This is a genomic window from Streptomyces sp. TM32, assembly GCF_004122755.1.
GTDB lineage: Bacteria > Actinomycetota > Actinomycetes > Streptomycetales > Streptomycetaceae > Streptomyces > Streptomyces sioyaensis.
This window is the reverse complement of record NZ_SDIG01000014.1, coordinates 1-57,236: the sequence shown is the minus strand read 5'-3', so window position 1 is coordinate 57,236 and position 57,236 is coordinate 1. Positions and strand designations below refer to the sequence as shown.

The window sequence follows — 57,236 nt, the reverse complement described above, 5'->3', positions numbered from 1 at the left end:
CCCATGCTCGTACGGCTCCCTCTGGAGCGCGGGCTGTGGATCGACAGCGGGCCCGGTTCCGCTGTCCACGGCGGCCCGGACCCGGAGCGAGAGGTCGCCCGGCGCGAGTTGGGCAGCGCGCTCACGGACGGGCCGCCCGACGAGGCCGAACTCCGCCGGCTGGCCATGGAGACGGCCGTCGCGATCGCCGCCCGGCTGCTCGCCGTCCACCCACCCGGCGACTTCGCGGTCCAGGTCATCGACCCGGCCGGTACCGCGGCGCCCGCGCTCGCACCCCTGGTGGAGAGCGGTGCGCTGCCCGCCCTCCCGGTGCCCGGCGCCCAGGGGGTGGCCTCGGTCCTGGAGGGGCTGACGCGCCGGGTCGACCTGGTGCAGATGGCCGTCCGCCACCGCGCCGCGGACTCGCTGCCGCCGGACCTCGACACCGCCGAGCAGCTGCTGATCGTGCACGACTTCCCGCACGGCTTCGACGACCGTGCCCTCACCCGGCTCCGCTATCTGGTCGACGAGGGGCCGGCCGTCGGGGTGCATCTCCTGATGGTCGCCGACCGCGCCCGGACCAGGGAGTACGGCCCGGTGCTGGACCCGCTGTGGCGCTCCCTGCTGCGGATCACGCCGGTCCCCGATGCCCACCTCGCCGACCCCTGGGTCGGCCATGCCTGGACGTATGAACCACCGCTCGCCCCGGAGGGCAGTCAGGTGGTGCGGCAGGTGCTCGGGCAGCTCGTGGCCGCTCGCCGAACGCCCTGACCAGCAGCTTTGCCCTTCTCTTTACTATTCCTTGGGTTTCCTTTACTGTTCTTTGTGCGGAGGGGAGTATTCCCACGCGACGTACCCGTCATCACGGATTGCGAGTGTGACGAGATCCCGGGGCGTCGGTCCCGCCCCCTCGGGCGGACGGGACGGAAGAGACCTCCGGCAGCGACGACGCTGTAAGTGCCGTACGACTCTGCCGGAGGAGCAGTGGACGTTTCCCTGAACCTGTGGGTGCTGACCATCCTTGGTCTGTGCGCCCTGATCGCCGCCGATTTCTTCATCGGTGGCCGCAAACCGCACGAGGTCTCCCTCAAGGAGGCCGGGATCTGGACCGGCGTCTGGATCGCGCTCGCCGCGCTCTTCGGACTCGGGCTGCTGTTGTTCGGCGGATCCGCGCCGGCCGGTGAGTTCTTCGCGGGCTTCATCACCGAGAAGTCGCTGAGCGTCGACAACCTCTTCGTCTTCGTGCTGATCATGGCGAAGTTCGCGGTCCCGGCGGTCCACCAGCAGCGGGTGCTGATGGTGGGTGTGCTGATAGCCCTGGTGCTGCGGGCCGGCTTCATCGGCGCCGGCGCCGCGATCATCGCCAACTTCTCCTGGGTGTTCTACCTCTTCGGCGCGTTCCTCATCTGGACCGCGTGGAAGCTCATCAAGGAGGCGCGCGCCGAGGAGGAGGACGAGGAGTTCGAGGAGAACCGCTTCCTCAAGATGGTCGAGAAGCGCTTCCCCTCGACCGACAAGTACCACGGCACCAAACTGTTCATCGTCGAGAACGGCAAGCGGCTGATGACGCCGATGCTGATCGTCATGCTGGCGATCGGCACCACCGACGTCCTCTTCGCGCTGGACTCCATACCGGCGATCTTCGGCCTCACCCAGGACCCGTACATCGTCTTCACCGCCAACGCCTTTGCCCTGATGGGTCTGCGGCAGCTGTACTTCCTGATCGGCGGACTGCTGAAGAAGCTGGTCCACCTCTCGTACGGCCTGTCGATCATCCTGGGGTTCATCGGGGTGAAGCTGGTGCTGCACGCGCTGCACGAGTCCGGGGTGGCCGTTCCGGAGATCAGCATCCCGGTCTCGCTGGGCGTCATCTGCGCCGTGCTGATCGTCACCACGATCACCAGCCTGCGCGCCTCGAAGAAGCAGGCGGCGGCCGAGACGGCGGCCAAGGAGAGCATCGACGCCTGAGGCCGCTTCCGGCCCCGTGGGCAAGACGGCGCCCGGCCCGCTCCGCGTGGAGCGAGCCGGGCGCCGTCCGTCGTCCCTACCAGCCGCGCTCGCGCCACTGCGCGAGATGCGGCCGCTCCGCACCGAGCGTGGTGTCGTTGCCGTGGCCCGGATAGACCCAGGTCTCGTCGGGCAGCCGGTCGAACAGCTTGCGCTCCACATCGTCGATCAGGCTGACGAAGTTCTCGGCGCTGCCGAAGGTGTTGCCGACGCCGCCGGGGAACAGGCAGTCCCCGGTGAACAGATGAGGGGCGCCGTGCGGGTCGTCGTAGACCAGCGCGATGCTGCCCGGTGTGTGCCCGACGAGATGACGCGCGGTCAGCTCGACCCGGCCGACGGTGAGGGTGTCGCCGTCCTCGACCGGCACGTCCGTGGGGACGGGGATGCCCTCGGCGTCGTACCGCCCCGCATACGTCCGTGCGCCGGTCGCCTCGACCACCTCCTGCAGCGCGCCCCAGTGGTCACCGTGCCGGTGCGTGGTGACCACGGAGGAGATGCCGCTGTCACCGATCAGGGCGAGCAGCGTGTGCGGTTCGGCGGCCGCGTCGATCAGCATTTGCTCATCGGTCGCCCGGCACCGCAGCACATAGGCGTTGTTGTTCATCGGACCGACCGCGACCTTCGAGATCATCAGGTCGGTCAGCTCGTGCACGTCGGCCGGTCCGCCGACCTTCACTGCTCCGCTGTAGCCCATAGGACCACTCTAAAGCGGCGGTACGGCGGGCAGCCCGGAGCCATGGCTGTCGAGTGCGCTGCCGTCACCGCGTCCGGTGAGCCAGCCGGCCAGCGCGTGCGCCGGGCCCGTCACCACCACGGGCGCGGCCTCGACGCCCGGCGCGGTGCCCCACCGCCCGGTGCGCCACCGGCCGCCCTCATCGGCCCGCAGCTCCAGCGCGGGCAGATCCGGATGGCCGGCGAACTTGACCGTGCACAGAAAGGCCAGCTCGCTGTCGATGAACGCGGGCGACAACTGTTCCACGGTGTGGCCGATGCCGAGGTCGACATGGTGCAGTTCGACCTCCGTCAGCCGGCGCATCGGCAGCCGGTCGGCCCGCTCGACGACGCCGTTGCGCATCTCGACCTCGAAGGCCCGGCGCGCCTCGGGCAGCGCCTCCATCGCCGCGTCGAAGCGTGCGGCGGTCTCCTCCAGGTCCGCCAGATGCGCCGTCAGCGGGCGGGCGGCGCCCCGCTCGATGTCGTCCTCGCGGGCCTGGGCGCTGGTGTACATCGGCGTCCGGACGTCCGTACGTGCCCAGGTCAGGAGGTTCCCCAGCGCGTCCGCGTTGCGTGCCAGATGGGCCAGGACATGGCCGCGGGTCCAGCCGGCGAGCAGCGACGGCTCGGCGATCGCCGCGTCGTCGAGCGTGCGCACCGAGTCCAGGAGCCGGCCGGTGGCTTCGCGGACGGCTGCCACATCGTGCGGGAAGTCGGGCAGGATGAGGGTCATGGCCCGACGCTAGCGCCGTCGAGGCGCGGGCGGGAGTCGGCCGGCGCCGATCGGGGCGTACGCGGGGGCGCGACAACCGTCGCGGGCGGCGCCCGGCAGCCGGGCGCCGCCCGCGACGGTCAGGCCGCCATGGCGTCCGGCAGGCCGAACCAGCGCCGGAGCGCGGCCGAAAGCTCATCGCCGGTGTCCGGCCCGGCGGGGGAGTCCGCGGCCCAGGCGGTGCAGCCGTCCGGCCGTACCAGAAGGCCGACCGGACCGGGCCGCCCGGGGCAGTGGGCGGTGAGCAGTCGTATCCGGTCGCCGTACCCCGTGGCGCGCTCGTGCACCCCGCCGTCCCCGGTGAGGTCGAGCAACAGCCCCTGACCGCCCCGCAGATGGTCCGCGAGCCGGGTGCCGTCGGAGAACTCCAGGTCCGGGGCGCTGCGGCCGGTGAGCGGATGGTCGCCGGGCAGGTCGTAGCGCTGCTGGACGCCGGAGATCTTCTTGGCGAAGAACGTGGTGGCGGTGACCGTTCCGGCCAGTTCGGCGATCACCCCGCGCAGCGCCCGGGCGTGCGGCTCCGGCCGCATCAGCGCCACTTGGGCCCGGGTCCACTCCAGCACCCACGCGCCCAGGGGGTGCCGTTCGGCCGTGTACGTGTCGAGCAGCCCCTCCGGCGCCCAGCCGCGCACCGTGGCGGCGAGCTTCCAGCCGAGGTTCATCGCGTCGCCGATGCCGAGGTTCAGTCCCTGGCCGCCGAACGGCGAGTGCACGTGCGCCGCGTCACCGGCCAGCAGCACCCGCCCCGAGCGGTAGGAGGGCACCTGACGCGCGTTGTCCGTGAACCGGGTCGCCGTGAGCACCTTGTGGATCCGCACGTCCGGCACCCCGGACACCCTCCGCAAGGAGGCCTCCAACTCCTCGGCGGTGACGGGGGATTCGCGGTCCGCGGGCGGCCCGTCGAACTCCACGGTGAGGATCCGGCCGGGCAGCGGGCCGTGGGCGTACGTCCCGGTCTCCGTCCAGTTCCACCCGGTGCCCAGTGCCTCGGAGCCGGTCAGCTCCACCAGGGCCTGCCGGCCGGTGATCTCCGGCGCCGTGCCGGGGAACGGGAAGCCGGCGAGCCGGCGGACCGTGCTGCGGCCGCCGTCGCAGCCCACCAGCCAGCCGGTACGCAGCGATCCGGCCGAGGTGTGCACCCGCACGCCGTCCTCACCGGCGTCGAATCCGGTCAGGGTCACCCCGCGGCGCAGGTCCACCCCGAGTGCGGCGGCGCGGGCGTTGAGCAGCCGTTCCAGCTCCTCCTGCGGTACGAGACCGACCTCGCCGGCGGGTCCGGGGCCGTCGAAGTCCGGGTCGGACGCGTCCAGCAGGTCGCCGCGCAGCATGATGCCGGCGAAATGCCCGGCGAACTTCGGCGGCTGCGCCACCGTGGAGGCGCCGGCCGCCCGGCGCCCGCGCGCGAAAGCGCTGAACTTCTCCAGCGCGGCGCGCTGGGCCTCGGCCAGGCCGGGCAGCATCCCGCGCCGGTAGAAGGCCTCCGCGCTGGGGGAGTTGATCGCCCCCGCCTTGATCGTGGTGCTCACGTCGGTCAGCCGCTCCAGGACGATCACCGGGACACCGGCCAGTGCGAGTTCGCAGGCGAGCATCAGCCCCACCGGGCCGCCCCCTGCCACTACTACGTCTGCGTCATGTTCCATGGCGTGAGTGTAGTGACTAAAAAATTGTTGCGACTAAAAATTAGCTAGAATTCCGGCCATGGCGGAAGAGGTGCGGCGCGGCGGTGCACGGACGACGGGCAGGGAAGAGGCCGGCGGCCGGCCGGGAGCGATCGGCGGCCGGCCGGGGGCGATCGGTGGTCGGCCGGGGGAGGCCGGCTTCACCAGGGAGGACGGGCAGCTGACGCTGCGCGAACGCAAGAAGCTGCGGACCCGGCAGCGGATCTCCGGCGAAGCCACGCTGCTCTTCATCGAGCGCGGCTTCGACCACGTCACGGTCGCCGAGGTGGCCCGCGCCGCCGAGGTGTCGACCATGACCGTCTTCAATTACTTCCCGCGCAAGGAGGATCTCTTCCTGGACCGGATCCCCGAAGCGCGGGAGCTGATCATCCGTGCCGTCCGGGATCGCGGCGCGGACGAGTCGCCGCTCGCCGCGCTGCGCGCGCTGGTGCTCGGTCTGCTGGCGGAGCGGCATCCGCTGGCCATGGTGGGGGAGGGGTTCGAGCACTTCTGGCGCACGGTGCTGGACTCTCCTGCGCTGCGGGCGCGGGGTCGCGAGGCGGTCGAAGAGATGGAGGGCACCCTCGCCGGGCTGCTCGCGGAGGCCGCGGGCGGCGACGCCGACCGGCCCGGTCATGACGCCCGGCTGGCCGCGGCCCTGATCGTCGCCGGGGTCCGGGCGGCCTGTGCCGGCGCGGTGGCCCGGCAACTCGGGGGTGACCCGGTGGACGAGGTGGCCGTTGAGCAGGCGGAGGTGCTGCGGCGGACGTTCGATGCGCTGGAGCGGGCGCTGCCCGGCGGCGCGTGAGGGACGAGTTCCCGCAGCGTACGGGCGTGTGGGCAGGGCGGGAAGAGAGTGCGGCCGCCACACGTTCGGGTGAAGAGGGCTTGCGGCCCCGCTAAATCGAATGGGCGTGCTATAAGCTCGTGTGTGGCATCCAAAAGACAGTGCCGCGGCGGGCCCCATACCCTGGGGCGGGGGCTCCGCTCCGCTTCGTCGCCTCTGCTCACCCACCGCGCGGCGGACGCAGGGCCCGCGGCCCCCGCCCCCTTCCAAGAAAGGTGCCGACCGGCGTGGCCGACCGTCTCATCGTCCGTGGCGCTCGCGAGCACAACCTCAAGAATGTCTCGCTCGACCTTCCCCGCGACTCCCTCATCGTCTTCACGGGGCTCTCCGGGTCGGGCAAGTCCTCGCTCGCCTTCGACACGATCTTCGCCGAGGGGCAGCGGCGTTATGTCGAGTCGCTCTCCTCCTATGCCCGGCAGTTCCTCGGGCAGATGGACAAGCCCGATGTCGACTTCATCGAGGGCCTGTCCCCCGCGGTGTCGATCGACCAGAAGTCGACCTCGCGCAACCCGCGCTCGACGGTCGGCACGATCACGGAGGTCTACGACTACCTCCGCCTGCTCTTCGCCCGTATCGGCAAGCCGCACTGTCCGGAGTGCGGGCGGCCGATCGCCCGGCAATCGCCGCAGGCCATCGTCGACAAGGTGCTCGAACTCCCCGAGGGCAGCCGCTTCCAGGTGCTCTCCCCGCTGGTGCGCGAGCGCAAGGGCGAGTTCGTCGATCTCTTCTCCGACCTCCAGTCCAAGGGCTACAGCCGGGCACGGGTCGACGGGGAGACGATCCAGCTTTCCGAGCCGCCGAAGCTGAAGAAGCAGGAGAAGCACACCATCGAGGTGGTCGTCGACCGCCTCACGGTCAAGGAGTCCGCCAAGCGGCGGCTGACCGACTCCGTCGAGACCGCCCTCGGGCTCTCCGGCGGCATGGTCATCCTCGACTTCGTCGACCTCGACGCGGACGACCCGCAGCGCGAGCGGATGTATTCCGAGCATCTGTACTGCGCCTACGACGACCTCTCGTTCGAGGAGCTGGAGCCCCGCTCCTTCTCCTTCAACTCGCCCTTCGGCGCCTGCCCGGACTGCACCGGCATCGGTACGCGCATGGAGGTCGACCCCGAGCTGATCATCCCCGACGAGGAGCGTTCCCTCGACGAGGGAGCGATCCACCCCTGGTCGCACGGCCACACCAAGGAGTACTTCGGCCGCCTGGTCGGCGCGCTGGCGGACGCCCTCGGATTCCGTACGGACATCCCCTGGGCCGGGCTGCCGGCCCGCGCCAAGAAGGCCCTGCTGAACGGCCACAAGACCCAGATCGAGGTGCGCTACCGCAACCGGTACGGGCGCCAGCGGGCCTACACCACCCCCTTCGAGGGTGCCGTGCCGTTCGTCAAGCGGCGGCACTCCGAGGCGGAGAGCGACAGCAGCCGGGAGCGCTTCGAGGGCTATATGCGCGAGGTGCCCTGCCCGACCTGTGAGGGCACCCGGCTCAAGCCGATCGTCCTCGCCGTCACGGTCCAGCAGAGGTCGATCGCCGAGGTCGCGGCCATGTCGATCAGCGACTGTGCCGACTTCCTGCGGGAGATGACACTCGACGCGCGCGAGAAGAAGATCGCCGAGCGGGTCCTCAAGGAGGTCAACGAGCGGCTGAAGTTCCTGGTCGACGTCGGCCTGGACTACCTCTCGCTGAACCGCGCGGCCGGCACCCTCTCCGGCGGTGAGGCCCAGCGCATCCGCCTCGCCACCCAGATCGGCTCCGGCCTGGTGGGCGTGCTCTACGTCCTCGACGAGCCGTCGATCGGCCTGCACCAGCGCGACAACCACCGGCTGATCGAGACCCTGGTGCGGCTGCGCGACATGGGCAACACCCTGATCGTCGTCGAGCACGACGAGGACACCATCAAGGTCGCGGACTGGGTCGTGGACATCGGCCCCGGCGCGGGTGAGCACGGCGGCAAGGTCGTGCACAGCGGCCCGATGAAGCAGCTGCTGACCACCAAGGAGTCGATCACCGGTCAGTATCTGTCCGGCAAGAAGGCCATCGCGACCCCGGACATCCGGCGGCCCGCCGACCCGGCGCGGCGGCTGACGGTGCACGGCGCGAAGGAGAACAACCTCCGCGACATCGACGTCTCCTTCCCGCTCGGGGTGTTCACCGCCGTCACCGGCGTCTCGGGCTCCGGCAAGTCGACGCTGGTCAACGACATCCTCTACACCCACCTCGCGCGCGAGCTGAACGGCGCCAAGTCGGTGCCGGGCCGGCACACCCGGGTCGCCGGTGACGACCTGGTGGACAAGGTCGTCCATGTCGACCAGTCGCCGATCGGCCGCACCCCGCGTTCCAACCCGGCGACCTACACCGGCGTCTTCGATCATGTCCGCAAGCTCTTCGCGGAGACGATGGAGGCCAAGGTCCGCGGCTATCTGCCGGGGCGCTTCTCCTTCAACGTCAAGGGCGGCCGCTGCGAGAACTGCTCCGGCGACGGCACCATCAAGATCGAGATGAACTTCCTGCCGGACGTCTATGTGCCGTGCGAGGTCTGTCACGGGGCGCGCTACAACCGGGAGACACTGGAGGTCCACTACAAGGGCAAGTCCATCGCCGAGGTGCTGGACATGCCCATCGAGGAGGCGCTGAGCTTCTTCGAGGCGGTGCCGACCATCGCCCGGCACCTCAAGACGCTCCACGAGGTCGGCCTCGGGTACGTCCGGCTCGGGCAGTCCGCGCCGACGCTCTCCGGCGGTGAGGCACAGCGCGTCAAGCTCGCCAGTGAGCTCCAGAAGCGCTCCACGGGCAGCACGGTCTATGTCCTCGACGAGCCGACCACCGGTCTGCACTTCGACGACATCAGCAAGCTGATCAATGTGCTGTCCGGCCTGGTCGACAAGGGCAACACGGTGATCGTCATCGAGCACAACCTCGATGTGATCAAGACCGCGGACTGGGTCGTCGACATGGGCCCCGAGGGCGGCAACGGCGGCGGACTGGTCGTCGCCGAAGGCACCCCGGAGGGCGTCGCGTCGATCCCGGCCAGCCACACCGGCAAGTTCCTGCGGGAGATCCTCGGCGACCGCGTCAGCGATGCCGCGCCGGCGGGGGCCTCCGCCAAGAACCCGGTGGCCAAGAAGACCGCGGCGAAGCAGGCTCCCGCCAAGAAGGCTGCCGCGAAGAAGACCGCCGCCAAGAAGACGACGGCGCGGGCCCGCCGGACCTGACGCCGACGGACCGTTCCGGACGGACCGTTCCCGGCATGGACCGTTCCCGGCAGTGGTCGCCACCGCGCTCCCAGGTGGAGAGCGGCACGGGCCGTCACCGCGCTCCCCAGGGAGGCGGTGACGGCCCGTCGTGCGTGACGGGGGCAGTCGGCGCCCCCCTCGCGAGCGGGAGCGACCTCCCCGTCAGCGCCCCCTCCCCGTCAATGTCCGGCCTCCCCGTCGGCGCCCTCCCGTCAGCGTCCGCGCCCCTACGCCGCCAGCTCCCCCGCGAACGGCGGTTCCGCGCCCGCGCGGGAGCAGGTGACGGCGGCCGCGCGGGCGGCGAAGCGCAGGATGTCGCGCCAGTCGTCGTCGCCGAGCGCGGTGACGGCGGCGTACGAGAGGGCGTCGTGGGCGTCCAGACGGTGCAACAGCGCGGCGTTGACGGTGTCACCGGCACCGATGGTGTCGACGACCTCGACCCGTTCGCCGGGGACCGTCAGCTCACCGCCGCCCCGCGTCAGCACCGTCATACCGGACCCGCCGCGGGTGAGGACGATCGCCGCGGGCCCCGCGGCCAGCCATTCCGCCGCCGCCGCGGTGACCGCGTCCCACCCGCCGCCCGCCGCGGCACCGGCCCCCGCCAGCCACAGGGCGTCCTCCTCCGACATCTTCAGGAGGGCGAGAGCGGGGAGCCAGGTGCGAAAGCGGGACCGGTAGGCGTCCGGATCGGCGATCAGACCGGCCCGGATATTGGGGTCCAGCGCCGTGAACACCCCGCGCCGCGCCTCGCGGTGCAGCAGGGCCTCATAGGCGCTCGCCCCCGGTTCCAGCACGAGCGAGCAGGTGCCCAGGGACAGCGCACGGACCGCGGCGGGCAGCGCCGGCGGCAGGGTGAAGAGCCGGTCGGCGGTGCCGTCGGTATAGAAGCCGTAGCCCGCCGACCCGTCCGGGCTGATGTCGGCCACGGCGAGGGTGGTCGGCTCACTGCCGCGCTGCACCAGCGAGGTGTCCACGCCGCTGCTGTGCAGCCCGTGCAGCAGCGCCGCACCGAAGGCGTCGGTGGAGACCCGGGAGCAGAACGCGGCGGGTGAGCCCAGCCGCCCCAGCGCGACCGCGGTGTTGTACGGGCCGCCGCCGCGCTGCGGCTGCAACGCCGGAAGCCGGCCGTCCGGGGTGGCGACGTCCAGGCCCCGGCTGCTCGGGGAGGGCTCCTGGGGGCTGGGGACGAGGTCGATCAGTGCCTCGCCGGCGACGACGATCACGGGGTGCGGTTCCTTTCCTGAGCGGCCGGGGGCACGGCCGGGGCGGGTTCGGCGCAGCCGCACGACGTACGGTGCACAAAGGTGCAGGGGAGACGGACGGTGCGCGGCGGCCGGTCCGGCTGCGCCAGCCGCTCCAGCAGCAGTTGGACCGCCGTCGCCCCGATCTCCTTACTGGGCTGGGCGATCACGGTCAGCCGGGGCGTGAACAGATCGGCCCACGAGAAGTCGTCGAAACAGGCCAGCGCGATATCGCGGGGCACCTCCAGGCCCAGCTCGCGCAGCGCCCGGAGCGCGCCGATGGTCATCGCGTTGTTGGCGGTGACGAGCGCGGAGGGCGGTTGTGCCGCGGCGAGCAGCTGCCGGGTGGCGTCATGGGCGCCCGCCGCCTCGGAGTTGCCACCGGCGAGGAGTTCGGGGACGAACGGCAGCCCGCGGGCGCGCAGCCCCTCACGGTAGCCCTGGACGCGCTCCGTGGTCGTGCTCAGCCCGGGGAGGCCGGCCACCAGACCGATCCGGGTGTGCCCCGAGTCGGCCAGATGCTCGACCAGTTGACGCACCGGACCGGTGTTCTCGGCGCACACCTGGTCGTGGTCGTCGCCCACCAGCCGGTCCAGGAAGACCGCGGGCACCTCGCGCCGGGCCAGATACTCCACCATCTCGGCGGGCTCCGCGGAGGGCGCGACGATCATGCCGTCCACCCGCCGCTCGTGCAGCAGCTGGACGACCGTGCGCTCGTGCCGCGGGTCGTCGTGCGGGTCGGCGAGCAGCAGGCTGTAGCCGGCTTCCAGGGCGCCGGCCTCGACGCCCTGGAGGATCTCGGTGAAGTACGGGTTGCTGATCGCCGAGACCGCCAGGCCGATCGAGCGGGTACGGGAGGTGACCAGGGAGCGGGCCAGGGTGTTGTGGGTGTAGCCGAGCGCGTCGATGGCGCCGAGGACTGCGGTACGGGTGTCCGGGCGCACCGGCCGCGTCCCGTTCAGCACGTGCGAGACCGTGGCGACGGACACCTCCGCACGCCGTGCCACATCCGCCATCGTCGTCATCCGGCTCTTCCTTCCCGCGCGGGGCGCCACGGCGGCTCCCCGGGCCGCGCTGGCACGGCCACTCTTCCCGCGAAGCCCTCACACTACGAGGCTCCGCCCCAAACGTAAACGTTTGCGTAAGCGTTTACGTCACACCGGGCGACAAGCCGTCCACCCCTGCTCCGGGCCCGGCCACGGCGCGCTGCTCTCCGTACCGCACTTCCCGCTGCGCGGACGCCCGGCCCGGCCGGAAGCGGAAGGGTCTGTGCCGGTATCGTCGTCAGCCGCCAGTCACTGACGCCGTCCCCTCCGGAGCAGCCATGAGCCCGTCCCCCGCCCGCCGCACCGTGCTGCGGGGGGCCGCGCTCGCCGGCGCCGCCGGCTGCGGGCTGACCGCCTGCTCCTCGGGGGACTCGGGCGCGAACGCCTCGGCGGTGCCCGACCGGCCGGTCGAGCTCGGAGCCGCGGCCGAGGTGCCGGTCGGCGGCGCCAAGCTCTACCGCGAGGACCGTCTCGTGGTGTCGCAGCCCGCCAAGGGCACGTACAAGTGCTTCAGCGCCAAGTGCACCCACGCCGGCTGCATCCTGTCGGAGGTCGACAAGAAGGAGGGCAGCTGCCCCTGCCACGGCAGCCGCTTCGACGTCACCACCGGCAAGGTCCTCCAGGGGCCGGCGGCGGACCCGCTGCCCGAGGTGCCGGTCAAGGCCAAGGACGGCAAGCTGATCGCGGGCTGAGGCGCCGTCCCGCCACCGGGCCGCGGGGACTCACCCCCAGTCCCAGGCGATGCCCAGTATCCCGGGCCGTACCCCCTGCTCCACGAGGTGCACGGCGCGGTGCTGTCCGCTCAGCGTCAGTTCTTGCCGGCCGCTGCGCGGCGCGCCCGGCGAGGTCTGGGCGAAGCGGCGGCAGCGCACCGGCAGCGCCGCCTCGTCGAACCGGACCTGGAGCACGTACTGGCCGCCGGCGAAACTGAAGCCGCGCAGGTACTCGGTGCTCGGGCCGCCGCTGCCGTCCTCGAAGACGTAGCCGAAGACATGGGTGTCACCGGCCCGCAGCCGGGTGTCGAAGAGCAGCTCGGCGACCACCACGCCGGCCCCGGCGCTCCCGCGCACCCGGCCCAGCCGGCAGTTCTCCGCGGCCCGCACCCGGACGCGGGAGGGATCGCAGCCGGCATCGCCGCGGTGGATGGCGACATAGCGGTCCACGCCGTCCCGGTGTGCGCGCACCACCTGGAGCGACTCCCGTTCCAGGAGCCGGCGCTCGGGCCCGATGCGGACCCGCTCATGATGGCCCACGGTGTGCAGCCCGCCGTCCGCGGGAGCCTCCAGCTCGGTGAACAGCTGCCGCAGCGCCTCGGCGGGCGCCACCAGGGAGCGGTACGTGCGGGCGGCCGGCCGCTCGGCCTCCGGGAGGCCGCCGCCCTCCGGCACCAGCAGTCGGTGCAGCGAGTGCGCGGGCAGCTCCAGGACCTCCTCCAGCGCGCGCACCGCCCGCAGCGACTCGGGGCGCTGCGGGCGCCGGGCGCCCTGCTGCCAGTAACTGAGGCTGGTCACCCCGATGGTGATGCCGCGCTCCGCGAGCTTGTGCTGGACGCGGGTGAGGGCGAGCCCGCGCTCGGTGAGTGCGGAGCGCAGCGCGAGGTGGAACGGGCCGGTGCGCAGCAGCTGCGCCAGCTCGGCCGACCGGGGGGTGTCCTGTGCCATTGCCTCAATCCTCCGGCGCGGTGAACGTTCACATCCGGATCGCCCGCTGCGCGCCGTACGGCCAGGTCACTGCAGCAAGCCGGGCACCGGCCGTTCACATCCGGGCCCCTCCGTCCACACCCCCATGTCATCTCGCATTGAAGCGTGTTGACCTGCCTGCGACAACACCCGATGCTCCTCAACAGCATCCGGATGCGCTCCTCTCACCCCCCTCACCCCCCTGTTCGGGAGGAACGCCATGACTCGTGCACCCCACGCACGCGTTTCCCGCCGCAGATGGCTGTCGGCCGCGGCTCTCACCGCCGCCGCACTGACCATGCTCACGGGGACGACCCCCGCCTCTGCCACCCCCCTCACACCCCCGGCGCACGCCCTCACCGCCCGTGGTACGGCGGCCGCCCTGCGCACCGCCAACAGCCTCGGCATCGCCATGCAGGCCCAGCAGAACACCAACTGGTGCTGGGCGGGCTCGGGCAACACCATCGCGGCCTGGTACGGCAAGAACTACAGCCAGAACGAGTTCTGCAACGCCGCCTTCCAGCGCCAGCAGGGCACCTCCTGCCCCAACGACCAGGCCACCCTGGGCAATGTGCAGAACGCCTTCGCCTGGATGGGCATCAACTCCGGCTCCTACGTGAGCGGTTCACTCGGCTACGGCACCGTGCAGAGCGAGATCGACGCCGGCCGTCCGATGGAGACCCGCATCCAGTGGTCCTCCGGTGGCGGACATATGCATGTGCTCTATGGCTATGACACAGAACGCAACTGGGTCTACTGGGGTGATCCCTGGGCGACCAATAATCGCTACAACTGGGGCGATTTCGACTACTACGTGAACGGCAGCTCCTTCTCCTGGACACACTCCCTCTACCGGATAGGAGCCTGAGGCCATGACGAAGCGCACCGCAGTCCGCACCACCCTCCGCGCCGTCGCCGCCGGGACGGTCGCGACCGCCCTCATGGGTCTCACCCCGCACCCCGCACTGGCCGCGGCCGTCCCCGCGCCCCAGGCCCCGGCCCGCGCGAGCCTCACCGCCGCCCGTGCGGCGGCCACCGCCCCCGCGACCCTGCACACCCTCGCCCGGTTCTTCGCCGCCGAGCGGCAGCGCGGCGGCGCCGCCGTGACCGGGGCCGCACCGGCCGCACCGGCCGCCCCGCGCATCGAGGGCGGCACCGTCCCCGTGTACGGCCTGTCACCGGACTTCGTCCGCGGCCGGCCGGCGGCCCCGGTCGCCCGCCTGGAGTTCCTCGCCACCAAGGCGGTGGCCGCCGACGGCCGAACCGCCTCGGTGTGGACCGCCTCGCAGGGCGGCGCCTGGAAGGTCGTCAATATCGCCGGCGGCGACGACGAGACCCGTTACACCGCGGCCGGCGCCGCGCGGGCACAGGGCGGCACGGTCTTCCACGAGCCGCAGATCGATGCCTGGTACGTCCAGCGCGGCGACCGGATCGAGCCACTGGACGCCGACGCCCGCAAGGCCGTCGGCGCGCACGGCACCACGGTCGCCGCCTACCGCACGCGGGTGGCGAAGGCCTACGGGGACAAGCTCCCGGGCTCCGCGTACGACAGGCGCGGGGAGGCCGGCGGCTACGGTCCGTCCGCCGCCGGGAAGGGCCCCCGGAAGGCACCCGTCGAGGCCGGGGCGCTGACGGGCGACTCCTTCCCGGTGACCGCGGCCTCGGCCGTGGCCGCCGTCGCCGCTCTGCTCGCCCTGGGGCTGTCCGCCGCTGTGGCGCTGCGCCGCCGGCACAGTCACTGAGCAGGCCTTCTCCCCGCTGCCGGACGGAGGGCGGCGGCGGGGGGACGGGGCGCGGAGCACGGCGCACGGAGCGGCCGGCGTGCACCCGGCACACGGCGGCGGCGCCCGATCCGCGCCTTGTGCGACGGGGCATCCCGGCCGCCGCCCTCCGGGCCCCGTACGGACATTGACCGGCCGTCATGCCGCTGACGCGCTGACCCGCAGGAGCTGTCCCGGCAGGAGCCATCCAGGCGTCCGTCCCGACGGGCGGGCGCCGCTCTGCCGCGTCGTGGGCCCTTGCCCCGGATCGGCGCGGTACGGCTCGACCGGGCCGCGCCGGTCCGGGGCTGACCGCTCACCACTGACTGCCCCCTACCGACCGCCCACTACTGACCACCCGCTCCCCGCCCTGCTCCCCCCGGATGCGCACCGCCCGCTCCCGCCCTCACCGGGCCCGTGCGCTCCCCGTCGCAGGCCGGGGCCCGCCCGTGACGGCGGGGCGGCCGGGTGCCGCCGGACCGGTGGCGTCCGGCCGGCTGCGGGAGTGGTCGGGGCACCGTGAATGTCGGTGGCGGTCAGTAGGGTGGTGTGCATGGCAGACCCCAGCAGCTATCGACCCAAGCCGGGACAGATCCCCGACTCGCCGGGGGTCTATAAGTTCCGCGACGAGCACGGCCGGGTCATCTACGTCGGCAAGGCCAAGAGCCTGCGCCAGCGCCTGGCCAGTTACTTCCAGGACCTGGCCGGCCTCCATCCGCGTACCCGCACGATGGTCACCACCGCCGCCGCCGTGGAATGGACCGTGGTCTCCACCGAGGTCGAGGCGCTCCAGCTCGAATACACCTGGATCAAGGAGTTCGACCCCCGCTTCAACGTCAAGTACCGCGACGACAAGAGCTATCCGTATCTGGCGGTGACCCTCAACGAGGAGTTCCCGCGCGTCCAGGTCATGCGCGGTGCCAAGAAGAAGGGCGTGCGCTATTTCGGGCCCTACGGCCACGCCTGGGCCATCCGCGAGACGGTCGATCTGATGCTGCGGGTCTTCCCGGTGCGCACCTGCTCCGCCGGTGTCTTCAAGCGCTCCGCCCAGATCGGCCGCCCCTGCCTGCTCGGCTACATCGGCAAGTGCTCGGCCCCCTGCGTCGAGCGCATCTCCGCCGCGGACCACCGCGAACTCGCCGAGGAATTCTGCGACTTCATGGCCGGCCGCACCGGCGCCTACCTCCGCCGCCTGGAGCGGCAGATGCAGGAGGCCGCCGAGGAGATGGAGTACGAGCGCGCCGCCCGGCTGCGGGACGACATAGGGGCGCTCAAGCGGGCCATGGAGAAGAGCGCCGTGGTCCTCGCCGACGCCACCGACGCCGATCTGATCGCCGTCGCCGAGGACGAACTCGAAGCCGCCGTCCAGATCTTCCACGTCCGCGGCGGCCGGGTCCGCGGCCAGCGGGGCTGGGTCACCGACAAGGTGGAGGCCGTCACCACCGGCGATCTCGTCGAACACGCCCTCCAGCAGTTGTACGGCGAGGAGCAGGGCGACGCCGTCCCCAAGGAGGTCCTGGTCCCGGCGCTGCCCGAGCCCGTCGAGCCGGTCGCGCAGTGGCTCTCGCACCGTCGCGGCTCCCAGGTCTCGCTGCGGATTCCGCAGCGCGGCGACAAGAAGGACCTGATGGCCACGGTCGGCCGCAACGCCCAGCAGGCGCTGGCGCTGCACAAGACCAAGCGCGCCTCCGACCTGACCACCCGCTCCCGCGCGCTGGAGGAGATCGCCGAGGCGCTCGGCCTTGATTCGGTGCCGCTGCGCATCGAGTGCTTCGACATCTCCCACCTCCAGGGCGACGACGTCGTCGCCTCGATGGTGGTGTTCGAGGACGGCCTCGCCCGCAAGAGCGAGTACCGCCGCTTCCAGATCAAGGGCCGGGTGGGCGACGAGCAGGTCTGGCACGGCCAGGGCCAGGACGACGTCCGCTCCATGCACGAGGTCACCGCTCGCCGCTTCCGGCGCTATCTCCAGGAGAAGCAGCGGTCCGGCGAGTGGACGGAGGAGCCGGCCGAGGACGCCCCCGTGGAGGCCGACGGCCCCATGGAGCCGGGGGCCGGCCGCCCCGTCGACGAGGACGGCCGCCCCAAGCGGTTCGCCTACCCGCCCCAGCTCGTGGTCGTCGACGGCGGCGCCCCGCAGGTCGCGGCCGCCCGCCGGGCCCTGGACGAGCTCGGCATCGACGACGTCGCCGTCTGCGGCCTGGCCAAGCGCCTCGAAGAGGTCTGGCTGCCCGGGGAGGACGACCCGGTGGTCCTGCCGCGTAGCAGCGAGGGCCTCTACCTCCTCCAGCGCGTCCGTGACGAGGCGCACCGCTTCGCCCTCCGATATCAGCGCACCAAGCGTGGCAAGCGGCTGAAGGCCTCCCCACTGGACGCCGTCGCCGGGCTGGGCGACACCCGCCGCCAGGCCCTGCTCAAGCACTTCGGCTCGCTGAAGAAGCTGCGGGCCGCGACGGTCGACGAGATCTGTGAGGTCCCGGGCGTCGGCCGCAAGACCGCCGAGACGGTCGTCGCGGCGCTGGCCGGGGCGGCACCGTCCGCCCCCGCGGTGAACACCGCCACAGGAGAGATCATTGAGGATGACGGGGCCCCACCGGCCGCGTTGTCGGCAGAACGGGGGCAGGAACGATGAGTACACCGCACGAAGCGCAGGAACCCGAAAGAGACGGTGCAGAGGTGAACACGGGCACGACCGATCAGGGCGAGAGCGCCGCGATTCCCGAGTTGGTGATCATCTCCGGGATGTCCGGCGCCGGCCGCAGTACGGCAGCGAAGTGCCTGGAGGACCTCGGCTGGTTCGTCGTCGACAACATCCCGCCCGAGCTGATCGCGCCGATGGTCGAGCTGGGCGCCCGCTCGCAGGGCAATGTCGCCCGGATCGCGGTCGTCGTCGACGTCCGCGGCCGCCGGTTCTTCGCCAACCTCAAGGAATCGCTGGCCACCCTCGACGCGCAGAACGTCAAGCGCCGCATCGTCTTCCTGGAGTCCTCCGACGAGGCCCTGGTGCGCCGCTTCGAGTCGGTGCGCCGCCCGCACCCCCTCCAGGGCGACGGCCGGATCGTCGACGGCATCGCCGCCGAGCGCGATCTGCTGCGCGAGCTGCGCGGCGACGCCGACCTGGTCATCGACACCTCCAGCCTCAACGTCCATGAGCTGCGCGCCAAGATGGACGCCCAGTTCGCCGGCGAAGAGGTCCCCGAGCTGCGCGCCACGGTCATGTCCTTCGGCTTCAAATACGGCCTGCCGGTCGACGCCGACATGGTCATCGACTGCCGCTTCATCCCCAACCCGCACTGGGTCCCGGAGCTGCGCCCCTTCACGGGGCTCAACGACGAGGTCTCCAGCTATGTCTTCAGCCAGCCCGGCTCCAAGGAGTTCCTGGACGGCTACGCCGAGCTGCTGCGGATCGTCGCGGAGGGCTACCGCCGGGAGGGCAAGCGCTATGTGACCATCGCCGTGGGCTGCACGGGCGGCAAGCACCGCAGTGTGGCGATGTCCGAGAAGCTCGCCCGCCGTCTGGTCTCCGAAGGGGTGGAAACGGTCGTCGTCCACCGGGACATGGGGCGCGAGTGAGCGGGCGCACCACTCCCCGGCTGCGCCGGGTCCGCCGCTTCGTCTCCAGCGCGCGGACGACGAAGGGCGCCACCCCCAAGGTGGTCGCGCTGGGCGGCGGCATGGGCCTGTCCGCCTCGCTGGCCGCGCTGCGCCGTATCACCGGTGATCTGACCGCCGTGGTCACGGTCGCCGACGACGGCGGCTCCAGCGGCCGCCTGCGCGACGAGCTGGGCGTCCTGCCGCCCGGCGATCTGCGCAAGGCGCTGGCCGCCCTCTGCGGCGACGACGACTGGGGCCAGACCTGGTCCCGGGTGATCCAGCACCGTTTCCAGAGCGAAGGGGAGCTCCACGACCACGCGGTCGGCAATCTGCTGATCGTCGCGCTGTGGGAGCAGCTCGGCGATCATGTCCAGGCGCTCGACCTGGTCGGCAAGTTGCTCGGCGCGCACGGCCGGGTGCTGCCGATGTCGGCGGTGCCCCTGGAGCTCCAGGCGCAGGTCAAGGGGCATGACGCGGACCGCCCGGACGAGATCTCCACGGTCCGCGGCCAGGCCACCGTCGCGCTCACCCGCGGCGAGGTGCAGTCCGTCCATGTGGTCCCCGAGGACCCGCCGGCCGTTCCCGAGGCGGTGGCCGCGGTGCGTGACGCCGACTGGGTGGTGCTCGGCCCCGGGTCCTGGTTCTCCTCGGTGATCCCGCATCTGCTGGTGCCGGAGCTGCGCGAGGCCCTGGAGGAGACCAAGGCCCGAAAGGTCCTTTCGCTCAACCTTGCGCCCCAACCGGGCGAAACCGATGGCTTCTCCCCGCAGCGTCATTTGGAGGTTTTGGCCCGACACGCCCCTAAACTCGCCTTCGACGTGGTGCTGGCCGACAAGGCCGCCGTGCCCGACCTCGATGGCCTGACCACTGCCGCAAAGCAGCTGGTCGGCAGCGAGGTCGAGCTGGCGGCGGTCGCCGCACAAGGAGACGACGCCCGGTCGAACGCCGGGGGAGCCCCCGACCGGCACGACCCGGAGCTGCTGGCAGCCGCGTACGACCGTATTTTTCGGATGCATGGAAGGATCGGCCCATGGCGATGACGGCAGCGGTGAAGGATGAAATCTCCCGGCTCCCCGTCACCCGGACCTGCTGCCGGAAGTCGGAGGTCTCGTCGATCCTGCGGTTCGCGGGCGGTCTGCATCTGGTGAGCGGACGCATCGTGATCGAGGCGGAGCTGGACACCGGCATTGCCGCCCGTCGGCTGCGCAAGGACATCCTGGAGATCTTCGGGCACAGCTCCGACCTGGTGGTGATGGCCCCCGGCGGGCTGCGGCGCGGCAGCCGCTACGTGGTCCGGGTCGTGGCCGGCGGTGATCAGCTGGCCCGGCAGACCGGCCTGGTGGACGGCCGCGGCCGCCCGATCCGCGGCCTGCCCCCACAGGTCGTCTCCGGCGCGACCTGCGACGCCGAGGCGGCCTGGCGCGGGGCCTTCCTGGCTCATGGCTCGCTGACCGAGCCCGGCCGCTCCTCGTCGCTGGAGGTCACCTGCCCCGGGCCCGAGGCGGCGCTCGCGCTGGTCGGCGCCGCCCGCCGCCTCGGCATCGGCGCCAAGGCCCGCGAGGTACGCGGCGTGGACCGCGTCGTCGTCCGTGACGGTGATGCGATCGGCGCCCTGCTGACGCGGCTCGGGGCCCACGAGTCGGTGCTCGCGTGGGAGGAGCGGCGGATGCGCCGCGAGGTCCGCGCCACCGCCAACCGCCTGGCCAACTTCGACGACGCCAACCTCCGCCGCTCGGCGCGCGCCGCGGTCGCCGCGGGCGCCCGGGTGCAGCGCGCCCTGGAGATCCTCGGCGAGGAGGTCCCCGAGCACCTCGCCGCGGCCGGCCGGCTGCGCATGGAGCACAAGCAGGCCTCGCTGGAGGAGCTGGGCGCCCTCGCGGACCCGCCGCTGACCAAGGACGCCGTCGCCGGCCGGATCCGCCGCCTGCTGGCGATGGCCGACAAGCGGGCCCAGGACCTCGGCATCCCCGGCACGGAATCCAATCTCACCGAGGAGCTCGCCGAGGGCATGGTCGGCTGACGGCTCGCTGCTGCGGACGCCCCCGGCGTCCCTTCGTGCCGCTGAGGTCACTCCCGATCCGATGCTGTCGGGGGAGGCATGGACGGCCGCCGAAGGGCACTGCCGGGGGCGCTCGTTTGAGGCATCAGGGGCCCGTTTGTCAATGTCACGTACGTCTCTCTTTGGGGGTAGGGTCGGAGGCGGTCGGGGACAGCCCATACAGCTCGCCGGTAACTCATCGGCGTACCTAACGAGGAGATCGGTTCGTGACGATCCGCGTAGGCATCAACGGATTCGGCCGCATTGGTCGCAACTACTTCCGCGCGCTCCTGGAGCAGGGCGCGGACATCGAGATCGTCGGTGTCAACGACCTGACCGACAACGCCACTCTGGTTCACCTGCTGAAGTACGACACCATCCTGGGTCGTCTCAAGCAGGACGTCAGCCACACCGACGACACCATCACGGTCGGCAACCAGACCTTCAAGACGATGGCCGAGCGCGACCCGGCCAACCTCCCCTGGGCGGAGCTGGGCGCCGACATCGTCATCGAGTCGACCGGCATCTTCACCAAGAAGGCCGACGCCGAGAAGCACCTCCAGGCCGGCGCCAAGAAGGTCCTGATCTCCGCGCCCGCCAAGGACGAGGACATCACGATCGTGATGGGCGTCAACAACGACAAGTACGACGCGGCCAAGCACCACGTCATCTCCAACGCCTCCTGCACCACCAACTGTGTGGCGCCGATGGCCAAGGTTCTCGACGAGAACTTCGGCATCGTCAAGGGCCTGATGACCACGGTCCACGCGTACACCAACGACCAGCGGATCCTGGACTTCCCGCACAGCGACCTGCGCCGCGCCCGCGCCGCCGCGGAGAACATCATCCCGACCTCGACGGGTGCCGCCAAGGCCACCGCCCTGGTCCTCCCGCAGCTCAAGGGCAAGCTGGACGGCATCGCCATGCGCGTGCCGGTCCCCACCGGCTCGGTCACCGACCTGGTCCTGGAGCTGGACCGCGAGGTCACCAAGGACGAGATCAACACCGCCTTCCAGAAGGCCGCCGAGGGCCAGCTCAAGGGCATTCTCGAGTACACCGAGGACCCGATCGTCTCCTCGGACATCGTGAACTTCCCGGCCTCCTGCACCTTCGACTCGAAGCTGACGATGTCCCAGGGCAAGCAGGTCAAGGTCGTCGGCTGGTACGACAACGAGTGGGGTTACTCCAACCGCCTGGTGGACCTGACCACCTTCGTCGGCGGCCAGCTCTGACCTCTGGTTCACACCCGAGGCACCGCGAGATGTGAGGACGGGGCTCGTACGACGCGAGGAAGCGTCGTACGGGCCCCGTTCCGCGACCTACCGACCCATGTGATGGAGTCACTCCTCATGAAGACGATCGACGACCTTCAGGTAGCGGGCAAGCGCGTCTTTGTCCGTGCCGATCTGAACGTGCCGCTGGACGGCACCACCATTACCGACGACGGCCGGATCCGCGCCGTCGCCCCGACGATCGCCAAGCTCGTCGAGCGCGGCGCCAAGGTGATCGTCGCCTCCCACCTGGGCCGTCCCAAGGGCGCCCCGGACCCGGCCTTCTCGCTTGCCCCCGCGGCCACACGGCTGGGTGAAATCCTCGGTCAGGACGTGGCGTTCGCGACGGACACGGTCGGCGAGTCCGCCGCGGCCGTGACCGCCGGCCTGGCGGACGGCCAGGTCGCCGTGCTGGAGAACCTCCGCTTCAACGCGGGCGAGACCAGCAAGGACGACGCCGAGCGCGGCGCCTTCGCCGACCGGCTCGCCGCCCTCGCCGACCTGTACGTGGGCGATGGCTTCGGCGCCGTGCACCGCAAGCACGCCTCCGTCTACGACCTGCCGAAGCGCCTTCCGCACGCCGCCGGCGACCTGATCGCCACCGAGGTCGGCGTCCTGAAGAAGCTCACCGAGGACGTCAAGCGCCCGTACGCCGTCGCGCTCGGCGGGGCCAAGGTCTCCGACAAGCTCGCCGTCATCGACCAGCTGATCGAGAAGGCCGACCGCATCCTGGTCGGCGGCGGGATGGCCTACACCTTCCTCAAGGCCAAGGGCCACGAGGTCGGCATCTCGCTGCTCCAGGAAGACCAGGTGCCGGCCTGCCTGGAGTACCTGGCGCGGGCCGAGAAGCGCGGCGTGGAGTTCGTCCTCCCCGTCGACGTCCTGGTGGCGTCCGAGTTCCCGGACCTGAAGACCAAGGCCCCGGCGCACCCCCAGACCGTCGCCGCGGACGCCATTCCGGCCGACAAGGAGGGCCTGGACATCGGCCCGAAGACCCGCGAGCTCTACGCCGCGAAGCTCGCCGACGCGGGCACGGTCTTCTGGAACGGCCCGATGGGCGTCTTCGAGCACCCGGACTACGCGGGCGGCACCCGGGCCGTCGCGCAGGCCCTGCTGGACTCGGACGCCTTCACCGTCGTCGGTGGCGGTGACAGTGCCGCCGCGGTCCGGCTGCTGGGCTTCGACGAGAATGCTTTCGGCCATATCTCGACCGGCGGCGGCGCCAGCCTCGAATACCTCGAGGGTAAGACGCTCCCCGGCCTCGCCGCTCTGGAGGACTGAACATCGTGACTGACCGCACCCCGCTGATGGCGGGCAACTGGAAGATGAACCTCAACCACCTCGAGGCCATCGCACACGTCCAGAAGCTCGCCTTCGCCCTTGCCGACAAGGACTTCGACGCCGTAGAGGTCGCGGTCCTGCCGCCCTTCACCGACCTGCGGTCGGTGCAGACGCTGGTCGACGGCGACAAGCTCAAGATCAAGTATGGCGCCCAGGACATCTCCGCGCACGACTCCGGTGCCTACACCGGTGAGATCTCCGGCCCGATGCTGGCCAAGCTCAAGTGCGCGTACGTGGCCATCGGCCACAGCGAGCGCCGCCAGTACCACGGCGAGAACGAAGAGATCTGCAACGCCAAGGTCAAGGCCGCGTTCAAGCACGGTCTCACCCCGATCCTCTGCGTCGGCGAGGGCCTGGACGTGCGCAAGGCCGGCCACCAGGTCGCGCACACCCTCGCCCAGGTCGACGGCGGTCTGGCGGACATCCCGGCCGAGCAGGCCGAGACGATCGTGATCGCCTACGAGCCGGTGTGGGCCATCGGCACCGGCGAGGTCGCCACCCCCGAGGACGCGCAGGAGGTCTGCGGTGCCATCCGCGGCCGTCTCGCGGAGCTCTACAGCCAGGAGCTGGCCGACAAGGTCCGCATCCAGTACGGCGGCTCCGTCAAGTCCGGCAACGTCGCCGCGATCATGGCGCAGCCCGACGTCGACGGCGCGCTGATCGGTGGCGCGGCGCTGGACGCCGACGAATTCGTGAAGATCGTCCGCTTCCGCGACCAGTAGCCGCTATGACGAGGGGGAGCCCTCGTCGTACCCTGTCGGGGCCGGGACCGGTGCAGCAGCGCCGACCCCGGCCCCGCACCATCTGTTCCACAGACAGTGATCCATACGTCCGTCCGTCAGTCCTAGAGAGTTGGTCCAGCCGTGGTCATCGGGTTCTCGATCGCCCTCATCGTCTTCAGCCTGCTGCTGATGATGCTGGTGCTCATGCACAAGGGAAAGGGCGGCGGCCTGTCCGACATGTTCGGTGGCGGCATGCAGTCCTCGGTCGGTGGCTCCTCGGTCGCCGAGCGTAACCTCGACCGCATCACCATCGTGGTCGGTCTGCTGTGGTTCGCCTGCATCGTCGTGCTCGGCATCCTGATGAAGCTCGGCAACTGACAAGGCGTCGGAGGCGCGGCCTATCATGAGGGTGGCGTCCTCGGACGGGTAACTCCAGCCACTGGACGCGCGTTGGGCCTTACGTAGACTGGGGCGTTCCGCAGCGCAGCTGCTGCGAGAGGCTGTGCAGCACCATTACGCAGGGAGTTACGACCGTGGCAAGTGGCAACGCGATCCGAGGAAGTCGGGTCGGGGCGGGGCCGATGGGGGAGGCCGAGCGCGGCGAGTCCGCGCCGCGCACCCGCATCTCCTTCTGGTGCTCCAATGGGCACGAGACGCAGCCCAGCTTCGCCGGCGATGCGCAGGTTCCGGACACCTGGGACTGCCCGCGCTGTGGTTTCCCGGCAGGCAAGGACCGGGAAAGCCCGCCGGACCCGCCGCGCACCGAGCCGTACAAGACCCACCTCGCCTATGTCCGGGAGCGCCGCAGCGACGCCGACGGTGAGGCGATCCTCGCGGAGGCGCTCGCCAAGCTCCGCGGCGAGATCTGACGGCGCACCACACACACCGGCCGGCCCGGCCGGAGGGGACAGCACCCTCCGGCCGGGCCGGCCGCGTACGGGCGCCCTCGTAGGTCGGCCCGTCAACTCCGGGCGCAGAGGGGGAAGCGGATGCGGCGGCTGCTCGGGGGCCCACTGTCAGTGGTCGCCCGTACCGTTTTCCGTATGCGCACGATGCGGACGGGGCGGGACGACGAGCAGGGTGCCGGTGCGCCGACACCTGTTCTTCAGGCCGCCGACAGCGCCTCGTCCGGCGGTGGACAGATACTTCCTACCGCGCGCTGATCAATTAGGTTGGGAGACGGCGGGGCCGCTACGAGACGAAGAAGGCAGATGTCCGAGATGAACGCAGAAGGCCGCAGCAGGCTCGACCAGTTGCCCGAGTGGACCGCGCTGGGCAAGCACCGCGAGCAGCTGGGGAAGGTGCATCTGCGCGAGCTGTTCGAGCGGGATCCGGGGCGTGCCGAGCGCTACACCCTCCAGGTGGGCGAGCTGCACCTCGACTACTCCAAGCACCTGGTCACCGACGAGACCCTGCGGCTGCTGGGTGAACTCGCCACGGCGGCCGGCGTGGCGGAGTTGCGGGACGCGATGTTCCGCGGCGAAAAGATCAACATCACCGAGCGGCGCTCCGTGCTGCACACCGCGCTGCGCGCGCCCGGCTCGGCGGTCATCAAGAGCGACGGGGAGAACGTCACCCCCGCGGTGCAGTCCGTCCTGACGAAGATGGGCACCTTCGCCGACCGGGTCCGCTCGGGCGACTGGAAGGGCCACACCGGCAAGCGCATCAAGACCGTCGTCAACATCGGTATCGGCGGCTCCGACCTGGGCCCGGCGATGGCGTTCGAGGCGCTGCGTGCCTACACCCACCGGGACATGCAGTTCCGCTTCGTCTCCAATGTGGACGGTGCCGATCTGCACGAGGCGGTCCGCGATCTGGACCCGGCCGAGACGCTGTTCATCATCGCCTCGAAGACCTTCACCACCATCGAGACCATCACCAATGCCACGTCGGCCCGCGACTGGCTGCTGAGCGGGCTGGGTGCCGAGGGGGCAGCGGCCGTCGCCCAGCACTTCGTGGCGCTGTCGACCAACGCCGAGAAGGTGACGGAGTTCGGCATCAACCCGGACAACATGTTCGAGTTCTGGGACTGGGTCGGCGGCCGTTACTCCTTCGACTCCGCCATCGGCCTGTCGCTGATGGTCGCGATCGGCCACGAGCGGTTCCGTGAGATGCTGGCGGGCTTCCACCTCGTCGACGAGCACTTCTGCTCCGCCCCGCTGCACGAGAACGCCCCGATGCTGCTGGGCCTGCTGGGCATCTGGTACGGCAACTTCTGGGACGCCCAGTCCCACGCCGTGCTGCCCTACAGCCACTACCTCTCCAAGTTCACCGCGTATCTCCAGCAGTTGGACATGGAGTCCAACGGCAAGTCGGTGGACCGCGACGGACACCGGGTCACCTGGCAGACCGGCCCCGTCGTCTGGGGCACGCCGGGCACCAACGGTCAGCACGCCTACTACCAGCTGCTCCATCAGGGCACCAAGCTGATCCCGGCCGACCTCCTCGGCTTCGCCGAGCCGGTCGCCGATCTGCAACCCGGCCTGGTGCCCCAGCACGACCTGCTGATGGCCAACCTCTTCGCCCAGGGCCAGGCGCTGGCCTTCGGCAAGACGCCGGACGAGGTGCGGGCCGAGGGCGTGGCCGAGGAACTGGTCCCGCACAAGACCTTCCCGGGCAACCGCCCCACCACCACCATCCTGGCCAAGGAGCTCAGCCCGTCCGTGCTGGGCCAGTTGATCGCCCTCTATGAGCACAAGGTGTTCGTCCAGGGCGCGGTCTGGAACATCGACTCCTTCGACCAGTGGGGCGTGGAGCTGGGCAAGGTCCTGGCCAAGCGGGTCGAGCCGGCGCTGACCGACGGCGCCGAGGTGCCGGGGCTGGACGCCTCGACGGCCGGACTGGTCGCCAAGTACCGTGCACTGCGCGGGCGTTGATCCGGAAGGGTCCCGCCGGCGCGCTGCCGTGACGCCGAAGGCCCCGCACCCCCTGAGAGGGGGGCGGGGCCTTCGTGTTGCCGGGACGGACCGCTCGGGACGGACCGTTGGGCCGGATCGCTCGGGACCGGACCGCTCAGGCCGAGGCCGGCGGGTAGAGCCCGCGCGGCAGCTGTGCCGCCGCCGCCTCGTCCAGCAGCCACAGCGTCCGGCTGCGGCCGCGGGCACCGGCCGCCGGGGCCTGGACCTCGCCGGCGCCGGACAGCGCGATGGCCGCGGCGTTGGCCTTGTCCGCGCCGGCCGCCAGCAGCCAGACCTCCCGCGCCGCACGGATCGCGGGCAGGGTCAGCGAGGTACGGGTCGGCGGCGGCTTCGGCGCACCGTGCACGCCGACCACCGTCCGCTCCTGCTCGTAGACGGCCGGCAGCTCCGGGAAGAGCGAGGCGACATGCGTGTCCGGGCCGACGCCCAGCAGCAGTACGTCGAAGGACGGCACCGGGCCGTGGTCCTCGGGCCCCGCGGCGGCGGCGAGTTCGTCCGCGTACGCCTCGGCGGCGGCGTCGGCGTCCTTGCCGTACCGGCCGTCCGAGGGGGGCATCGGATGCACCCGGGCCGGATTCAGCGGGACGCTGTCCAGCAGCACCTCCCGGGCCTGGGTGTAGTTGCGCTCCGGATCGCCGTCCGGAGCGAACCGCTCGTCGCCCCACCACAGATCGAGCCGGGTCCAGTCCACCGCGTCCCGCGCGGGCGCCTCGGCGACGGCCGCGAGCAGCCCGTTGCCGTTGCGCCCGCCGGTCAGCACCACGGAGGCGGAGCCGCGGGCGGCCTGGGCGTCCACGATCTTGGTGATCAGCCGGGCCGCCGCCGCCTTGGCCATCAGCTCCTTGTCGCGGTGGACGACAACCTGCGGAGCACTCACTTGGCGGCTGCCTTCTTGGCGGGCGCCTTCTTCGCCGCGGGCTTGGCCGCGGCGCTCCCGGCCGCCGCCGGCTCCCCGGCCGCCGACGCGGAGTCCTTGCCCTCACCGAGCCGGTCCACGCCGTACTTGAGCGCGGCGGCGTAGATGTCGTCCGGGTCGAGCCGGCGCAGCTCCTCGGCGAGCAGCTCCGCGGTGTCCCGCCGCTTGAGCGCCACCGCACGGTCCGGCTGGTGGGGCGTGCAGAGCGTGGCCAGCGAGCCGTCCGGGCGGTCCAGCACGATCGAGCCGATGCTGGACTCCATCCGTACGGCGGTCAGACCGGGGCCGCCGGACACCTTGCGGGTGACCGGAACCTTCAGCCGGTCGGCCAGCCACATGGCGAGCAGCTCGCAGCTGGGGTTGAACTCCTCGCCCTCGACCTCGGCCGAACTCACCGTGCACGGGGCCTGGTCGAGCGCCGCAGCCAGCATCGAGCGCCACGGCGTGATCCGCGTCCAGGACAGATCGGTGTCGCCCGGCGTGTAGGTCTCCGCGCGGGCGGACAGCTCCCGTACGGGCTGCTCGGCGGCGTAGGCGTCGGTGACCCGGCGCTGGGCCAGCGCACCGAGCGGGTCCTTGGCGGGGTCCAGCGGGGCGTTCACCGCCCACCAGACCACGACCGGGGCATCCGGCAGCAGCAGCGGCAGCACCACGGACTGGGCGTGGTCGATGACCTCGCCGTAGAGCCGGAGTATGACCGTCTCGCCGGTGCCGGCGTCCGTGCCGACCCGTACCTCGGCGTCCAGGCGGGCCTTGGCGCGGTCGCGCGGCGACCGGCTGACCCGCTTGATGACGACGAGGGTGCGGGAGGGGTGCTCACGCGACGCCTCGGTGGCCGCCTTGAGGGCGTCGTAGGCGTTCTCCTCGTCGGTGACGATGACGAGGGTGAGCACCATGCCGATGGCGGGCGTGCCGACGGCACGACGGCCCTGGACCAGCGCCTTGTTGATCTTGCTGGACGTGGTTTCCGTCAGATCGATCTTCATGGCCGGCGCCAGCTCCGTCCGTCTCGTGCGAGCATTTCGTCCGCCTCGGTGGGACCCCAGGTGCCTGCCGGATACTGCGCGGGCTTGCCGTGCTTCTCCCAGTACACCTCGATCGGGTCGAGGATCCGCCAGGACTGTTCGACCTCCTCCAGTCGCGGGAAGAGGTTGGCGTCCCCCAGCAGAACGTCCAGGATCAGGCGCTCGTACGCCTCGGGGCTGGACTCCGTGAAGGACTCGCCGTAGGCGAAGTCCATCGAGACGTCCCGCACCTCCATCGAGGTGCCGGGCACCTTCGAACCGAACCGCACGGTCACGCCCTCGTCCGGCTGCACCCGGATGACCAGGGCGTTCTGCCCCAGCTCCTCGGTGGCGGTGTGGTCGAAGGGGGAGTGCGGGGCGCGCTGGAAGACCACCGCGATCTCGGTGACCCGGCGGCCCAGGCGCTTGCCGGTGCGCAGGTAGAAGGGGACGCCCGCCCAGCGGCGGTTGTCGATCTGCAGCTTGATCGCGGCGTAGGTGTCGGTCTTCGACTTGGGGTCGATGCCGTCTTCCTCCAGGTAGCCGACGGCCTTCTCGCCGCCCTGCCAGCCCGCCGCGTACTGCCCCCGGACGGTCTCCTTGCCGAGATCCTTGGGGATCTTGACCGCACCCAGCACCTTGGTCTTCTCCGCGACCAGCGCGTCCGCTTCGAAGGAGGCCGGCTCCTCCATGGCGGTCAGCGCGAGCAGCTGGAGGAGGTGGTTCTGGATGACGTCCCGGGCGGCGCCGATGCCGTCGTAGTAGCCGGCCCGGCCTCCGATGCCGATGTCCTCGGCCATGGTGATCTGGACGTGGTCGACATAGCTGCGGTTCCACAGCGGCTCGAACATCGTGTTGGCGAAGCGCAGCGCCAGGATGTTCTGGACCGTCTCCTTGCCCAGGTAGTGGTCGATCCGGAAGACCTCGTTCGTCGGGAAGACCTCGTGGACGATCCGGTTGAGCTCCTGGGCGCTCTCCAGGTTGTGTCCGAAGGGCTTCTCGATGACGGCGCGGCGCCAGGAGCCCTCCTTCTGGTCGGCCAGCCCGTGCTTCTTCAGCTGCTGGACGACCTTGGGGAAGAACTTCGGCGGCACCGAGAGGTAGAAGGCGAAGTTGCCGCCGGTGCCCTGGGCCTTGTCGAGCTCGTTTATCGTCTCCTTGAGCGTCTTGAAGGCCTCGTCGTCGTCGAAGGTGCCCTGGACGAAGCGGCATCCCTGGACCAGCTGCTGCCAGACCTCCTCGCGGAACGGCGTACGGGAGTGCTGCTTGACCGCCTCGTACACCTCCTGCGCGAAGTCCTCGTGCTCCCACTCGCGACGGGCGAACCCGATGAGCGAGAAGCCCGGCGGGAGCAGACCGCGGTTGGCCAGGTCGTAGACGGCAGGCATCAGCTTTTTACGGGACAAATCGCCCGTGACACCGAAGATGACCAGGCCCGACGGCCCCGCGATACGCGGGAGCCGTCGGTCTGCGGGGTCACGAAGCGGGTTGGCTCCGCGTGCATCGGACAAAGGAGATCAGCCCTCCGAGGGAGCGAGGCGCTTGAGCTCCGCCTCCGTCGACTTGAGCAGGTCAATCCAGGAGGCCTCGAACTTCTCCACGCCCTCGTCCTCCAGGACCTGCACGACATCGTCGTACGAGATCCCGAGCTCCGCGATCGCGTCGAGGTCGGCCTTGGCCGCGTCGTACCGGCCGCGGACGGTGTCACCGGTGATCTCGCCGCGGGCGGCGGTGGCCTCCAGGGTGGCCTCCGGCATGGTGTTGACCGTGCCCGGGGCGACCAGCTCGTCCACGTACAGCGTGTCCTTGAAGTCCGGGTCCTTGACGCCGGTCGAGGCCCACAGCGGACGCTGCTTGTGGGCGCCGGCCTTGTCGAGGGCGGCCCAGCGCTCCGAGGAGAAGACCTCCTCGTAGGCCTGGTAGGCCAACCGGGCGTTGGCCAGTGCGGCCTTGCCCTTGAGGGCCTTGGCCTCGTCCGAGCCCTGCTTCTCCAGGCGCTTGTCGATCTCGGTGTCCACACGGGAGACGAAGAACGACGCCACCGAACGGATCTGGGACAGGTCCAGGCCCGCGGCCTTGGCCTTCTCCAGGCCCGCGAGGTAGGCGTCCATGACCTCGCGGTAACGCTCCAGCGAGAAGATCAGCGTGACGTTGACGCTGATGCCCAGGCCGATGACCTCGGTGATCGCCGGGAGGCCCGCCTTGGTGGCCGGGATCTTGATCAGCGTGTTCGGACGGTCCACCAGCCAGGCCAGCTGCTTGGCCTCGGCGATGGTCGGCACGGTCTTGTGCGCCAGGCGGGGGTCGACCTCGATGGAGACCCGGCCGTCCTGGCCGCCGGTGGCGTCGAAGACCGGGCGCAGGATGTCGGCGGCGTCGCGGACGTCCGCCGTCGTGATCATGCGGATGGCTTCCTCGACGGTGACCTTGCGGGCGGCGAGGTCGGCGACCTGCTGCTGGTAGCCGTCGCCCGCGGAGATCGCCTTCTGGAAGATCGACGGGTTCGTCGTGACACCGACGACATGCTGCTGGTCGATCAGCTCTGCGAGGTTGCCGGACGTGATGCGCTTGCGCGACAGGTCGTCCAGCCAGATCGCGACGCCTTCGTCGGAGAGGCGCTTGAGTGCGTCTGTCATGGGTTCTGCATCTCCTACTTGTTGTGTACGGGCGTCAGCGCGCGGCGGCTTCCAGCGATTCCCGGGCGGCGGCGGCGACCGCGTCGGCGGTGAAGCCGAACTCGCGGAAGAGGACCTTGCCGTCGGCCGAGGCACCGAAGTGCTCCAGGGAGACGATGCGCCCGGCGTCACCGACAAAACGGTGCCAGGTCAGACCGATGCCGGCTTCGACGGCGACCCGGGCCTTCACGGACGGGGGAAGCACACGGTCGCGGTACGTCTGGTCCTGCTGGTCGAACCACTCGACCGACGGCATCGACACCACACGGGTGGGGATGCCCTCGGCCTGCAGCTGCTCGCGCGCGGCGCCGGCGAGCTGCACCTCGGAGCCCGTGCCGATCAGCACGACCTGCGGTGCGGCGTCCCCGTCGGCCCCTTCGGCCTCGAACAGCACGTAACCGCCCTTGGCGGCATCCTCGTTGGCCGGGTACGTCGGCACACCCTGACGGGTCAGCGCGAGGCCGTGCGGGGCCCCCACGCCGTACTCCTTCGTCCAGCGCTTGAGGATCTCGCGCCAGGCGATGGCGGTCTCGTTGGCGTCGGCCGGGCGGACGATGTTCAGGCCCGGGATGGCCCGCAGCGAGGCCAGGTGCTCGACCGGCTGGTGGGTCGGGCCGTCCTCGCCCAGACCGATGGAGTCGTGCGTCCACACGTACGTCACCGGAAGGTGCATCAGCGCGGACAGCCGGACGGCGTTGCGCATGTAGTCGGAGAACACCAGGAACGTGCCGCCGTAGACACGGGTGTTGCCGTGCAGCGTGATGCCGTTCATCTCCGCGGCCATGGAGTGCTCACGGATGCCGAAGTGGATCGTGCGGCCGTAGGGGTCGGCCTCCGGCAGCGGGTTGTCCGCCGGGAGGAACGAGGAGGTCTTGTCGATCGTGGTGTTGTTCGAGCCGGCCAGGTCGGCCGAGCCGCCCCACAGCTCCGGGATCACCGCGCCGAGGGCGTGCAGCACCTTGCCGGACGCGGCGCGGGTGGCCACGGACTTGCCCGTCTCGAACGCCGGGAGGTGGTCCTCCCAGCCCTGGGGCAGCTCGCCCGCGGCGATCCGGTCGAACTCCGCGGCGCGCTCCGGGTTGGCGGTGCGCCAGGCGGCGAAGGACTTCTCCCACTCCTTCTTGGCGTCCCGGCCGCGGTCGAGGGCGCCACGGGTGTGCTTGAGCACCTCGTCGCCGACGTCGAAGGACTTCTCGGGGTCGAAGCCCAGGACGCGCTTGGTGGCCGCGACCTCTTCCTCGCCCAGCGCCGAGCCGTGCGCGGCCTCGGTGTTCTGGGCGTGCGGGGCCGGCCAGGCGATGATCGAGCGCATCGCGATGAACGACGGGCGGCCGGTCTCGGCCTTGGCGGCCTCCAGGGCCCGGGCCAGACCGACCGGGTCCAGGTCGCCGTTGGGCAGCTGCGCGACCCGCTGGACGTGCCAGCCGTAGGCCTCGTAGCGCTTGACGGTGTCCTCGGAGACCGCGGTCTCGGTGTCACCCTCGATGGAGATGTGGTTGTCGTCCCACAGCAGGATGAGGTTGCCGAGCTTCTGGTGGCCCGCCAGGGAGGAGGCCTCGGCGGAGATGCCCTCCTGGAGGCAGCCGTCACCGGCGATGCAGTAGATGGTGTGGTCGAAGGGCGAGGTGCCCTCCGCCGCGTCCGGGTCGAACAGGCCGCGCTCGTAGCGCGACGCCATCGCCATGCCGACCGCGTTGGCGACGCCCTGGCCCAGCGGACCGGTCGTGGTCTCCACGCCGGTGGTGTGGCCGTACTCGGGGTGGCCGGGGGTCTTCGAGCCCCAGGTGCGGAACGCCTTCAGGTCGTCCAGCTCCAGGCCGTAGCCGGCGAGGTAGAGCTGGATGTAGAGGGTCAGGCTGGAGTGGCCCGCGGAGAGGACGAACCGGTCGCGGCCGGTCCAGTTCGCGTCCGCCGGGTCGTGCTGCATCAGCTTCTGGAAGAGAAGATAGGCGGCCGGCGCCAGGCTCATGGCCGTACCGGGATGGCCGTTACCGACCTTCTGCACGGAATCCATGGCCAGGACACGGACGGTATCCACCGCACGCTGGTCCAGTTCGGTCCACTCGAGATCTGTGGTGGTCGGCTTGGTGCTCACCCTGAGTCAGGGCTCCTCTCCACATGTCGAATGCCGCGGACGGTGTGCCCGCCAGGCGGTGTCGAGCCTACCCCCGCAAGTGCGTGCGTCTTTTCGACGCTCAGTCGAAGTTTCCGGCGCTCAGTCGGCGGGTGCGGGGCGGGCCGGCAGTCGCTCCGGGCAATCACATCGGGACCACGTGCCTTCCCGGCCCGGACCGACGGCCATACGACCAGACTGCCGGGCACCGGTCCGGTTCGCCTCCCGAACGCCGGGTGAACGGGCGCGGAAACGTACCCGGGAGCCCTCGCGCCCCGGCACCCAACACGACCCCACCCCCGCGAAGATCGCCGAATGGCCAACGTCTAAAGTGGCGTGGTACGCGCAAGCCCTTCCGTCCGGGTCGATACCGCCGAAGGAGCTTGCAGGCCTTATCTCTTCCGCGGCAGAGGCCGCTGATGTTACTTCCAGGGGTGTGCGTGACGGCCGTCGAATCCCGTCCTGCGGGTGGGGGCACCGCCCACGCCCACAAGGCTGAGGGCAAGCGTTCTCAGCTCCCCAGAAGTCCCGGTGACCGGCCGTTCGGGGCCCGGGTCCAGGCATTCGTGGCGCTGACCAAGCCACGGGTCATCGAGCTGCTGCTGATGACCACGGTGCCGGTGATGTTCCTGGCCGCCAAGGGCGTGCCCGATCTGTGGCTCGTCCTGGAGACCTGCATCGGCGGCTACCTCTCCGCCGGCGGCGCCGCGGCCTTCAACATGTACCTCGACCGTGACATCGACGCGCTGATGGACCGCACGTCCCAGCGGCCGCTGGTCACCGGCATGGTCTCGCCGCGCGAGTGCCTGGTGTTCGCGACTGCCCTCGCGGTCGGCTCCACCGCCTGGTTCTGGTTCCTCGTCAACCCGCTGTCGGCGATGCTGTCGCTCGGTGCGCTGCTTTTCTACGTCGTCGTTTACACGATGATCCTCAAGCGGCGCACCAGCCAGAACATCGTCTGGGGCGGTATCGCGGGCTGCATGCCGGTCTTCATCGGCTGGTCGTCGGTGACGAACTCGGTCTCCTGGGCCTCGTTCGTCCTCTTCCTGGTCATCTTCTTCTGGACGCCGCCGCACTACTGGCCGCTGTCGATGAAGGTCAAGGACGACTACGAGCGGGTCGGTGTGCCGATGCTGCCGGCCGTCGCGGGCAACAAGGTCGTCGCGCGCCAGATCGTCGCCTACAGCTGGGTGATGGTGGCCGTCTCCCTGCTGCTCCAGCCGCTGGGCTACACCGGCTGGTTCTACACCGCGGTCGCGCTCGTCTGCGGCGCCCTCTGGCTCAAGGAGGCGCACGGTCTGCAGTCCCGCGCCAAGGCCGGGATCACAGGCGCCAAGCTCAAGGAGATGCGGCTGTTCCACTGGTCCATCACCTATGTGTCGCTGCTGTTCGTCGCCGTCGCCGTGGATCCCTTCCTTCGCTGAGGGGTGTGGGGGATCACCCCCACAAAGAGCCGTACTCGCGGGTAGCATGCTGTTCATGGCAGACACCCAGCAGGCGGACGAGCAGGTGGAGACGGTGGCCGGCGCAGCGGCCGGAAAGCGGGCCGGCCGGCGCACGGCCAGGCTCGCCAAGGAGATCCGCGCCTTCGCCGCCACCCATGGCGGCAGCGCCGAAGGCCAGCTCGCGCACCTCGGCCGCGGCCGCATCCGGATCGCCCTCGTCGGGGCCAACGGCGAGTGGGGCAACCTCGTCGCGGACACCGCCGAATCCGCCAAGGCGGCCGCCGAGCAGGCCGGCCTCACGCTCCAGGAGGACTTCGACGGCGACCTCGCCGCCAGGGTCCGTACCGGCCGCTACGAGTGGTCCCGGATGGCGGGCATCCAGGTGGGCGGCCCGGCCAACGGCTGACGGCCGGCGCCCGGGCGCCGTGCGCCGGAGCGCACGCCGGAAGCGGAGCCCGCTACCTCACCACCGCCTCGGCCGTTAGGTTCACCGGGCGCGGCGCTCCGGCCACGCCCGGCGGGCTCACGGCGAGGAGGGGCGGATGGACGGTTCTCCACCGCTCATCGATCAGTACAGCCACGGCGCGGTGCACGGCGAGCTCGGCCTCGGCTCCTTCGAGAGCCACCTCGCCGCCGCGGTCGGCGCCCAGGGCCCGGCGCCCGCCGGCACCAGCTACTTCGACAGCGTCACCGGCCTGGCGATACGCCGCTGGTGCCCCCCGCTGCTCGGCCTGGAACCGCACTGCCCGCCCGCCCGCTACCTCGCCCGCCGGCGCGAGGTCGGGGCCTACCGCGCCGGACGGATACTGCTGCGCGGCTGCGGCATCGGCACGTTCCTGCTGGAGGCCGGCACCCCCAGCGAGCTGACCTCGGCCACCGAACTCGCCACCGCCGCCGAGGCCCCGGCCCACGAGGTCGTCCGGCTCGAACCGCTCGCCGAGCAGGTCGCCGACACCTCCGGCAGCGTCGACTCCTTCATCGGCTACACCGCCGAGGCCCTCTACGCCGCGGCCCAGCACGCCACCGCCTTCGCCTCCGGCGCCACCCACTGCGACGCCCATGCCCCGGAGGCCGGCGAGGTACGGCGCGCCGCGGACCGCTGGCTGCGTGGCCGCCGCCCCGGGCAGCGGCTCGGCGAGCCCGCACTCGTCCGGCATCTGTTGTGGAGCGCGGTGGCGACCGGTCTGCCGGTGCAGCTGCACTGCGCCGATCCGCAGCCGCTGGCGGCGTTCCTGCGGGCCACGGCCGGCATCGGCTCGGCTCTCGTCCTGCTGCCGGCCGTGCCGCACCACCGGCGGGCCGCGCAGCTCGCCGCGCTGCACGCCCATGTGTATGCGGACGCCGGCCCCCGCCCCGAGGAGACGCTGGGTCAGGCGCCGTTCGGCAAGCTGCTGTTCTCCTCCGGTGCCCGCGGGCTGCCCGAGCTGTACGTCACCGGCGCCCGGTTCTTCGCCCGCGCCATGGGCCGGCTCGTCCGGGAGTGGACCGACGAGGGGCTGTGCGGCGCCGAGGACGGGCGGCGGATCACGGAGATGGTGGGGTCGGGGACCGCACGCCGGGTCTACCGGCTGGACGCGCCGGCCATCTGAGAACCGGTCGCCCCGTGCTCGCCCGCGGGGGCGGGCACGCCGGGCTCCCCCTCCGGGAGCGGACCGCGGTCGCGCAGCGACATGGCCACCCGCAGCACACAGATCCACACCAGGGCCGAGCCCAGCATGTGCACCCCGATGACGAATTCGGGCAGGCCCGTGAAGTACTGGACATAGCCCACGACGCCCTGTGCGGCGAGGCAGCCGAACAGCTCCAGGACCCTGCGGCGCGGCGCGGCCGGTGCCGCGACGGCGCGCAGCGTGAACCACAGGGCGACGGTCAGGCCGATGACGATGTAGACGAAGTCGACGTGCAGCTGGGTGATCTCCTGCCAGTCCACCGCGATCCGGTGGACCTTGCGGGCGTCGCCGGCGTGCGGCCCCGCGCCGGTGACGACGGTGCCGATGACGGTGAGCGCGCCGGCCGCCGCCACCAGCAGCCAGGCCAGCTGCCGCACCGGCCGCGCGACCAGGGCATGCGGCTCCTCGTCGCCCTCGCCCGCCCGCTTCCAGGTCAGGACGGCGACCGTGAGCAGCCCCGTGGCCGCCAGGAAGTGCGCGCTGACGATGTACGGGTTCAGGCCGGTGAGGACCGTGATGCCGCCGATGACGGCGTTGGACATGACGAGCCAGAACTGCGCCCAGCCGAGGCGGGTGAGCGAGCGGCGCCGGGGGCTCCGGGCGCGGGCGGCGATGATGAACACCCCGATGACCACGCACAGCACATCGGTCAGCATGCGGTTGCCGAACTCGATGAGCCCGTTGATGCCCATCGCGGCGGTCGGCGTCAGGCTGTCCGGCGTGCACTTGGGCCAGGTCGAGCAGCCCAGTCCGGACTGGCTGAGCCGGACCGCGCCGCCCGTGACGACGATGATCACGGCCATCACGACGGTGGCCAGCGCGGCCCGCCGCACGAAGGCCGCGGACGGCTGCCAGCGGCGGGCGATCAGCTCAAGGGGATTCAGCGTGTTCGGCACGGGAGACATCGTAGGACGGTCCTTGTGCACGTTTTCACGAGGGGTCCCCGACCCGCCCGCCGCCACCTCCGCGGCCGGGCAGCGGCCCGCCGGCGGCTACTCCCAGCGGAAGAACTTCGCCGCCGCGCCCAGCCCGAGCACCGCCCAGACGGCGAGGATGCCCAGGTCGCTCCACGGCATCCCGGTGCCGTGCTGCAGCACGTCCCGCAGGCCGTCCGACAGGGCGGAGACCGGCAGGAACTGCAGGACGGACTGCGCCGCCGCCGGGAACTTGGCCAGCGGCACGATCACCCCGCCGCCGACGAGCAGCAGCAGGAAAACCAGGTTGGCGGCGGCCAGCGTCGCCTCGGCCTTCAGCGTCCCCGCCATGAGGAGACCCAGGCCCGAGAAGGCGGCCGTACCGAGGACGAGCAACAGCAGCACCGGCACCGGGCTGCCCTGCGGGGACCAGCCCAGCGCGAGCGCGATCACCGTCAGCAGCACGGTCTGCAGGACCTCGGTGACCAGCACCGCGCAGGTCTTGGCGGTCATCAGCGCCCAGCGGGGGAGCGGGGAGACGGCGAGCCGCTTGAGGACTCCGTAGCGGCGCTCGAAGCCGGTGGCGATGGCCTGGCCGGTGAACGCCGTGGACATCACGGCCAGCGCGAGGACGCCCGGCGCGAGGAAGTCCACCGGCTTTCCGGACCCCGTGTCGACGATGTCGACGGCGGAGAACAGCACCAGCAGCAGTGTCGGGATGACGACGGTCAGCAGCAGCTGCTCGCCGTTGCGCAGCAGCATCCGGGTCTCCAGCGCCGCCTGCGCCCGGATCATCCGGGACAGCGGCGCCGCGCCGGGCCGCGGGGTGAACGTGCCGGAAGCGACACCGGCTCCGGTGGCGGTCATGCGCGCAGCTCCTTGCCCGTGAGCTCCAGGAAGACGTCCTCCAGGGTGTGGCGTTCGACGGCTATCGCGTCGGGCATCACGCCGTTCTGGGCGCACCAGGAGGCGACGGTGGCCAGCAGTTGCGGGTTGACCTTGCCGTGCACCCGGTAGATGCCGGAGGCCGGCTCGGTGGCGGCGCTGTCCGCGGGCAGCGCCTTGAGGAGCGAGGCGAGGTCGAGGCCGGGGCGGCCGGTGAAGCGCAGGCTGTTCTCCGCGCCGCCGCGGCACAGCGCGTCCGGGCTGCCCTGGGCGATCACCCGGCCGCCGTCGATGATCGCGACATCGTCGGCGAGCTGCTCGGCCTCGTCCATGAAGTGGGTGGTCAGCACGGTGCTGACGCCGTCGGCGCGCAGCTCGTGTACGAGGTCCCAGGTGGCGTGCCGGGCCTGCGGGTCGAGTCCGGCCGTGGGCTCGTCGAGGAAGACCAGCTCGGGGCGGCCGACCACGGCCATCGCCAGCGCCAGACGTTGCTGCTGGCCGCCGGACAGCCGTCGGTACGGCGTCCGGCCGCAGCTGCCCAGGCCGAGCCGCTCGATCAGCATGCCCACGTCGAGGGGGTCGGCGTGCAGGGAGGCGGTGTGCCGCAGCATCTCCTCGGCCCGGGCGCCCGCATAGACGCCGCCGGACTGCAGCATCACACCGACGCGCGGCCGCAGCGCCGCGGCGTCCGCGACCGGGTCCAGACCCAGTACCCGGACGTGGCCGGCGTCCGGGCGGCGGTAGCCCTCGCAGGTCTCGATGGTGGTGGTCTTGCCGGCGCCGTTGGGGCCGAGCACGGCGGTCACCTCGCCGCGCCCGACGGTCAGGTCGAGTCCGTCCACGGCGGTCTTGGTGCCGTAGCGCTTGACCAGTCCGACGACCTCGACGGCAGGCTCTCGGCCAGGGGGCCGGGGGGCGCCCCCCGGAGAGGTGCTGGGCATGCCGGGCAGTCTACGGAGAGTGGCAGGGCGCTCTTCAACGGGGGCGTGGATGCGGAAGGGGCCGAGGTACGCAAAACGGCGGTGCGCGGCCGCACAATTTCCGCCGGCCCGCGCGCCCTGGTGCGCCCACGTCCGCGGCCGTCGGCCGGGCTCGTCCCGTTGCAGGTCGGAGGGGCATTCGAGAGTTCCGGCGGGTGCTTGAATTAGGTGAACCTAAGTGATAGAGGCCACCCGCCCGTGATCGGGACGAGGCTTGTATCGCTTTGACGAATTACGCAACAATGGCGTTGTGAAATACGCGAGCGAGGAGCAGGAAGGGCCCGCGGCCGAGCAGACCGCCGGGCCGGCCGCCTCCGCGCCCGAGCAGTCCGGACAGCCCGGGCAGGCAGGGCACCGCGCGGCCGGCGCCGGGCACCCCGCGGCGCCGCACGACGAACAGCAGGGCACCCGCAACAAGGTCGCCCGCTCAATCCTCGACCACGGTCCGTCCACCGCGGCCGAGCTGGCCCTCCGGCTGGAGCTGACCCAGGCGGCCGTCCGCCGTCATCTGGACGCGCTGGCCGCGGAGGGCGTCGTCGAGCCCCGCGAGAAGCGGGTCTACGGCACTCGTGGCCGCGGCCGCCCGGCCCGGGCCTTCGCCCTCACCGACTGCGGACGGGACGCCTTCGACCAGGCCTACGACCAGCTCGCCACCGACGCGCTGCGCTGGATCGCGCAGAGTGCGGGCGGCGGCGAAAAGGGCGAGGCGGCCGTTGCTGCCTTCGCCCGCGCCCGGCTCGCCGCCCAGGCGGAGGGCTACCGCAAGGAGGTCGAGGCCGCCGAGCCGCAGGCCCGTACCGAGGCCCTGGCGAAGGCATTGACCGCGGACGGGTACGCTGCTACGGCGCGCAGCGCGCCCAATCCCCAGCTCGGTGAACAGCTCTGCCAGCACCACTGCCCGGTCGCCCATGTCGCCGAGCAGTATCCGCAGCTGTGCGAGGCGGAGACCGAGGTCTTCTCCCGTTTGCTGGGGACCCATGTACAGCGGCTGGCCACCATCGCCCATGGCGACGGGGTGTGCACGACCTTCGTCCCGAAGGCCGGCGCCGGCAAGGCCGCTCACCGCACGCCACGCACCACCAAGACCACCACAGCATCTGCAAGCACGGCCGGGAGGAACCCCGCATGACGCTCCCCACGGAGACTGCTCACCCTGAGCTCGAGGGCCTGGGCAAGTACGAATACGGCTGGGCCGACTCCGACGTGGCCGGCGCCTCCGCCAAGCGCGGGCTCTCCGAGGCCGTCGTCCGCGACATCTCGGCGAAGAAGAACGAGCCGGAGTGGATGCTCAAGCTCCGCCTCAAGGGCCTGAAGCTGTTCGACAAGAAGCCCATGCCCAACTGGGGCTCGGACCTGTCCGGCATCGACTTCGACAACATCAAGTACTTCGTCCGCTCCACCGAGCAGCAGGCCGCCTCCTGGGAGGACCTGCCCGAGGACATCAAGAACACCTACGACAAGCTCGGCATCCCCGAGGCGGAGAAGCAGCGCCTGGTCGCCGGTGTCGCCGCGCAGTACGAGTCCGAGGTCGTCTACCACCAGATCCGTGAGGACCTGGAGGCGCAGGGCGTCCTCTTCCTGGACACCGACACCGCCCTCAAGGAGCACCCGGAGATCTTCCAGGAGTACTTCGGCACGGTCATCCCGGTCGGCGACAACAAGTTCGCGTCGCTGAACACCGCGGTGTGGTCCGGCGGCTCGTTCATCTACGTGCCCAAGGGTGTCCACGTCGACATCCCGCTGCAGGCCTACTTCCGGATCAACACCGAGAACATGGGCCAGTTCGAGCGGACGCTGATCATCGTCGACGAGGACGCCTACGTCCACTACGTCGAGGGCTGCACGGCGCCGATCTACAAGTCCGACTCGCTGCACTCCGCGGTCGTCGAGATCATCGTCAAGAAGGGCGGCCGCTGCCGCTACACGACCATTCAGAACTGGTCGAACAACGTCTACAACCTGGTCACCAAGCGTGCCGTCGCCTACGAGGGCGCGACCATGGAGTGGGTCGACGGCAACCTCGGCTCCAAGGTGACGATGAAGTACCCGGCGGTCTACCTGATGGGCGAGCACGCCAAGGGCGAGACCCTGTCCATCGCCTTCGCGGGCGAGGGCCAGCACCAGGACGCCGGCTCCAAGATGGTCCACATGGCGCCGAACACCTCCTCCAACATCGTCTCCAAGTCGGTGGCGCGAGGCGGCGGCCGCACCTCCTACCGCGGCCTGGTCGAGATCGGCGAGGGCGCCGCGGGCTCCAAGTCCAACGTGCTGTGTGACGCCCTGCTGGTGGACACCATCTCCCGTTCGGACACCTACCCCTACGTCGACGTCCGTGAGGACGACGTCTCCATGGGCCACGAGGCGACCGTCTCCAAGGTCAGCGAGGACCAGCTCTTCTACCTGATGGCGCGCGGCCTGTCGGAGGACGAGGCCATGGCGATGATCGTGCGCGGCTTCGTCGAGCCGATCGCCCGTGAGCTGCCGATGGAGTACGCCCTGGAGCTCAACCGGCTGATCGAGCTGCAGATGGAAGGCGCGGTCGGCTGACGCCGCACCCCCAGCAGCGACCGACTCCCTGATTGCAGAAAGCGAGCTAAACGACAGCCATGGCTGAGGCTCAGACTATTCCGGCGGGCTCCACCACCACCGGCTCCCTTGCGGTGGCGGCGGAGTCCACCGTCGCCACGAGGATGAGCGCCCCGCCGTCCTACGACGTGGCGGACTTCCCGGTGCCGCACGGCCGCGAGGAGGAGTGGCGCTTCACTCCCCTCGCGCGCCTGAAGGGCCTGCACGACGGCAGTGCCGTGGCCGCAGGTCCCGACCTGAAGATCGACATCACCGCCCCCGAGGGCGTCACCCACGAGCTGGTCGACCGCTCCGACCCGCGGGTCGGCAAGGCCGGCAAGCCTGTGGACCGGGTCGCCGCCCAGGCGTACAGCTCCTTCGAGAAGGCCTCGGTGGTCTCGGTCCCCAAGGAGACCGTGCTCTCCGAGCCCATCCGGATCACCGTGCACGGTGAGGGCGGTACGACCTTCGGCCACCAGGTCGTCGAGCTCGGCGCGTTCGCCGAGGCGGTCGTCGTCATCGACCACACCGGCGACGCGGTGCTCGGCGCCAACGTCGACTACCTCCTCGGCGACGGCGCCAAACTGACCGTCGTCTCCGTCCAGGACTGGGACGACGACGCCGTCCACGTCGGGCAGCACAACGCCCTCGTCGGCCGGGACGCCACCTTCAAGTCCGTCGTGGTCACCTTCGGCGGCGATCTCGTCCGGCTGCACCCGCGCATCACCTACGCGGGCCCCGGCGGTGAGGCCGAGCTCTACGGTCTGTACTTCACCGAGCGGGGTCAGCACCAGGAGCACCGCCTCTTCGTCGACCACGAGGCGTCCAACTGCCGCTCCCACGTCGTCTACAAGGGCGCGCTCCAGGGGCAGGACGCCCACGCGGTCTGGATCGGCGATGTCCTCATCCAGGCGTCGGCCACCGGCACGGACACCTACGAGCTCAACCGCAACCTCGTCCTCACCGACGGCGCGCGGGTCGACTCGGTGCCCAACCTGGAGATCGAGACCGGCGAGATCGTCGGCGCCGGCCACGCCTCGGCGACCGGCCGCTTCGACGACGAGCAGCTGTTCTACCTGATGGCCCGCGGCATCCCGGCCGACGAGGCCCGCCGGCTGGTCGTCCGCGGCTTCTTCGCCGAGCTGGTCCAGCAGATCGGTCTGCCGGACGTCGAAGAGCGGCTGATGAGCAAGGTCGAGGCCGAGCTGGAAGCGTCCGCGGCATGACGTACGTACGCGCAGCGGCGCTCAGTGAGCTGGAGGAGGACACCCCCAAGCGGGTGGAGCTCGACGGCGTCCCGGTCTCGCTGGTCCGCACCGAGGGCGAGGTGTTCGCGATCAACGACATCTGCTCGCACGCGAACGTCTCCCTCTCGGAAGGCGAGGTCGAGGACTGCTCGATCGAGTGCTGGCTGCACGGTTCGAGTTTCGACCTGCGCACCGGCAAGCCGAACAGCCTTCCCGCGACGCTCCCCGTCCCCGTTTACCCCGTCAAGATCGAAGGGGACGACGTGCTCGTCTCCGTCACCCAGGAGTCCTGAGTTCCCCATGGCAACGCTTGAGATCCACGACCTGCACGTCTCCGTCGAGGCCGAGAACGGCCCGCGCGAGATCCTGAAGGGCGTCGACCTGACCGTGAAGCAGGGCGAGACGCACGCCATCATGGGCCCCAACGGCTCCGGCAAGTCGACCCTCGCCTACTCCCTCGCGGGTCACCCCAAGTACACGATCACCGGCGGCACCGTCACCCTCGACGGCGAGAACGTCCTGGAGATGTCCGTCGACGAGCGGGCCCGCGCCGGCGTCTTCCTCGCCATGCAGTACCCGGTCGAGGTGCCCGGCGTCTCGGTCTCCAACTTCCTGCGGACCTCCGCGACCGCGATCCGCGGCGAGGCCCCCAAGCTGCGGCTGTGGGTCAAGGAGGTCAAGGAGGCCATGGAGCGCCTCCAGATGGACCCCTCCTTCGCCGAGCGCAACGTCAACGAGGGCTTCTCCGGCGGTGAGAAGAAGCGCCACGAGATCCTCCAGCTGGAGCTGCTGAAGCCCGCGATCGCGATCCTCGACGAGACCGACTCCGGTCTGGACGTCGACGCCCTGCGGACCGTCTCCGAGGGCGTCAACCGCGTCCGCGAGACGGGCGAGGTCGGCACCTTGCTGATCACCCACTACACGCGCATCCTGCGTTACATCAAGCCCGACCACGTCCACGTCTTCGCCAACGGCCGGATCGCCGAGTCCGGCGGCGCCGAGCTCGCCGACAAGCTGGAGGCCGAGGGCTACGAGGCATACACGAAGGGTGGCGCAACCGCGTGACACAGCTGCCGGGCCTCCTCGACACAGAGGCGATCCGTAAGGACTTCCCCCTTCTGGACCGCCAGGTCCACGACGGGAAGAAGGTCGTGTACCTGGACAACGCGGCGACCTCCCAGAAGCCGCGCCAGGTCCTCGACGCCCTGAACGGGTATTACGAACGCCACAACGCCAACGTCCACCGCGGCGTGCATGTGCTCGCCGAGGAGGCCACGGCGCTGTACGAAGGTGCCCGCGACAAGGTGGCCGCCTTCATCAACGCGCCGAGCCGCGACGAGGTGATCTTCACCAAGAACGCCTCCGAGTCGCTCAACCTCGTGGCCAACATGCTCGGCTGGGCCGACGAGCCCTACCGCGTGGACCGCGAGACCGAGATCGTCATCACGGAGATGGAGCACCACTCCAACATCGTCCCGTGGCAGCTGCTCGCGCAGCGCACCGGCGCGAAGCTGAAGTGGTTCGGCATCACCGACGACGGCCGCCTCGACCTGTCCAACATCGACGAGGTCATCACCGAGCAGACGAAGATCGTCTCGTTCACGCTGGTCTCCAACATCATGGGCACCATCAACCCGGTCGAGACGATCATCCGTCGCGCCCAGGAGGTCGGCGCGCTGGTCTGCATCGACGCCTCGCAGGCCGCCCCGCACATGGTGCTGGACGTCCAGGCGCTGCAGGCCGACTTCGTGGCCTTCACCGGCCACAAGATGTGCGGCCCGACCGGCATCGGTGTCCTGTGGGGACGCCAGGAGCTGCTGGAGGACCTCCCGCCGTTCCTCGGCGGCGGCGAGATGATCGAGACCGTCTCGATGCACTCCTCGACGTATGCACCCGCGCCGCACAAGTTCGAGGCCGGTACGCCCCCGATCGCCCAGGCCGTCGGCCTCGGTGCGGCCGTGGACTACCTCAGCTCGATCGGCATGGACAACATCGCCGCGCATGAGCACGCGATCACCGAGTACGCCGTCAAGCGGCTGCTGGAGGTCCCCGACCTGCGCATCATCGGCCCGAGCACGGCCGAGGACCGCGGGGCGACGCTCTCCTTCACGCTCGGCGACATCCATCCGCACGACGTGGGCCAGGTGCTGGACGAGCAGGGCATCGCGGTGCGGGTGGGCCACCACTGCGCACGGCCGGTCTGCCTGCGCTACGGAATTCCTGCGACCACCCGGGCGTCGTTCTATCTGTACTCCACCCCCGCCGAGGTCGACGCCTTGGTCGAGGGCCTGGAGCACGTCCGCAATTTCTTCGGTTGACCACGCACAGCGGATGAGGACGAGGACTGACTGAGCCGTGAAGCTGGATTCCATGTACCAGGACGTCATCCTGGACCACTACAAGCACCCGCACGGGCGCGGTCTTCGGGACGGCGACGCAGAGGTGCACCATGTCAACCCCACCTGCGGTGACGAGATCACGCTGCGCGTGCGGCTCGACGGCGCCACGATCGAGGATGTGTCCTACGAGGGCCAGGGCTGCTCCATCAGCCAGGCCAGCGCGTCGGTGCTCAACGAGCTCCTGGTGGGCAAGGAGCTCGGGGACGCGCAGAAGATCCAGGAGACCTTCCTGGAGCTGATGCAGTCCAAGGGCCAGGTGGAGCCGGATGACGCGATGGAGGAGATCCTGGAGGACGCGGTGGCGTTCGCCGGTGTCTCCAAGTACCCGGCGCGTGTGAAGTGCGCGCTGCTCAGCTGGATGGCCTGGAAGGACGCCACGGCCAAGGCCCTCTCCGAGGAGGCGAAGACCGCATGACCGACACCCCGACCACCACCAAGCCGGCCTCCGAGGAAGAGGTCCGCGAGGCGCTGTACGACGTCGTGGACCCCGAGCTGGGCATCGATGTCGTCAACCTGGGGCTGATCTACGGGATTCACGTCGACGACGCCAATATCGCCACCATCGACATGACGCTGACCTCCGCGGCCTGCCCGCTGACCGATGTCATCGAGGACCAGGCGAAGTCCGCCACGGACGGCATCGTCAACGAACTGAAGATCAACTGGGTCTGGATGCCCCCGTGGGGCCCGGACAAGATCACCGACGACGGCCGCGAGCAGCTCCGCGCGCTGGGCTTCAACGTCTGACGAGATCTCCGAGCGATACGGCCGTGCCCGCCAGCCACCACTGGCGGGCACGGCCTTGTCGCGTGGCGGGACCCGCGCGGATATGTACGCCCGTACGCAACGTTGTGTACGCTCGTACGCATGGCCTATCTGACGCTCGCCGGCGCGATCCTGTCCGAGGTCCTGGCGACCACCGCGATGAAATTCAGCGACGGCTTCAGCAGGCTGTGGCCGTCGCTGTGTACCGCGGCGGGCTACCTCCTCGCCTTCTTCCTGCTGGCGCAGACGCTCAAGACGATGAGCGTCGGCACCGCGTACGCCCTGTGGGCCGGTGTCGGCACGGCGCTGATCGCCGTGATCGGGATGGTGTTCCTGGGGGAGAGCACCAGCGCGCTGAAGATGCTCGGGGTGCTGCTGGTCATCGCCGGGGTCGTGGTGCTGAATCTGGACGGGGCGCACTGATGGCGCGGCGCCATGACCCCGGGCGGCGGCAGCGGATCATCGACGCGGCGATCGCCGTGGTCGGCGCGCGGGGGATCGCCGGGCTCAGCCATCGGTCGGTGGCCGCGGCGGCGGACGTGCCGCTCGGCTCGACCACGTACCACTTCGCGACCCTGGACGAGCTGCTGATCGCCGCGCTGCGGCAGGTCAACGGCGAGTGGCTGGCCGGCTTCGCGCGCTGGGTGGACGGGCTCGATCCGGCGGTGCCGCTGGCCGAGGAGGTCGCGGGGCTGGTGGCGGAGACCCTGGCCGGCGACCGCGCGCGGGTGGAGCTGGAGTACGAGCTGTATCTGGCGGCGCTGCGGCACGAGGCGGTGCGGCCGATCGCCGCCGAGTGCCTGGACGAGATGGTGCGGCTGCTGGGCCGGCGGATCGGCGACGAGCGGACCGCGCGCGCCGTGGTGGCCTTCGCGGACGGGCTGCTGCTCCAGCATCTGCTGACCGGCGCGCCCTTCGAACCCGCGGTGGTGCGGGACGGGCTGGCCGGGGTGCTGGGCTGACCGGCCGCCGGGCGGGAGGCAGGGGCTCGCGCGGTCGTACGAGGCCGGTGGTGCGACCGTACGGCCGGGCCCGATCGCTGAGACCGGTTCGCCTCGACGGGCGCCCTCCGGTTAGGTTTCGAGCATGACCGATGCTGCTGCTTCCGCTGCTTCTTCCCGTACCACCGGCGCCGTCGCCGCCGGGCTCGCCACCGTCACCTCCGACGGCACCGTTCTCGACACCTGGTTCCCGGCGCCCGAGCTGGTGGGCTCGCCCGGCCCGGCCGGCACCGAGCACCTCGACGACGCGCGCGCCACCGAGCTGCTGGGCGCCACCGTGCTCAAGGCGATCGGTCCCGACCCGGTCCGCCAGGTCGAGGTCGTCGCCGTCCGTACGGTCATCGCCTCCCTCGACGACAAGCCGCTGGACGCGCACGACGCCTATCTGCGCCTCCACCTGCTCAGCCACCGGCTGGTCAAGCCGCACGGCCAGAACCTGGAGGGCGTGTTCGGCCTGCTGGCCAACGTCGCCTGGACCTCGCTGGGCCCGGTGGCCGTCGACCAGGTGGAGACGGTGCGGCTCAACGCCCGCGCCGAGGGGCTGCACCTCCAGGTCACCAGCATCGACAAGTTCCCGCGGATGACCGACTACGTCGCGCCCGCCGGGGTGCGGATCGCGGACGCCGACCGGGTGCGCCTGGGCGCGCACCTCGCGGCCGGAACCACCGTCATGCACGAGGGCTTCGTCAACTTCAACGCCGGGACGCTGGGCACCTCCATGGTCGAGGGCCGGATCAGCGCGGGTGTGGTCATCGGCGACGGCTCCGACGTCGGCGGCGGCGCCTCCACCATGGGCACCCTGTCCGGCGGCGGCAAGCAGATCATCTCGGTCGGCGAGCGCTGCCTGCTCGGCGCCGAGTCGGGCATCGGGATCGCGCTGGGTGACGAGTGTGTCGTCGAGGCCGGTCTGTATGTGACGGCGGGTACCCGGGTCACCCTGCCCGACGGCCAGATCGTCAAGGCCCTGGAGCTCTCCGGCGCGGACAACATCCTCTTCCGCCGCAACTCCACCACCGGTGCCGTCGAGGCCCGCCCGAACAAGGCGACCTGGGGCGGCCTCAACGAGATCCTGCACAGCCACAACTGAGCGCACACGGCAGCACCGACGGCCCGGCGGACGCCCCGCCGGGCCGTCGGCGGTACGTCCGCCGTCCTGGGCCCGGGCGGGCGCCGATAGGCTGTGCGCCATGCGTGATCTTGTAGCGGGGATTCGGTATCTGGGCAAGGGCCAGCGCTGGGTCGCCCAGCACGGCCGGTGGTGGGGGTTCGGACTGATTCCGGCCCTGATCGCCCTGGTGCTGTATGCGGGGGTGCTCACCGCGCTCGCCCTCTGGTCCGGCGACATCTCGGCCTGGGCCACGCCGTTCGCCGACGGCTGGGGCGAGCCCTGGCAGGGGCTGCTGCGCGGGGTGTTCGTGGCCCTGCTGTTCGCCGGCGGGCTGACGCTCTCCGTGCTGACGTTCACCGCCGTCACCCTGCTGATCGGCGACCCCTTCTACGAGTCGCTGTCCCGGACGGTCGAGGAGTCCGAGGGGCACTGCCCGCCGGACCCGGACCGGCCGCTGTGGCAGGAGATCGGGATCGCGCTGCGCGACAGCGTGCATGTGCTGCTGCGGGCCGCCGGCTTCGGGATCCTGCTGTTCGTCCTCGGGTTCGTGCCGTTCCTCGGGCAGACCGTGATCCCCGCCGTCGGATTCTGCGTCTCCGGCTTCTTCCTCGCCGTCGAGCTGACCTCGGTGGCCATGCAGCGCCGGGAGATCCCGGTGCGCGAGCGGCTGCGGCTGCTGCGTGGGCGCAAGGGACTCGCCGTCGGCTTCGGCACCCCCGTCGTGCTGCTGTTCCTGATCCCCTTCGTCGCGGTGGTGCTGATGCCGGGTGCGGTCGCCGGGGCGACGTTGCTGGTACGGGATCTGGTGTCGGACGCCGGCGAGCCGTCGGCGCCGGACGAGGGCGCGGCCGGGCCGGATCGGGCCGCGCCCTACGGGCAGACCGCGGCCGGGGCGCCGTACGGACAGCACGGTGCCGCGGCGCCCGGGCAGCCCGGTGCGCAGGGCGGTTTCGGCCCGGCGCCCGCACCCTTCCCGCCTAGCCAGGGACACCCGCAGGCACCGCGGTACCCGTCTCCGCCGTCCGGTCCAGGGTCGTCCGCAGGGCGTCCACCAGCCGGCTGGTGAGCGCGGCGTCCGCCGCCAGCAGCGGGCCGCGGACCGGCCCCGCGGGCAGGCCGAGGTGGTTCAGCAGCGCCTTCGCGGTGACCGTGCCGGGCGTCTCGGTGCCGGTCACCGCCTCGATGAGGGGGACCAGGGCGAGCTGACGGCGGGCCGCCTCGGCGGTGTCCCCGGCGTCATAGGCGTCCAGGACGGCGCACACCGCCCGTGGCGCGGCATTGGCGACGGTGCTGATGCAGCCGGCGCCGCCGAGGGCGCGCAGCGGCAGGATCTGCTCGTCGCAGCCCGCGTAGTAGGCCAGGCCCGTCGAGGCCAGCACCTTCGCCGACTTCAGCAGGTCGTAGCCGCAGTCCTTGACCGCGGCGATCCGCGGGTGGGCGGCCAGCCGCAGCAGGGTCGCGGCACTCAGCGCGGTGCCGGTGCGGCCCGGGATGTCGTAGAGCATCACCGGCAGCCCGGTGGCGTCCGCGACCGTCCGCAGATGCTGGGTGACGGCCTCCTGGGTGGGCCGTGAGTAGTACGGCGTGACCACCAACAGTCCGTGTGCGCCCGCCCGTTCGGCGCTGCGGGCCAGCGCGACGGTGTGCCGGGTGTCGCTGGTGCCGACCCCGGCGGTGATTCTCGCCCGGTCCCCGACGGCCTCGACGACGGCCCGCAGCAGGGCCTCCTTCTCGGCGTCCGACGTGGTCGGGGACTCCCCGGTGGTGCCGCTCAGGACCAGGGCGTCGCAGCCGCCTTCGTCGACGAGGTGGGTGGCGAGCTGCTGCGCGCCGTCGGTGTCGAGCTCGCCGTCGGCGGTGAACGGGGTGATCATGGCGGTCGCGGTGCGGCCGAAGGGTGATACGGCCGCCCGGGGTGCGAGGGGATTGGTCACAGGGGTCATGCCAGGAGTCTGAGGGCGCCTCATATTTCACGTCCAGTTAGTTGTTCTGGCTGATTCGTTAAGCACTGCTGCTATGTCCCGGGTTGGCGGCGCAACGCGGAACGGCCGCCGCACCTTCGGTGCGACGGCCGCTCGGGCATCACAGGCCCATCACGCGTCAGTCAGGCCATTCCGCGAACGCTTCAGGTCCTGGGTCCGCTCGGAAGCGGACTCCTCCGACGACTTCGGCTTCCGCTGGTCGGCGCGCCGCTCCGCGGCACGGTCCTTGTTGCCCGACTTACGGTTCTGGGACTTCGGCATGATGACTCCCTATGTCTCGCCGAATGTTTCTTACGTGCCCAGTACCGCATTCCCGGCGGCAATCGGCCCCCGGACGTGGGCCAGTGGAGTGACGGGAGCGTCACGCGGGGTGACTCGGTGCGGGGCTCACGGCCGGATGCGCAGCACCTGCGGATCGTGGTCGCTGGCCTGGTCGGCGTACTCGGAGTTGAGGTGCACGATGTCGTAGTCGGCCCTGGTCAGCGGGCGAGTGGTGAGCATGTGGTCCAGCACCTGTGAGTTGCCCTGGTAGACGTAGCCGTAGCGCTCGGCGGCCGGAAGCCGGTTGACCTGGTCGGTGAGCACCCCGCCGGCGGTGAGGCTCTTCAGGGCCGGCGAGAACTGGTAGTCGTTGAGGTCACCGGCCACCACCACACCGGCCTTCGGGTCCTTGGCCAGCAGTTCCTTGACGAACCCGTGGACCAGCTCGGCCTGTGCGGTGCGCTGGGTCTCCGAGCTCCTCGCCGGTGGCTGGAAACGGCTGTCCAGGCCCTGGTCGCCGCCCTTGGAGTTGAAGTGGTTGGCGATCACGAAGACCCGGCTGCCCGGACGGCTCTTCAGCGCGAACTGGCCGACGAGGGGCTTGCGGCTGGTCTTCCACGCCTCGTCGGTGGGCGCGATCCGGCCCGGGGAGGCGGACAGCGTGACCTTGCCGTGGTCGCCGACCACCTTCACCGGGGTGGTGGCGTCGCCGCCCTTGATGTCCGTGAAGGACACCCGGTCGGGGTTGAACAGGAACGCCGTGCGGATGTTGCCGCCGGGCTGGCCGCCGTCCTGGTCGTTGACCGGGTCGATCTGCCGCGCCTCGTACGCCGGGCCGCCGGCCGCCTTGATGGCGTCGGTCAGCTTCTTGAGGGTCTCCCCGGCGGTGACCACCCCGTCGTCCTTGGGGCCGCTGTCGTCCTGGACCTCCTCCAGCGCGACGACGTCGGGGGCGGACAGGTTCTGCACCAGGGCCTTGGCCAGCCGGTCGAACTTGGCCTGCGGGGTGGCGGGGGAGAGGTTCTCGACGTTGTAGGTGGCCACCGCCAGCTCGTCGGACTTCTGCTTGCGGGTGCTCTCCGGCGCCGGGCCGTGGTCGGTGAGCTTGCCCAGCTCGGTGGCCTGGAGGGTGTAGCCGCCGAAGTTGTCGTAGTCCAGCGGCCCGGCGGTGGTGCCGGTCAGCGCCTGGCCGACATCGGCCACCGGGAACGGCTGCTGCGAGAACGGGATCAGGGAGCCCACCTTGATCCGGCCGCCGTTGGGGTCCGCGTACGACCGGTAGAGCGTCCCGCCGCGGGTCGTGCGGTCGTGGCCGGGCTCGGCGGTCACCCACAGCTCGTGGTACTTGTTCGTCGGGCCGACGACCGGCGCGTTGGAGACCGCGACCCGCATGCCCTCCAGGGACTCGTAGCGGTCCAGGGCGTACGAGGAGGGGCGCAGCTTCAGCGACTCGATGCTCTTGCCGCCCGCGGCCGGGGCGTAACGGCCGGGCACCGAGGCCGGGTTGAGCTTGAAGGCGGCCGGCAGCGGAGCGTCGGAGGAGACCGTCTTCCAGGTCGCGCCGGTGATCTCGGTGACGGACTGCAGGCCGGCGTCCTTGCCGCCCGGGTAGTACTCGCTGACCGTGCCGGAGAAGGTGAGGGCGTCGCCGACGGCGACCTTCGGCGTCTCCTTGCCGGTGAAGACGAAGACCGCCTCACTGGTGGCGGGGTTCTTGTCCGGGTGCGGGTCCTGCACCCAGAACCCGCGCGCCGAGCCGAACGAGCGGATCGCGGTGACCGTGCCGGGCACCTCGCTGACCTGCTGTCCGACCAGCGGGGATATGCGGGTGCTGCCTTGTATGTCGTGGATCCGGGTGCCGGCCGCGGAGGCGGACTGCGTGGTGATCAGCAGTCCGCCGGCCAGGGCGGCACCGGCCACGGCGCCGATGGCGAGCGGCCTGCGGAGCGAACGACGGGACGGCATGGATGCCTCCGAGGGGGTGATGGGGGGTGGACGGTGCAGCGGGCCTACGGAGCAGTAACCGGCGCGCTACGCGCGTCAATCTCTTGTGTACGCACGGGAGTTGTCAAGACTCCTCGGGTGTCCGACAGGAGGCGCCGGGGTGAACCGTCCGAGATACGGAGAATTCCGTCTACGCTTGGGCGCGCACGAGCCCGTAGCCGTCCGAGGAGCTGAGCACCCGATGTCCGCAGACCGTCCCACCCTGCCGCCGGTGCGGCTGCACTCCGAAGCGGAGCTGGCCCGGGACGCACTGAGCGCCCCGCTGATGGCCCGGGCCGCGAAGCTCGCCCGCTGGGCCGAGCGGGGCGTCCCGGTCGGGGTGGGCGGCGAGATCCTCCAGGAGCCGCTGGCCGCCGCCACCGAGCACCTCGGCCTGGCCGGCGACGAGGACGGTCCCGCGTACACCGCCGAGGCCTGGCAGCTGGCGGTGGACACCGGACTCGTGGAGATCGAGGAGGCTCCCGACGACGAGGACGGCACCGACCTGCCCGACAACGCCGCGGCCGGCACCGCCACCCCCGGCGAGGAGCTGGGCCTGCTCACCTCCGGCAGCCCGCAGGACATCCTCGACATCTGGCTCGGCGGCATGGAGACCGTGCTCGCCGACGCGGCCGCCCCCGATCTCGCCGATCTCGCCGACCAACTCACCCAGGGCGGCGAGCTGGACCTGGACGCGATCGACTGGAACCCGGAGGAGGAGGCCGAGCTGCTGGACGGCATCCTCGGCAACCTCTATCTGCTCACAGCCCTGAACGAGCGTCCCGACCAGGACGTCCCGCTCCCCGCGCTGGCCGCCTCCATGATCGTCCCGGACGACATGGACGAGCCCACCGACGACGTCCTCGAAGAGGTCTCCGAGGCGATGATGCGCCTGGACGACCAGTTCCGGGTGCTGGAGCCGATCGGCCTGGTCGCCTACACGCCCGTCGACGAGGCGCTCATCGAGGAGCTCGACGAGGACGGCGAGACGGTCCTCCCCCAAGGACCTTCGACAGGCTCCGGTCCAGGGGGGACCCCCATCGCCGAGCCGCTGACGGACGAGGACGTCTCCCGTTACGGCCTGGTCCGCCTCACCCCGCTCGGCGTCTACGCCGTCCGCGCCCGGATGCTGGACGCGGGCGTGCACGCCCCGGCCGTCGGCGACCTCTCCGACAAGGGCGCCGACGTCCTCCTGGAGGCGCTGCCCGACTACCCCGAGCCGCTCGCCCAGGCCGAGTCCGAGCTGTGGCTCGCCGCCCGTACGCCCCTGGACGCCGCGCGGGACCTGCTCGCCGCGGCCCGGGGCGACGACGAGCGCGCCCCGCGCCGCCGGCTCGGCGCCCAGCAGACCCTCTCCCTGGTCGCGCCGGACGCCGAGGAGGCGCTGCGCGAGGTGCTCGACGACCGGCAGCTGGGCGGCCTGGCCCGGGTCTGGCTCGCCGAGCGCGGGCTGCCCGGCATCCCCGAGCCCTCCCAGGAGATGATCTTCTGGCTGACGGTGGACACCCTCGCGGCGCAGCTGGACAGCGCCGAGGAGGAGGCCACCGCCGAGCTGCGTGAGCTGGTCCAGGGCCTGACCGACCAGCACAGCGGCTTCTTCGAGGCGGCCTGGCGGGTGGACCACCCTGCCACCGCCGACGTCCTGGAGGCCATGGGTCGGCTGCACCCGGACAAGAAGGCCGCCAAGGAGGCGCGTAAGGCCGCGTTCAAGGCGCGCTCGCGGCAGTCGGACTGAGCCGGTCCGACCCCCTGAGGTACCGGCGGGGCCGGTCCGGCGGAGCAGGGCCCACTACGGCCCGGTTCCGCCGGACCGGCCCCAACTGCTCCCTGGATGTCGTACCGCGTTCAACTGGAGTTCGACGACGCGCGCAAATGTGGGCGGCGTAGGCCCCAGGGGAGAAGAAACCGGCCATCTTGGAGATGACAATGCCGCTCACCCGAAGAGACTTCGCCACGCGTTCCGCCCTCGCCGGCGCGGGGGTTGCGCTGGCCGGCAGCGTCGGGGTGCTGGCCACCGCGCCCGGAGCCCTCGCCGCGGAGCTCCCGGACGCCGGCCCGGACGGTGCGCCGGACGGGTCCGCGCCCGGCTACGGCCCGCTGGTCCCCGACCCGGACGGCATCCTCGCGCTGCCCGCCGGGTTCTCGTACCGGATCATCACCCGCACCGGCGTCACCACGCTCGACAGCGGTGAGTCCACCCCCTCCAACCACGACGGCACCGGCACCTTCGAGGGGCACCGCGGCACCACCCTGCTCGTCAACAACCACGAGCTCAAGGGCCCGCGCGCCGACTGGCCGCACCCGGTGCCGCTGACGGAGGGCCTGGTCTACGACCCGGCGGCGTCCGGCGGCTGCACCGTCGTCGAGGTCGCCAAGGACGGCAGCCCGGTCGGCGAGCGGGTCGGCATCGCCGGTACCTCCACCAACTGCGCCGGCGGTACCACCCCTTGGGGCACCTGGCTCACCTGCGAGGAGACCGAGGACAAGGCCGGCGACCACGGCATGACCAAGGACCACGGCTACGTCTTCGAGGTCGACCCGCACGACCTCGCGGCCGGCCGGAACCCCAAGCCGGTCAAGGCGCTGGGCCGTTACGCCCACGAGGCCGTCGTCGTCGACCCCAAGCGCGGCCACCTCTTCCTGACCGAGGACGCCGCCGGCCCCAACGGCCTGTTCTACCGCTGGACCCCGCCGCACGGCTTCCGGCACGGCCACGGCCGGCTGCGCACGCTGGCCGACGACGCGGGCGTGCTGGAGGCCTTCAAGTGCTTCGACTCCGGCGGCCGGTTCGTCGACGACCTCTCGCGCGCCACCAAGGCCGGCACGGTCTACGGCGTCGACTGGGTGGAGGTGCCCGACCGCGACGCCCGGACGGTCTCGGTCCGCAAGCAGTTCAAGGACGGTGAGGTCACCCGCGCCCGCAAGCTGGAGGGCATGTGGTGGGCGGACGGCGGCGCCTACGTCGTGTCCTCCTACGCCCGCGAGGAGAGCCCGGTCCAGCACGACGGGCAGGTGTGGTTCTATGACCCGCGGCGGCGGACGCTGACCCTGAAGGTGCTGCTGGGCGTCAACCAGGACCCGTCCAAGGACGGCGCGCTGGACGGTCCGGACAACATCAGCGTCTCGCCCTACGGCGGCCTGATCATCGCCGAGGACGGCGAGGGCGTGCAGCACCTCTTCGGCGCCACCGACGACGGCCGGACCTACCCCGTCGCCCGCAACGAGCTCAACATCGGCACCGCGGACGAGCCGGAGTTCAGCGAGTTCACCGGCCCGGTGTTCTCCCCGGACGGGCGGACGCTGTTCGCCAACATCCAGGAGCCCGGCATCATGCTGGCCATCACCGGCCCGTGGAGGCGGCAGCGCCGGCAGCGGTAGCCGCCACCCCGACCACCGGGGACCGGCGCGTGGCCCGGGCCCTCTGCCGTACGGGCGGAGGGCCTCAGCCGGCCGTCGCGGTCAACACGTAGTAGTCCAGCAGACCGGTCTCATAGGCCGTCAGGTAGCGGCGCGGCCACTCGTCGCGGAGCTCCGGCTGCTGGGCCATGTAGCGGTCGTAGTCCTCCCAGACCCCCTCGCCGATCGGCCGGACGCGGACCTGCCGCAGGCCCGCCGCGGAGAGCGTCGCGGCGACCTCGTCGACCACATGCGGCACGTCCAGGCCGTCGGCATACGGGGGCAGCAGCCCGGGCAGCGCGCGGGCGGCGGCCGGGGTGAGGGCGAAGAACGTGGTCAGCGCCAGCCGGCCGCCCGCGCACAGCACCCGCGCCGACTCCCGGGCGAAACCGGGCAGATCGCGGAAGTGCTGCGCCGCCTCGACGGAGAAGAGGCAGTCGACGCTGCCGTCGGGGAGCGGGATCTGCTGCGCCGCGCCCGTAGCGGGCCCCCGCCGCGGACGGCCCGCGCCGCCTGCCGCGGGGCGGGGCCGTCCGGCGGGCGTCACCGGTTCACAGCGCCTGGGCGGCCGGTTTGGTCATGCCGCGGACCGTGCGGGCGTCGACGAACTCGCCCAGCGCGGTCATCTCCCACTCGCCGGAGTACTGGCGGATGAGCTTCGCCATCATCACGCCCGTCCGCGGTTCGGCGTGCGTGAGGTCGAAGCGGACCAGCTCCTCGCCGCTCTGCGCGTCCAGCAGGCGGCAGTACGCCTTGGCGACATCGGAGAACTTCTGGCCGGAGAAGGAGTTCACGACGAAGACCAGGCCCGTCACCTCCGGGGGCAGCCCGCCGAGATGGACGGTGATCGCCTCGTCGTCGCCGGCGCCCTCGCCGGTGAGGTTGTCGCCGGAGTGCTGGATCGCACCGCCCAGGATCATCAACTTGCCGAAGAAGCAGTTGTCGACCTTCTTGCGGTCCGGGCCGTAGGCGATGACGGAGGCGTCCAGGTCGATGCTCCGGCCCTGGAAGGCGGGCTCCCAGCCGAGGCCCATACGGACCGAGCTGAGCACCGGACGGCCGCCCTTGACCAGCGACACGGTCTGGTTCTTCTGCAGGCTGACCCGGCCC

At 71.1% G+C, this 57,236-nt stretch carries 53 protein-coding genes (1 of these 53 running past the window's edge); 34 read left to right on the top strand and 19 right to left on the bottom strand.

Annotation, left to right across the window (positions count from 1 at the left end):
* Both EST92_RS05675 and EST92_RS05670 read left to right on the top strand, forming a co-directional pair.
* On the top strand, positions 1–750 hold the final stretch of the coding sequence (locus tag EST92_RS05675; protein WP_129279825.1) for a TerD family protein. It extends 1,338 nt beyond the left edge of the window; only the last 750 of its 2,088 coding nucleotides appear in the window; the start codon falls outside the window, past its left edge; its stop codon occupies positions 748–750.
* 213 nt (positions 751–963) lie between these two features.
* A complete protein-coding gene (locus tag EST92_RS05670) occupies positions 964–1,947 on the top strand; it encodes a TerC family protein (RefSeq protein WP_129279824.1) in 984 nt (327 codons plus the stop codon).
* Between the two features lie 76 nt (positions 1,948–2,023).
* Here the strand turns inward: EST92_RS05670 and EST92_RS05665 are convergent, their stop codons facing one another.
* The 3 genes from EST92_RS05665 to EST92_RS05655 form a co-directional block, all read right to left on the bottom strand.
* Positions 2,024–2,680: an MBL fold metallo-hydrolase gene (locus EST92_RS05665; protein ID WP_129279823.1), complete on the bottom strand. Its 657-nt coding sequence runs from the start codon at positions 2,678–2,680 to the stop codon at positions 2,024–2,026.
* A gap of 9 nt (positions 2,681–2,689) precedes the next feature.
* Positions 2,690–3,433 carry a maleylpyruvate isomerase family mycothiol-dependent enzyme gene (locus EST92_RS05660; RefSeq protein ID WP_174243932.1) on the bottom strand — a complete coding sequence of 248 codons (744 nt, stop codon included), beginning with the start codon at positions 3,431–3,433 and terminating at the stop codon, positions 2,690–2,692.
* A 119-nt stretch (positions 3,434–3,552) separates the two neighbouring features.
* On the bottom strand, positions 3,553–5,112 hold the full coding sequence (locus EST92_RS05655) for an FAD-dependent oxidoreductase (protein ID WP_129279822.1): 1,560 nt from the start codon (positions 5,110–5,112) through the stop codon (positions 3,553–3,555).
* Positions 5,113–5,170: 58 nt separating this feature from the next.
* On the opposite strand from EST92_RS05655, the gene EST92_RS05650 reads away from it, so the two are divergent.
* Together EST92_RS05650 and uvrA are read left to right on the top strand one after the other, a co-directional pair.
* A complete protein-coding gene (locus EST92_RS05650; protein ID WP_129279821.1) occupies positions 5,171–5,938 on the top strand; it encodes a TetR/AcrR family transcriptional regulator in 768 nt (255 codons plus the stop codon).
* 266 nt (positions 5,939–6,204) lie between these two features.
* Positions 6,205–9,186 (top strand): excinuclease ABC subunit UvrA, encoded by a 2,982-nt coding sequence (gene uvrA / locus EST92_RS05645; protein WP_129250297.1) that lies wholly within the window; start codon positions 6,205–6,207, stop codon positions 9,184–9,186.
* Positions 9,187–9,434: 248 nt separating this feature from the next.
* On the opposite strand, the gene EST92_RS05640 is transcribed toward uvrA, so the two are convergent.
* The gene (locus EST92_RS05640) at positions 9,435–10,430 is read right to left on the bottom strand and encodes a carbohydrate kinase (RefSeq protein ID WP_129279820.1); all 996 of its coding nucleotides are present in this window, start codon (positions 10,428–10,430) and stop codon (positions 9,435–9,437) included.
* A complete protein-coding gene (locus EST92_RS05635) occupies positions 10,427–11,473 on the bottom strand; it encodes a LacI family DNA-binding transcriptional regulator (protein ID WP_129279819.1) in 1,047 nt (348 codons plus the stop codon). The genes EST92_RS05640 and EST92_RS05635 overlap by 4 nt, the downstream gene beginning before the upstream one ends.
* Positions 11,474–11,772: 299 nt before the next feature.
* Between EST92_RS05635 and EST92_RS05630 the strand changes: the two genes are divergently transcribed.
* Positions 11,773–12,186 (top strand): Rieske (2Fe-2S) protein, encoded by a 414-nt coding sequence (locus EST92_RS05630; protein WP_129279818.1) that lies wholly within the window; start codon positions 11,773–11,775, stop codon positions 12,184–12,186.
* Positions 12,187–12,216: 30 nt separating this feature from the next.
* Here the strand turns inward: EST92_RS05630 and EST92_RS05625 are convergent, their stop codons facing one another.
* The gene (locus EST92_RS05625; protein ID WP_129279817.1) at positions 12,217–13,155 is read right to left on the bottom strand and encodes a hypothetical protein; all 939 of its coding nucleotides are present in this window, start codon (positions 13,153–13,155) and stop codon (positions 12,217–12,219) included.
* Positions 13,156–13,393: 238 nt separating this feature from the next.
* On the opposite strand from EST92_RS05625, the gene EST92_RS05620 reads away from it, so the two are divergent.
* The 12 genes from EST92_RS05620 to pgi all read left to right on the top strand — a co-directional run bounded on the left by EST92_RS05620 (position 13,394) and on the right by pgi (position 26,775).
* Complete coding sequence (locus EST92_RS05620; RefSeq protein ID WP_129279816.1) at positions 13,394–14,041, top strand: papain-like cysteine protease family protein; 648 nt, start codon at positions 13,394–13,396, stop codon at positions 14,039–14,041.
* A 4-nt stretch (positions 14,042–14,045) separates the two neighbouring features.
* Positions 14,046–14,915: a hypothetical protein gene (locus EST92_RS05615; protein WP_129279815.1), complete on the top strand. Its 870-nt coding sequence runs from the start codon at positions 14,046–14,048 to the stop codon at positions 14,913–14,915.
* A gap of 571 nt (positions 14,916–15,486) precedes the next feature.
* Positions 15,487–17,565 (top strand): excinuclease ABC subunit UvrC, encoded by a 2,079-nt coding sequence (uvrC, locus tag EST92_RS05610; protein ID WP_129279814.1) that lies wholly within the window; start codon positions 15,487–15,489, stop codon positions 17,563–17,565.
* Positions 17,562–18,506: an RNase adapter RapZ gene (gene rapZ, locus EST92_RS05605; RefSeq protein WP_129248724.1), complete on the top strand. Its 945-nt coding sequence runs from the start codon at positions 17,562–17,564 to the stop codon at positions 18,504–18,506. Before uvrC ends, rapZ begins: the two co-directional genes overlap by 4 nt.
* The gene (yvcK, locus tag EST92_RS05600) at positions 18,503–19,567 is read left to right on the top strand and encodes a uridine diphosphate-N-acetylglucosamine-binding protein YvcK (protein ID WP_129279813.1); all 1,065 of its coding nucleotides are present in this window, start codon (positions 18,503–18,505) and stop codon (positions 19,565–19,567) included. Before rapZ ends, yvcK begins: the two co-directional genes overlap by 4 nt.
* Entirely contained in the window at positions 19,558–20,547 is a 990-nt protein-coding gene (gene whiA, locus EST92_RS05595) for a DNA-binding protein WhiA (RefSeq protein WP_018091880.1), read from the top strand. Before yvcK ends, whiA begins: the two co-directional genes overlap by 10 nt.
* Positions 20,548–20,792: 245 nt before the next feature.
* A complete protein-coding gene (gene gap / locus EST92_RS05590; protein WP_129279812.1) occupies positions 20,793–21,797 on the top strand; it encodes a type I glyceraldehyde-3-phosphate dehydrogenase in 1,005 nt (334 codons plus the stop codon).
* A 117-nt stretch (positions 21,798–21,914) separates the two neighbouring features.
* The gene (locus tag EST92_RS05585) at positions 21,915–23,117 is read left to right on the top strand and encodes a phosphoglycerate kinase (protein WP_129279811.1); all 1,203 of its coding nucleotides are present in this window, start codon (positions 21,915–21,917) and stop codon (positions 23,115–23,117) included.
* A 5-nt stretch (positions 23,118–23,122) separates the two neighbouring features.
* Entirely contained in the window at positions 23,123–23,899 is a 777-nt protein-coding gene (tpiA, locus tag EST92_RS05580) for a triose-phosphate isomerase (protein ID WP_129279810.1), read from the top strand.
* Between the two features lie 141 nt (positions 23,900–24,040).
* Complete coding sequence (secG, locus tag EST92_RS05575) at positions 24,041–24,277, top strand: preprotein translocase subunit SecG (RefSeq protein WP_129248719.1); 237 nt, start codon at positions 24,041–24,043, stop codon at positions 24,275–24,277.
* A 155-nt stretch (positions 24,278–24,432) separates the two neighbouring features.
* Entirely contained in the window at positions 24,433–24,768 is a 336-nt protein-coding gene (locus EST92_RS05570; RefSeq protein ID WP_078518748.1) for an RNA polymerase-binding protein RbpA, read from the top strand.
* 351 nt (positions 24,769–25,119) lie between these two features.
* Positions 25,120–26,775, top strand: coding sequence for a glucose-6-phosphate isomerase (pgi, locus tag EST92_RS05565; protein ID WP_129279837.1), 1,656 nt, complete (start codon positions 25,120–25,122; stop codon positions 26,773–26,775).
* A gap of 136 nt (positions 26,776–26,911) precedes the next feature.
* On the opposite strand, the gene pgl is transcribed toward pgi, so the two are convergent.
* The 5 genes from pgl to tkt are packed head-to-tail and all read right to left on the bottom strand — an operon-like array spanning position 26,912 to position 33,507.
* The gene (gene pgl / locus EST92_RS05560) at positions 26,912–27,694 is read right to left on the bottom strand and encodes a 6-phosphogluconolactonase (RefSeq protein ID WP_129248718.1); all 783 of its coding nucleotides are present in this window, start codon (positions 27,692–27,694) and stop codon (positions 26,912–26,914) included.
* Positions 27,691–28,719: a glucose-6-phosphate dehydrogenase assembly protein OpcA gene (gene opcA / locus EST92_RS05555; RefSeq protein WP_129279809.1), complete on the bottom strand. Its 1,029-nt coding sequence runs from the start codon at positions 28,717–28,719 to the stop codon at positions 27,691–27,693. The genes pgl and opcA overlap by 4 nt, the downstream gene beginning before the upstream one ends.
* The gene (gene zwf / locus EST92_RS05550; RefSeq protein ID WP_129279808.1) at positions 28,716–30,248 is read right to left on the bottom strand and encodes a glucose-6-phosphate dehydrogenase; all 1,533 of its coding nucleotides are present in this window, start codon (positions 30,246–30,248) and stop codon (positions 28,716–28,718) included. Before zwf ends, opcA begins: the two co-directional genes overlap by 4 nt.
* Positions 30,249–30,254: 6 nt before the next feature.
* A complete protein-coding gene (gene tal / locus EST92_RS05545) occupies positions 30,255–31,373 on the bottom strand; it encodes a transaldolase (protein WP_129279807.1) in 1,119 nt (372 codons plus the stop codon).
* Positions 31,374–31,407: 34 nt separating this feature from the next.
* Entirely contained in the window at positions 31,408–33,507 is a 2,100-nt protein-coding gene (gene tkt / locus EST92_RS05540) for a transketolase (protein ID WP_129279806.1), read from the bottom strand.
* A 584-nt stretch (positions 33,508–34,091) separates the two neighbouring features.
* Between tkt and EST92_RS05535 the strand changes: the two genes are divergently transcribed.
* From EST92_RS05535 to EST92_RS05525, 3 genes are all read left to right on the top strand, one after another.
* Positions 34,092–34,949: a heme o synthase gene (locus EST92_RS05535; protein ID WP_343283774.1), complete on the top strand. Its 858-nt coding sequence runs from the start codon at positions 34,092–34,094 to the stop codon at positions 34,947–34,949.
* A 46-nt stretch (positions 34,950–34,995) separates the two neighbouring features.
* Positions 34,996–35,376, top strand: a complete 381-nt coding sequence (locus EST92_RS05530; RefSeq protein WP_129279805.1) for a hypothetical protein — start codon at positions 34,996–34,998, stop codon at positions 35,374–35,376.
* A 136-nt stretch (positions 35,377–35,512) separates the two neighbouring features.
* Positions 35,513–36,559: an amidohydrolase gene (locus tag EST92_RS05525; RefSeq protein WP_129279804.1), complete on the top strand. Its 1,047-nt coding sequence runs from the start codon at positions 35,513–35,515 to the stop codon at positions 36,557–36,559.
* Here EST92_RS05525 and EST92_RS05520 read toward each other — a convergent pair.
* From EST92_RS05520 to EST92_RS05510, 3 genes are all read right to left on the bottom strand, one after another.
* Entirely contained in the window at positions 36,532–37,536 is a 1,005-nt protein-coding gene (locus EST92_RS05520; RefSeq protein WP_129279803.1) for a COX15/CtaA family protein, read from the bottom strand. The two genes, EST92_RS05525 and EST92_RS05520, sit on opposite strands and share 28 nt — an antisense overlap.
* A gap of 96 nt (positions 37,537–37,632) precedes the next feature.
* The gene (locus EST92_RS05515; protein ID WP_129279802.1) at positions 37,633–38,421 is read right to left on the bottom strand and encodes an ABC transporter permease; all 789 of its coding nucleotides are present in this window, start codon (positions 38,419–38,421) and stop codon (positions 37,633–37,635) included.
* The gene (locus EST92_RS05510; protein WP_129279801.1) at positions 38,418–39,380 is read right to left on the bottom strand and encodes an ABC transporter ATP-binding protein; all 963 of its coding nucleotides are present in this window, start codon (positions 39,378–39,380) and stop codon (positions 38,418–38,420) included. The genes EST92_RS05515 and EST92_RS05510 overlap by 4 nt, the downstream gene beginning before the upstream one ends.
* A gap of 289 nt (positions 39,381–39,669) precedes the next feature.
* On the opposite strand from EST92_RS05510, the gene EST92_RS05505 reads away from it, so the two are divergent.
* The 12 genes from EST92_RS05505 to EST92_RS05450 all read left to right on the top strand — a co-directional run bounded on the left by EST92_RS05505 (position 39,670) and on the right by EST92_RS05450 (position 49,570).
* Positions 39,670–40,548 (top strand): ArsR family transcriptional regulator, encoded by an 879-nt coding sequence (locus tag EST92_RS05505; RefSeq protein ID WP_129279800.1) that lies wholly within the window; start codon positions 39,670–39,672, stop codon positions 40,546–40,548.
* On the top strand, positions 40,545–41,966 hold the full coding sequence (gene sufB / locus EST92_RS05500) for a Fe-S cluster assembly protein SufB (protein ID WP_086718023.1): 1,422 nt from the start codon (positions 40,545–40,547) through the stop codon (positions 41,964–41,966). Before EST92_RS05505 ends, sufB begins: the two co-directional genes overlap by 4 nt.
* A gap of 59 nt (positions 41,967–42,025) precedes the next feature.
* Positions 42,026–43,210, top strand: coding sequence for a Fe-S cluster assembly protein SufD (gene sufD / locus EST92_RS05495; RefSeq protein ID WP_129279799.1), 1,185 nt, complete (start codon positions 42,026–42,028; stop codon positions 43,208–43,210).
* Entirely contained in the window at positions 43,207–43,524 is a 318-nt protein-coding gene (locus EST92_RS05490) for a non-heme iron oxygenase ferredoxin subunit (protein ID WP_129279798.1), read from the top strand. The genes sufD and EST92_RS05490 overlap by 4 nt, the downstream gene beginning before the upstream one ends.
* Before the next feature lie 7 nt (positions 43,525–43,531).
* On the top strand, positions 43,532–44,296 hold the full coding sequence (sufC, locus tag EST92_RS05485; protein WP_129279797.1) for a Fe-S cluster assembly ATPase SufC: 765 nt from the start codon (positions 43,532–43,534) through the stop codon (positions 44,294–44,296).
* Positions 44,293–45,549 carry a cysteine desulfurase gene (locus EST92_RS05480; protein WP_129279796.1) on the top strand — a complete coding sequence of 419 codons (1,257 nt, stop codon included), beginning with the start codon at positions 44,293–44,295 and terminating at the stop codon, positions 45,547–45,549. The genes sufC and EST92_RS05480 overlap by 4 nt, the downstream gene beginning before the upstream one ends.
* 37 nt (positions 45,550–45,586) lie before the next feature.
* Complete coding sequence (gene sufU, locus EST92_RS05475) at positions 45,587–46,045, top strand: Fe-S cluster assembly sulfur transfer protein SufU (RefSeq protein ID WP_129279795.1); 459 nt, start codon at positions 45,587–45,589, stop codon at positions 46,043–46,045.
* Positions 46,042–46,377, top strand: coding sequence for a metal-sulfur cluster assembly factor (locus tag EST92_RS05470; protein WP_086718002.1), 336 nt, complete (start codon positions 46,042–46,044; stop codon positions 46,375–46,377). Before sufU ends, EST92_RS05470 begins: the two co-directional genes overlap by 4 nt.
* Before the next feature lie 120 nt (positions 46,378–46,497).
* On the top strand, positions 46,498–46,818 hold the full coding sequence (locus EST92_RS05465; RefSeq protein ID WP_129279794.1) for a multidrug efflux SMR transporter: 321 nt from the start codon (positions 46,498–46,500) through the stop codon (positions 46,816–46,818).
* Positions 46,818–47,357 (top strand): TetR family transcriptional regulator, encoded by a 540-nt coding sequence (locus tag EST92_RS05460; protein ID WP_129279793.1) that lies wholly within the window; start codon positions 46,818–46,820, stop codon positions 47,355–47,357. The genes EST92_RS05465 and EST92_RS05460 overlap by 1 nt, the downstream gene beginning before the upstream one ends.
* A gap of 124 nt (positions 47,358–47,481) precedes the next feature.
* Positions 47,482–48,483, top strand: coding sequence for a 2,3,4,5-tetrahydropyridine-2,6-dicarboxylate N-succinyltransferase (dapD, locus tag EST92_RS05455; protein ID WP_129279792.1), 1,002 nt, complete (start codon positions 47,482–47,484; stop codon positions 48,481–48,483).
* 100 nt (positions 48,484–48,583) lie between these two features.
* The gene (locus EST92_RS05450) at positions 48,584–49,570 is read left to right on the top strand and encodes an EI24 domain-containing protein (protein WP_254068539.1); all 987 of its coding nucleotides are present in this window, start codon (positions 48,584–48,586) and stop codon (positions 49,568–49,570) included.
* Here the strand turns inward: EST92_RS05450 and dapA are convergent.
* The 3 genes from dapA to EST92_RS05440 form a co-directional block, all read right to left on the bottom strand.
* On the bottom strand, positions 49,482–50,447 hold the full coding sequence (gene dapA / locus EST92_RS05445; RefSeq protein ID WP_129279791.1) for a 4-hydroxy-tetrahydrodipicolinate synthase: 966 nt from the start codon (positions 50,445–50,447) through the stop codon (positions 49,482–49,484). The two genes, EST92_RS05450 and dapA, sit on opposite strands and share 89 nt — an antisense overlap.
* 150 nt (positions 50,448–50,597) lie before the next feature.
* On the bottom strand, positions 50,598–50,747 hold the full coding sequence (locus EST92_RS31535) for a hypothetical protein (RefSeq protein ID WP_167511565.1): 150 nt from the start codon (positions 50,745–50,747) through the stop codon (positions 50,598–50,600).
* Between the two features lie 126 nt (positions 50,748–50,873).
* The gene (locus tag EST92_RS05440; protein ID WP_129279790.1) at positions 50,874–52,712 is read right to left on the bottom strand and encodes an endonuclease/exonuclease/phosphatase family protein; all 1,839 of its coding nucleotides are present in this window, start codon (positions 52,710–52,712) and stop codon (positions 50,874–50,876) included.
* Positions 52,713–52,932: 220 nt separating this feature from the next.
* Here EST92_RS05440 and EST92_RS05435 point away from each other — a divergent pair, with 220 nt between their 5' ends.
* Positions 52,933–54,465, top strand: a complete 1,533-nt coding sequence (locus EST92_RS05435; RefSeq protein WP_129279789.1) for a hypothetical protein — start codon at positions 52,933–52,935, stop codon at positions 54,463–54,465.
* Between the two features lie 191 nt (positions 54,466–54,656).
* Complete coding sequence (locus EST92_RS05430) at positions 54,657–56,108, top strand: alkaline phosphatase PhoX (protein ID WP_129279834.1); 1,452 nt, start codon at positions 54,657–54,659, stop codon at positions 56,106–56,108.
* Positions 56,109–56,172: 64 nt separating this feature from the next.
* Here EST92_RS05430 and EST92_RS05425 read toward each other — a convergent pair whose 3' ends face one another.
* Positions 56,173–56,673, bottom strand: a complete 501-nt coding sequence (locus EST92_RS05425; protein WP_254068537.1) for a methyltransferase domain-containing protein — start codon at positions 56,671–56,673, stop codon at positions 56,173–56,175.
* A 4-nt stretch (positions 56,674–56,677) separates the two neighbouring features.
* The coding region (locus tag EST92_RS05420) for a TerD family protein (protein WP_174243930.1) at positions 56,678–57,236 on the bottom strand (559 nt) is incomplete at its 5' end.

Coding starts and splice junctions, on each gene's coding strand:
- EST92_RS05665 (WP_129279823.1), bottom strand. CDS start 2,680: ATGGGCTACAGCGGAGCAGTGAAGGTCGGCGGACCGGCCGACGTGCAC.
- EST92_RS05660 (WP_174243932.1), bottom strand. CDS start 3,433: ATGACCCTCATCCTGCCCGACTTCCCGCACGATGTGGCAGCCGTCCGC.
- EST92_RS05655 (WP_129279822.1), bottom strand. CDS start 5,112: ATGGAACATGACGCAGACGTAGTAGTGGCAGGGGGCGGCCCGGTGGGG.
- EST92_RS05650 (WP_129279821.1), top strand. CDS start 5,171: ATGGCGGAAGAGGTGCGGCGCGGCGGTGCACGGACGACGGGCAGGGAA.
- EST92_RS05635 (WP_129279819.1), bottom strand. CDS start 11,473: ATGACGACGATGGCGGATGTGGCACGGCGTGCGGAGGTGTCCGTCGCC.
- EST92_RS05630 (WP_129279818.1), top strand. CDS start 11,773: ATGAGCCCGTCCCCCGCCCGCCGCACCGTGCTGCGGGGGGCCGCGCTC.
- EST92_RS05625 (WP_129279817.1), bottom strand. CDS start 13,155: ATGGCACAGGACACCCCCCGGTCGGCCGAGCTGGCGCAGCTGCTGCGC.
- EST92_RS05620 (WP_129279816.1), top strand. CDS start 13,394: ATGACTCGTGCACCCCACGCACGCGTTTCCCGCCGCAGATGGCTGTCG.
- EST92_RS05615 (WP_129279815.1), top strand. CDS start 14,046: ATGACGAAGCGCACCGCAGTCCGCACCACCCTCCGCGCCGTCGCCGCC.
- uvrC (WP_129279814.1), top strand. CDS start 15,487: ATGGCAGACCCCAGCAGCTATCGACCCAAGCCGGGACAGATCCCCGAC.
- rapZ (WP_129248724.1), top strand. CDS start 17,562: ATGAGTACACCGCACGAAGCGCAGGAACCCGAAAGAGACGGTGCAGAG.
- whiA (WP_018091880.1), top strand. CDS start 19,558: ATGGCGATGACGGCAGCGGTGAAGGATGAAATCTCCCGGCTCCCCGTC.
- EST92_RS05585 (WP_129279811.1), top strand. CDS start 21,915: ATGAAGACGATCGACGACCTTCAGGTAGCGGGCAAGCGCGTCTTTGTC.
- pgi (WP_129279837.1), top strand. CDS start 25,120: ATGAACGCAGAAGGCCGCAGCAGGCTCGACCAGTTGCCCGAGTGGACC.
- opcA (WP_129279809.1), bottom strand. CDS start 28,719: ATGAAGATCGATCTGACGGAAACCACGTCCAGCAAGATCAACAAGGCG.
- tal (WP_129279807.1), bottom strand. CDS start 31,373: ATGACAGACGCACTCAAGCGCCTCTCCGACGAAGGCGTCGCGATCTGG.
- EST92_RS05530 (WP_129279805.1), top strand. CDS start 34,996: ATGCTGTTCATGGCAGACACCCAGCAGGCGGACGAGCAGGTGGAGACG.
- EST92_RS05525 (WP_129279804.1), top strand. CDS start 35,513: ATGGACGGTTCTCCACCGCTCATCGATCAGTACAGCCACGGCGCGGTG.
- EST92_RS05515 (WP_129279802.1), bottom strand. CDS start 38,421: ATGACCGCCACCGGAGCCGGTGTCGCTTCCGGCACGTTCACCCCGCGG.
- EST92_RS05510 (WP_129279801.1), bottom strand. CDS start 39,380: ATGCCCAGCACCTCTCCGGGGGGCGCCCCCCGGCCCCCTGGCCGAGAG.
- sufB (WP_086718023.1), top strand. CDS start 40,545: ATGACGCTCCCCACGGAGACTGCTCACCCTGAGCTCGAGGGCCTGGGC.
- sufD (WP_129279799.1), top strand. CDS start 42,026: ATGGCTGAGGCTCAGACTATTCCGGCGGGCTCCACCACCACCGGCTCC.
- EST92_RS05490 (WP_129279798.1), top strand. CDS start 43,207: ATGACGTACGTACGCGCAGCGGCGCTCAGTGAGCTGGAGGAGGACACC.
- sufC (WP_129279797.1), top strand. CDS start 43,532: ATGGCAACGCTTGAGATCCACGACCTGCACGTCTCCGTCGAGGCCGAG.
- EST92_RS05470 (WP_086718002.1), top strand. CDS start 46,042: ATGACCGACACCCCGACCACCACCAAGCCGGCCTCCGAGGAAGAGGTC.
- EST92_RS05465 (WP_129279794.1), top strand. CDS start 46,498: ATGGCCTATCTGACGCTCGCCGGCGCGATCCTGTCCGAGGTCCTGGCG.
- EST92_RS05460 (WP_129279793.1), top strand. CDS start 46,818: ATGGCGCGGCGCCATGACCCCGGGCGGCGGCAGCGGATCATCGACGCG.
- dapD (WP_129279792.1), top strand. CDS start 47,482: ATGACCGATGCTGCTGCTTCCGCTGCTTCTTCCCGTACCACCGGCGCC.
- EST92_RS05450 (WP_254068539.1), top strand. CDS start 48,584: ATGCGTGATCTTGTAGCGGGGATTCGGTATCTGGGCAAGGGCCAGCGC.
- dapA (WP_129279791.1), bottom strand. CDS start 50,447: ATGACCCCTGTGACCAATCCCCTCGCACCCCGGGCGGCCGTATCACCC.
- EST92_RS31535 (WP_167511565.1), bottom strand. CDS start 50,747: ATGCCGAAGTCCCAGAACCGTAAGTCGGGCAACAAGGACCGTGCCGCG.
- EST92_RS05440 (WP_129279790.1), bottom strand. CDS start 52,712: ATGCCGTCCCGTCGTTCGCTCCGCAGGCCGCTCGCCATCGGCGCCGTG.
- EST92_RS05435 (WP_129279789.1), top strand. CDS start 52,933: ATGTCCGCAGACCGTCCCACCCTGCCGCCGGTGCGGCTGCACTCCGAA.
- EST92_RS05430 (WP_129279834.1), top strand. CDS start 54,657: ATGCCGCTCACCCGAAGAGACTTCGCCACGCGTTCCGCCCTCGCCGGC.